Origin of the sequence: Azospirillum griseum (genome assembly GCF_003966125.1) — a bacterium.
GTDB classification, from domain to species: domain Bacteria; phylum Pseudomonadota; class Alphaproteobacteria; order Azospirillales; family Azospirillaceae; genus Azospirillum; species Azospirillum griseum.
Map to the genome: position 1 here is coordinate 1 of NZ_RXMA01000020.1, position 56339 is coordinate 56339.

Genomic DNA, 56339 nt, shown 5'->3' on the forward strand with positions numbered 1-56339 from the left:
ACGCCATCCATCCGGTGGCGGGCCGCATGCCCGGCCACATGAACGTGCTGCTGGCCGAAGCCAACGTCCCCTACGACGAGGTGTTCGAACTGGAGGACATCAACCGCGACTTCGGCTCGGCGGACGTCGCCTTCGTCATCGGCGCCAACGACGTGACCAACCCGGCGGCCAAGACCGACCCGGCCTCGCCCATCTTCGGCATGCCGATCCTGGACGTGGAAAAGGCCAAAACCGTCTTCTTCATCAAGCGCGGCATGGCCGCCGGCTACGCCGGTGTCGAAAACGAGCTGTTCTTCCGACCCAACACCATGATGCTCTTCGGCGACGCCAAAAAAGTCACCGAAGAGGTCGTCAAGGCCATGGAAGGATAGAAAAAGGAAAACAAAATTTTTCGAAGTGTGTGGGCGGGATGAAAATCCCGCCCAGATCTTTTTTGAAGGAAAATACAAAATTATTCATAAAAATTAAACACAATACTATTTGATAAGTGAAAGTTTCTTATGATATTTGTTGAGTGTCTTCAAGGTTATGTCCGTTTTGTTTTTGGTGCTGAGGAAAGATGTTCTCTGGTCTTGTGTCAAAATTTTTCTCCAACGAACGCGATGGCGTCATCGGCGTTGGGAATGGTCCGTCGATTGACCATCCCCTCGCCCCCGCGCGACCCGACCAAGGCGTGGAGACGGATCCGATGATCCGGGTTGTGCACACAACCCTTGCGGAGATGAGCGCGGGGCAGGGCGATGCGCATGGAACGGGTTGGGATGCGCCCGCTTTGGTGTTGGGTTTTGTGTCGCCGTTTGTTGATTTCCGCGCGGCAACCGCCGCCATCAGAGCGCGCTTTGCGGACGGCACCAAACTCATTGTGATGACGACCGCTGGAGAGCTGTGTTCGTCGGATCGCTGCGGAATTTATGTTCCGTCGCTCGATGGGCGGGACGATGTGGTTCTTCAGATGTTTTCGACGTCCCTGATCTCCGATCTGTCCATTCACACGATTCCCTTGCTGTGCCAGGACATTCGGAAGGGTCGTCTCACGATGACCCACGAGCAGAGGGTGGACGCCATCCGCGCCCAACTGGACGGCATCGACCCGAGCTTTCGCATCGACAGCCGCGACACCCTCGCCTTGACCTTCATCGAAGGGTTGTCGGTCAGCGAGAATTACTTGATGGAGGCGGTGTATCAGAGCGGCCGCTTTCCCGTCCTGTTCCTTGGCGGGTCCGCCGGTGGAACCCTGGACATGCGGGGGACCTCGCTCTTCGATGGTCAGCGCGTGTTGGAAAATCACGCGGTCATCGCCTTTGCCAGGGTGGCGGATGGAAAGCGGTTTGGCGTGTTCAAAACGCAGAATTTCCGGCGGACGGGCACATCCTTTGCGGTTCTTGAGGCGGATGAAGCCCAAAGGACGCTGACCAGCGTGTTCGATCCGAAATCGCGAGAGATCGTCAACATCATCGACGCTCTTTGCCTCCGCTTCGGCTGCAAGCCGGATGGCATTGCCCAACATATGGCCAAACACACATTCGCGATCGAGTTGGATGGGGAGTTGTTTGTCCGCTCCGTGTCGGGAATCGACGTCGAGAATGGGAAGGTCAATTTCTACTGCGGGGTTCGCGCCGGGGAGGAGCTGTTTCTGGCGGAAGTCACTGACCTGGCCGAACAGACCGACAGGGATTTCCGGGCGTTTCTGGCTGGAAAGCCGCGACCGCTGGGAGGGGTGCTGTACGATTGCGTGTTGAGACGGCTGAAGAACACCGATGCCCTTCGCCAGATGACGGCGTTCGACGGGTGCAGCGTCGGCGGCTTTTCCTGCTTTGGCGAATTGATGGGAATCAACAGCAACGAAACGCTCACCTCGGTGTTTTTCTTCGATTGCTCGAGTGGGGAACCGTTTGCGGACAAAACCATCGACAATTTCCCGATCTTCTACGGGAAATTCCAATCGTATTTCACCAAGATCCGCCTTCGAAGGATGGAGCTTCTGAATCAGATTCGGCGGCATCTGATCCATCATCTGATGGATCAGGTCAATTCAGCAAAGTCGGTTGGTGAATTTGCCGAGATGACCGGGGGGTATTCTGAACGCATAGACCGGATGCTGACGGTGGTACGCTCGGCCCTGAGCAACCACGCCGACAATTTCGAGGGCCACAACCAACGAAAGCTGGAGTTGGCCGCCGAGTTCGAACGCCTGCGCGGGGTTCTGCGGTCGGTGGAGGGGGTTCTTGCGGTGATTGACAGCATCGCCGGGCAAACCAACCTCCTCGCCTTGAACGCAACGATCGAAGCGGCGCGGGTGGGCGAGGCGGGCAAGGGCTTTGCCGTGGTCGCGGCGGAGGTGCGGAAGCTTGCCAACGACACCAAGCTGGCACTTGGCAAAACACAGGACGCGATGCTGCGCATCGGTGCGTCCGTCGATTCGCTGGGCCAGAAGATACAGGACACCGAGGTCCGGTTGGATGATGTGGCGTTGGAGAACGCGACCCTGATTTCCCAGGTGGACACGGTCCTGTCGGAAATCGATCTGGTGCGCGAGAGCGTGAACACCGTCACGACCAACGTGCGCGGCCAGGCGGACGCCCTGCGCGACACCCAGCAATACGCCGAAAGGCTGAAACTGATCGACGCGCTTCTGTGAGGTCGGCGACCGCCGCGCCCGTCCCGGGGGAGGGTGGGGACCCTCCCTCCACCACGAGGCCCGCCCGGTGGCCTCACTGCGCGGCCAGCGTTTCCCGTCGTTGGTCGATGGCGCGGTCGGCGGCGCGGCCCAGGGCCTCTTGCAGGCGGTCGAAGCGCCAGACATAGGTTCCCACGCCCAGCGAGAGGGAGCGCAGCTCGACGATCAGGTCCTGCATCTCGGCCTGGGGCAGGCTGGCTTGCACCTCGTCCCAGCCGGGCCAGCCGGGACGGGCGTCGAAGCCCATCAGTTGGCCGCGCCGTCCGCTGACCAGCCGCTGGATCTTCGGGGTGAAGTCGCTGGGCACGGCGATGGTGACGGTCAGCAGCGGTTCCAGCAGAACCGGATCGCAGGCGGGCAGGGCTTCGGCCATCGCCTGCCGGGCCACCGTCTTGAACGCCATGTCGGAGCTGTCCACCGCGTGGAACTGGCCGCCGGTCAGCGTCACCACCACATCCACCAGCGGGAAGCCCAGCGGGCCGCGCGCCGCCGCCTCGCGGATACCCGCCTCCACCGATCCGATGAATTGGCGGGGAACCGCGCCGCCGACGACCGCGTCCTCGAATTGGATCCCCGATCCGCGCGGCAGCGGGCGGATGGCGATCTGGATGTCGGCGAACTGGCCGTGGCCGCCGGTTTGCCGTTTGAACCGGGCGTGGTGGCTGGTTCCCTTGCGGATGGTTTCGCGGTAGGGGATTTGCGGGGCCACGCCCTTGACCGCCACATTGTGCTTGCTGCGCAGCCGGTCCATGGCGATGCGCAGATGGATGTCGCCCTGGCCCCACAGCACCAGTTCGCCGCTGTCCGGCGCGGTTTCCAGAATCAGCGACGGATCCTCCTCCGTCAGTTTTTGAATGGCCGAGGACAGCTTCACGTCGTCGTTGCGGTGTTCGGCGTGCAGCGCCAGCCCATGGACCGGGGTGGGGCGTTCCGGCCAATCCGTTGGTGCGCCGTGGTTGCCGCGCCCGCCGTCGGTCAGGCGGTCGCCGGTGGTGACGCGTTCCAACCGGCCCAACGCCACCAGATCGCCCGCCTTGGCGCTGGGGATTTTGGTCATCTCATGGCCGAAGGGGCGGAAGATGCCCGACACCCGTTCGCCGCCCAGACTCATGCCGTCCGTGACCTCGCCACGCCACACCCGCGCCAGACTGAGCTTTCCGGCGTGGGAGCCGGTGAGCGTCTTGACCACCTGCACGGCGGTGGTCCCGGACGGCGGCGCATCGACCCGCGCGGCGGTGACGGCGACCTCCGGCCCCTCGTGGCGCAGCGCCTTCAACAGCCGACGGACGCCGTTGTCGTTTTCCGCCGACCCGAAAAAGACCGGGACGATCAGGTCGTCGGCCAGCTCGTGCGCCATGCTGTCATAGACCTCGCCGGGGTCGGGGGCCATGTCCTCCAGCAGCTTTTCCAGCAGCGCGTCGTCGAAATCGGCGATGGATTCCAGCATGGCGCGCCGCGCCTCCCCCTCGTCCGCCTTCAGCGCGTCGGGCAGGGGGACGAGGTTGGACGGCTTGTGCGGGTTGAAGCGCCACGCCCGTTCGCTGACCAGATCGACCAGCCCGGTGACGGTTCCGCCCTCGCGCATCGGCACCGCGCGCAGCACCAGCTTGCGCGCCGACACCGCCTGATAGGCGGCGACCACGGCGCGCACGCTCTGGTCGCCCAGCGCGTCGATCTTGTTGATGAACAGGATGTGCGGGATGCGGCGGTCGTCGAGGAATTTGAACAGCGGGGCCAGCAGAACCGCCTTGTCCGGCGCGGCCTCCGCCACCACCACCGCCACGTCCGCCGCCATCAGCGCGTTCTGGCTTTCGCAGACCAGCTCGACCGAGCCGGGGCAATCCAGCACCGACCAGCGTTCGCCCAGATAGTCGAAACAGGCGGCGTTGACCTCCGTCGTCATCTTGCGGGCCTTGGCTTCCGGCGCGCTGTCGCCGACGCTGTTGCCGTCGCGCACGCTGCCCTTGCGGGTGATGGCGCCCGCCGCGAACAGCAGGCTTTCCAGCAGCGTGGTTTTTCCGGCCAGATAGGGGCCTACCAGCGCCGCGCAGCGCGCCGTTCGAAGGGTGTTGTGGGGCATTCACACCTCCCAAATGGGTTGTTGTGCCGCCGTCGGGTCGCGGGTCCGGGTCCGATGCCAGACACCGACCGCAAAGGGCGGCCCGTTTCTGTGTCGATACGATCAGACGCAAAAGAATAGGGTGGGGCGATCGACGGGAGCGGGGGGCGGCGGGATCGCCACGCCAGGGCCGACGGCCAAGCCCACGATCCTGTGATCGTCCGCCCGATTCGCCGCCCTGTCGATGGAAAAAAGCGGCGGCAAGTCGTCACGGGGCGTTGGAATGCGCCGGATGGTCCTGGTTGATTGTTGCGACGACACGCCGCATTGCGGGCGTGGTGCACCGCCAAACCGGCGCAAATTGTCACAAATGGTTCATTTTTCAGGATTTGTTGAGGGTTTCGCCGATTGCCTCTTGGGATAGCGATGTTGCTATGTTGCAATGCGGTATGACGAGGACGAAATCAGGCCGACAAAATCCTGAAACCTTCTGGTAGTACCTGTGCCCATAAGAAGCGCGTCAAGACAGACCAACATCGCTTCAACAACAAAATGGCCCCGCGAGTCGACAGACTGTGTTCGGGCCGCTTGCTTTGGGGATCATTCGCATGCGTGCAGTGCTTCGTTTTCTAATGATTGGTTTGGTTGCTTTGGGGTTTGCCGGGGCTGCTCAGGCGCAAACCGCCAAGCCGACGCAGGATGACGCCAAGGCACTGGCCCTGAAGGCCGCCGATCTGATCGCCGCCAAGGGCTTGGACGCCGCCGCCGCCGTGTTCAACGTGGATGGTGAGTTCAAGTATGGCGAGATCTATGTGAGTGTCATTGACTTCACCGGCACCTGGAAGGTCTACCCGCAGCGCCCGGCCGGGGTGGGGCAGAGTGTCATCAATCTTGTTGATTCTGATGGCCGTTTCATCGTTAAGGATATTTTGGCGGTGGCCAAGGACAAGGGTGAGGGCTGGGTTGAGTATCGCTGGAAGAACCCGGCCAGCAACAAGATCGAGCCGAAGATCACCTATGTGAAGCGCGTTCCCAACCAGGACCTCGTCGCCTACGTCGGCGTTTACAAGTAACGGGGCGGTCGTCATCGGGCGGGGCGGCGGCGTGTGGGGCCGCCGCCCGGCGCGGCGTTTGTGGGCTGGTTTTGCGGGCTGGTTTTTGGGGGGTGTGCGATGAAGGGTGGCGTTTTGGGGCGTCTGGCCGGGCTGTCGGTGGCGGCGCGCGTCTTCGTGGCCCCCCTGATGGGGATCGTGCTGACCGTTGGGGCTTTGGTTCTGGCGGATCGTCAGGCCGATCAGTCGGTGTCGGCGGTGGACAGCATCCACCGGTCGGCGGCGGAGCGGCGCGGGCAGATCGACCGGCTGGTCGCCACCGCCTACGTCATCCACAGCGACGTGTCGCGCCACCTCGCCCTGTCGGGGTCGGGGATCGAGGACGCCAAGCTGCAACAGATGCGCGACGCCATCGCCCGCAACACCAAACAGGCGCGCGGCGTGATCGACGCCCTGCGCGCCATGCCGCTGACCGATGCGGAGCGCGCGATGCTGGCCGACGTGTCGGCCCGTGTGGACGCCTACGCCAAGGCGGTGGACGAGATGAACCAGATGGCCGCCATCGACCGTCTGATCGGCATCCCGATGATGGCCCACACCGACGACCAGTTCAAAGCGCTGACCGACCGCATCGTCGCGGTGCAGGACGCCATCGGCCAATCCACCGCCAAGGCCATTGAGGACACGCGGGTGGACGCGGAGGCCGCGCGCGACCGCTTCGCCCTGGTGATGGCCGGGTTGCTGGTGGCGATGATGGCGGGCGGGCTGGTGCTGGCGCGTTCGATCACCCGGCCGCTGCAAGACCTGTCGCAGACCACCACCGATCTGGCGGCGGGCAAGCTGGACGGCGTCATCGACGGCGCGTGGATGAAGAACGAGATCGGGGCGATGGCCCGCGCGCTGGAGGTGTTCCAGACCAACGCCCGCGAGGTCGAACGGCTGACCGCCGAGCAGGCCCGGCAAAAGGCCCAGGCCGAAGAGGAAAAGCGCCGCGCCATCCACGCGCTGGCCGATCTGTTCGAGGCCCGTGTCAGCGAGGTGGTGCAGCAGGTCGGATCCGGTGCCCATCAGGTGCGCGGCAACGCGGCGGGGATGCTGGAGCGCGCGACCAGCGCGAACCGGCAGGCCGCCACCGTCGCCGCCGCCAGCCAGCAGGCCGGGGCCAGCGTGCAGACCGCCGCCGCCGCCACCGAACAGATGTCGGCGTCGATCACCGAAATCGGCTCGCAGGTCCGCCGCTCCTTCGACATGGTGCGCGGGGCCGTGCGCGCGGTGGAGGAGACCAACGGCCATGTGCTGGGCCTGTCCGACGCCGCCAACCGCATTGGCGAGATCGTCGGCCTGATCAACGCCATCGCCGCCCAAACCAACCTGCTGGCGCTGAACGCCACCATCGAGGCGGCGCGCGCGGGCGAGGCGGGCAAGGGATTCGCCGTGGTGGCCAGCGAGGTCAAGAATCTGGCCAACCAGACCGCCAAGGCGACGGAGGACATCGGCGCGCAGATCGCCACCATGCAGCAGGTGACGGATTCGGCGGTGTCGGCGATCAAGGGGGTGGGCGACACCGTGGTGTCGATCGACGAGATCGTCGGTTCGATCGCCACGGCGATGGATCAGCAATCCGCCGCCACCCGCGAAATCACCCGCAGCGTCCAGGAGGCCGCGAGCGGCACGACGGAGGTGTCGCAGACCATCACCAGCGTGTCGACCAGCGCCGGGGAAACCGGGGTCGCGGCGGGCGAGGTGCTGCGCGCGGCGGAGCTGCTGGACGGGCAGGCGGTGGCCCTGAACCGCGAGGTGAAGGACTTCATCGGTCGTCTGCGCCAGGGCTGACGGGCCAGGGTTGATGGGCCAGGGTTGACGGGGCAAGGTTGAGCGGTGGTGTGACGGGCGTGGCTTGACGGGCGCGCGCCGGGCTGGTCAAAAACGTCGCAGCGGGTGGTTTTCGCCCGCCGCACCCCTTGACCCGCCAGGGCTGCGCACAAGCTGTTGTCGAACCCGCAGACACGACACCGAAACGAAAGACAGGGGCATCGCCCAATGAAGATCGACATCGGAATTTCCGCCGACGACCGCAAGGCCATCACCGAGGGGCTGAGCCGCGTCCTGGCCGATACCTTCGCGCTCTATCTGAAGACCCACTCGTTCCACTGGAACGTGACCGGGCCGATGTTCAACACCCTGCACACCATGTTCATGACGCAGTACACGGAGCTGTGGACCGCGCTGGACGAGGTGGCCGAACGCATCCGCGCCCTGGGGCATCCGGCTCCGGGCAGCTTCAGCCAGTTCGGCGCGCTTGCCTCGATCACCGAGGAAGCGGGCGTCCCCAAGGCCGACGACATGATCCGCCAGTTGGTGGAGGGCCATGAGGCCGCCGCCCGCACCATCCGCGCCGTGTTCAAGGCGGCCGAGTCGGCCAACGACCAGCCCACCGCCGATCTGCTGACCCAGCGCCTGCAAATCCACGAAAAGACCGCCTGGATGCTGCGCAGCCTGCTGGAATAGTCGGCACGGCGTTTCAACCGCCCCCACAACGAAACCGCCGCCGGGAGCGATCCCGGCGGCGGTTTCGTTTGGTCTTCCGGCTGTGGCGCGTCGGGCTTATTCGTGGTGGGCAAGCCAGCGTTCGGCTTCCAGCGCGGCCATGCAGCCCATGCCCGCCGCCGTCACCGCCTGGCGATAGACCTTGTCCTTGACGTCGCCCGCCGCGAAGACGCCGGGGATGTCGGTCGCCGTCGAATCGGGCGCGGTCAGGATGTAGCCCGACTCGTCCATCGCCACCTTGCCCTTGAACACCGAGGTCGCCGGTTCATGACCGATGGCGACGAAGACACCGGCCACCGGGATGACGCGGCTGTCGCCGGTCTTCACGTTCTTCACGCGCACGCCGGTGACGCCGCGCGGGTTGCCCAGGCTGCCGTCGCCCTCGCCGACGATCTCCTCCACCGCGCTGTCCCACACCACCTCGATCTTCGGGTGGCGGAACAGGCGGTCCTGCATGATCCGCTCGGCCCGGAAGCTGTCGCGGCGGTGGATGATCGTCACCTTGGTGGCGTGGTTGGTCAGATACAGCGCCTCTTCCACCGCCGAATTGCCGCCGCCGATGACCGCGACCTCCTTGCCCCGGAAGAAGAAGCCGTCGCAGGTGGCGCAGGCCGACACGCCGAAGCCGCGATAGATCTCCTCGCTGGAAATCCCCAGCCAGCGGGCTTGCGCGCCGGTGGCGATGATGACGCTGTCGGCGGTGTAGGTGTCGCCGCTGTCGCCCTTGCAGACGTAGGGGCGCTGGGTGAAATCGACGTCGGTGATCAGGTCGAACACCATCTTGGTGCCGACATGCTCGGCCTGCTTCTGCATCTGCTCCATCAGCCACGGCCCTTGGATCGGGTCGGCGAAGCCGGGGAAGTTTTCCACGTCGGTGGTGATCATCAGCTGGCCGCCCGGCTGCATGCCCTGGACCATGAGCGGCTCCAGGTTGGCGCGCGCGGCGTAGATCGCCGCCGTGTAGCCCGCCGGACCGGCGCCGATGATGAGAACCTTGCTGTGATGGGTGCTGGGCATGGGAACCGTCTCGAAAACAGGAGGGTGGCGTCAGAAACCAAACATATGGTCGAGGCTGAAGGCGCTGTCACCGGCAAGGCAGCCATGATAGCCGAACAGGCGGCAGGTGGTGTCGCGGATCAACACATAGGCGTGCTCGCCCGCCGCCAACCGTTCCGCCTCCGTAAACATCTCGTGATAGCGCCAATAGAGCGAGCCGCCGCAGGGGATCGCCACCTTTTTGCGCGCCACCTCATGCCCATCCCGCCGGGTCAGGACCAGGCTGGTGTCGGATTGGGCATGCCAGGGGGTGGAGGCAGGGTAGACCAGATGGCAGAGCGTGTCCCACGGCGTCGTCCCAAGGCGCAGAAACAGCCGGGTCGACAGGCCGGGCGGGCGGCCATGGTAGCTTTGCGGCTCGTCGCGGTAGACCATCGCCATGTTGAACAGGTGGCTGCCAAAGCTGGTTTCCGCCACATGGCCGGTCTTTGCGTCTTCGTAACGGAACAGCGCGTGCAGCCAGCCGTCGGCAACCGTTCCGGCTTCGAAATCATAGACCAATTCCACATGGCCCCAGCCGCCGGGCAGGGCTTGGTCGCTCAGCAGCGCCGTGACGTCCAGCGCCACGCTGTCCGACCGTTTCAGATTGCCGAAGGCGTGCCGGGCCAGTTCGCGCCCGTCGCGGTCGTACAGCACCGCTTTGACCGGCAGTTCCGTTTGCGCCGTGCTCATCGGGGTGGGCAGCAGGATGGTGCGCCAGCGGTCCGGCGGCAGGATGGGGGCGGGCAGGATGTGGCCCTTGCCGATGGCGGTGCCGGTCAGCGCCGCCAGTTTGGGATCGGGCTTCAGGTCGGTGCGTTCGACGTTGGCGTGGGCGATGCGGCGGCGGCCATTGGTCGATACGACTTCGTAACGAGGACGGACGAAATGCTTGCCCGCCTGGATCTCGAACTGCTGCGGCCAACGCGCGTCTGGGAACAGGTCGCGGCTGTCCAGCGCGACGGTGGCGAAGGGCGCAATCTCCCGCGCGATGGTCCTCACCTCGTCCTGTCCCATCCGGTTCAGGCCGACGGCCCCCGCCGGGATCGGCGTCGGGTGGCTGTTCTGGATCCACAGGATGACCCGCTCATCCTCGCGCGGGGCGGGCAGACCGGCGTAGCGTTCGGCGGGCCAGGCGTTGGCGTCGTGGGTGCAGGACAGCACGGTGTCGTCGTCGCCGTAGGTGTCCAGCGCGTATTTCACCACATCATGCCCGGCGGCCCCGATGACGTGCAGGAACAGCGTGCCGCAGAAATCGCCCAGGCCCAGCTTGGCGCGCACCTGCTGGCTGTCGATCACCACCGTGCCGTCCGATGGCGGCATCGGCTCCGTCCAATCGGCGATGGGGCGGCCCTCGCCGTCGAACAGGCAGGCCCACAGCCGCGTCCCCTTGGCCCCGTAACGCGGCCAGTAGTTGGACGAGACGATGCGGGTGTGGTGGCCCGGCTCGTCGCGGAACCAGGCGAAGTTGGTCGCCCAGTTGAATTTGGACAGGTAATGGCCGGGGTCGTTCAGCATGTCTTCCGGCACGCGCATGGCGTCCAGCGAGACCACACCGACGTCCTTCGGAATCAGATGGGCGATGTGCCCCTCGCAGCGCTGGGAATCGAAGGCGACGACGAAGACCGTGCGCGCGCCGCTGCTCGGCAAATCCGTGACCGCCTGCGCGCGGTGGCCGAACACCTCGGTTCCCACCAGCTCCACATTCTGGACATAGACCCCGGCCACCGGGATCGCCGACAGGTCGTAGAACTCGGCCAGACCGGAGAGCAGCCCCAGCGGGTCGTAGAAGGCGACCGGACCGAAGGACGCCAGCCGCGCCATCAGGATGGCGGCCTTGGGCGCGGCCAACGGGTGGCCCACCGCTTTGAAAAAGCTGGAGCCGCCGGTCACGTTGGAAAAAGTTTCGATCCGAAGGGGCATTGCGACACACGCGAAGGGAACAAACCGGGGCGCAGTTATAGCCCGTCGCCGAAAGGGGCAACAGCGATTTGTCCCAACCGGCGGAAGCGGGGCCGTGCGAAATTTTTCTGAGAATCGTTCGCACCGCTCTTGAACCCGACTGAGTTTCGATATATCTAAGTTTTCGTTATATCGAAACTGCATCGAAAGAGGGTTCCATGCTTCGGCACATGTTCAGCGCCTGCGGGCGTCGTTTCTCCCGTCCCGAATCCGAGGATGACGACGGGCGTGGCTTTGGCCGGGGGCGTCACGGCCATCGCGGCGGGCGCGGTGGTTTTGGCGGTCCGGGTGGTGGCCCCGGCGGTTGGGGGCCGGACGGCTTCGGCGGTCCCGAACGCGGCGAGCGGCGGGTGTTCGGCCAAGGCGACCTGCGTCTGGTCCTGCTGTGGTTGATCGAGGAAAAGCCGCGCTCCGGCTACGACCTCATCAAATCCATCGAGGAGATGGTCAACGGGGCCTACAGCCCCAGCCCCGGCGTGATCTATCCCACCCTGACCCTGTTGGAGGAGCAGGGCCACATCCGCGTCGCGGCCACTGAGGGCAACAAGAAGCTCTATGAGTTGACCACGGAGGGTGGCGACGCGCTGAAGGCCAGCGCCACGGCGGTGGCGGCGATCCGCGAGCGCATCGACCACGCCCGCGCCCGCCATCGCGGCGAACGCGCCCCGCAGATCGTGCGCGCCGTGCAGAATTTCAAACTGGCGCTCAGCCTGCGCCTGTCGCGCGGCGACCTGACGCCCGAACAGACGGACGCCATCGCCGCCGCCATCGACGCCGCCGCGCTGGCGGTCGAACGGTCCTGACCCGGCCCGTCACCGCGCCAACATCCCATCATCTCAAAACAGGAGAGACGCCATCATGGCCCAATCGACCACCCGCGTGGCCACGACCAACGCCCAACGCTATCTGACGCAACTGTGCAAGCATTGGGGCCACAAATTCGCCGTGACCCACGGCGACGGCCGGGGTGAAATTCCCTTCGGCGAGGACCGCTTTTGTCGTCTGGCCGCCGACGCCGACGGGCTGGACATCACGGTGGAGGCCCCGGCCGACACGCTGCCCCGCTTGCAGGGCGTGGTTTTCGACCATCTGAAGCGCTTCGCCTTCCGCGAAGAGCTGGGGGAACCGGTGTGGACCGTGTCGGCGTGACACGGGCGGAGCGGAGGGAGGCCCTGTACCGGCAAGCGGTGAAGGGCCTTCCCGCCGAACTCAATAGCCCTTCTGCTCGGCCCCGAACACCTTCTTGGCCCACACGCCCACGCGGTGCCGCCACTGCTCGTGCCAGATGTAGACGCTGCCCTTGACCCAGTTCATTTGGATGGCGCGGCGCTGGCCTTCGAACGGGTAATGGCCGTGCCAGGACGTGTCGCTGCGGCGGAAGCACATCAGCGTGCCTTCCTCCGGCGGCACTTCGGCGGCGTAATCCTCCAGGTCCTGCGACCGCAGGATGCGCAGGCGTCCGCCGGTCGCCTCCCAGGGCGGGTTCATGTAGATCAGCACGGTGATGATCTTGCTGGCCGAATCCGGGTGGATCTTGCCGTCGGTCGGGCGGCACATGCCGCGCGCGGTGAACATGGTCGGGTAGCCCGACAGGTCGATGTCGAACTTGTCGGAGAAGGCCTTGCAGACCGCCGGACCCTTCAGCTCCTCGATCAGCGCGTCAAAGGTCGGCCCCTGCGGGAAGACGCCCAGCGGTACGGAGCCGGGTTTGTCCACCTTGGGGTAATCCCGGTGCAGCGCTTCCAGATGCTCTTTCTTCACGAAACCCGGAACGCACAGGAAGTCATACGGGTCGTGTTGCAGGGGGGTGGCGCGGAACTTGTCCAGATCAAGCATGGACATCGACGGTGTCTCCAGGCGGGGCGCGGCGGGTGCGCCGTCGGTCAACGGCGCTCATCCGGTCACGGGTTAAATCACGCAATGGGGTGGTCGGGGAAGCACAGCTCGTGGCGCGCCCGCCATTCCGACGACACATAGTTCACGATGATCGATTTGCGAACGCCGTTGATCGGGCGCTTGGCAAAGCCGTGCCAGGTGTTGGAACCGGGGATGAAGATCAGCCCCTCGTTGAAGGCGTAGGGGGCGCGGGCGACGATGGTCTTGCTGTCGTCCAGCACGTCGGTTCCCCAATCCTCGCAGCCCGGCCCCTTCGACAGATAAATCAGCATGGTGAATTTCTTCACGCCGATGTCGGTGTGCGGTTCCAGCCAAAAGCCATCGGTGTCCTGGCAATATTCGATGCGCAGGTTGGTGCCGGTCAGATCGACGTCGCAGGTCTTTTGAATGGCGTCGGTGACGGCCGTGCTCTGGAAGGCCTGGGCGACCTCTTCGCACACCGGATGCTGCGCCCTGTTTTCCACGCCGAAATAGGTGCGCGACGCGTTGTTCGTCTCGCGCTTGCCGTAGGTGTCGGACACCGGCGGCGGTCCCCAGGGCAGGGCGGCGATGGCGTCGGCGCTGTCGTCGGGCAGGGCGTCGGACAACAGCCAGTGCCGGTAGGGCTGCGCGGCGGCCCGGCTGCGGTCCAGGCAGCGCAGGAAGCTCTGGGAAACGGCGGCGGCGGGCGAGGTCATCGGTCGGTCATCCGGGGTGGAATGGAAAAACGGAGGTGTTCCGCCGCGTTTATGGCACGCGCGCGGCGGCAGAAAAGCGGAAAACTGGTCATACCAGGGGATGCGCCGATTGGTCGCGCCCACCCCGCCATCCATTCCGCCATCCGCCCCGTCCCTGGCGGAACCCCGTCAGCCGTGATGGTGGCGCGCCCGGTGGGCGGCCAGCCGGTGGCGCAGATCCTCGGCCACCCGCTGGGTGTCGTCGAGCAGCGGGTGATCCCAGCGGTCCAGCGCGCCGTCGAACCGGCGGGTGATGCCGTCCTGATACAGCCCGTCGTGGAAGGCGCGGAATTTCGGCGACCCGCCTTCCAGTTCAATGACGTAGGTCGGTTTGCCGGTGGAGCAGGCCTCCGACGTCATCGACACGCTGTCGCAGGTGACGACCACGGCGTCGGCCAGCCCGAGATAGCCGAAATAGGGATTCTCGCCGCTGCCGTCCCACACCTCCGCCGCCAGACCGGACAGGCGTTCGCGCAGGATCGCTTCGTTCGCCGCCCCGGTGCGGCGCGACGGCGTCACCATCAGCCCGGCCCCGTGGCTGCGGGCCAGCGCGGCCAACTGGTCGGCCACCCGCGCGGTGATCTCCGGGGTCAGCCGGTAGACGCCGTTGTCGCCGCCGATCAGCACGGCGATTCGCGGGCTGGGCAGATGGGCCAGACGCGGGGCGAATCGCGCCGCCGCGTCGGCCAGGATGGCGGGCGTGACCCGGTGCAGCGCGCCGCGCGTCACCAGCACGTTGTCGCCGCGCAGCTTGTCGTGGCGCGGCACGACCACCAGATCGAAATGACGCGGCGCGATCTGCGGATCCTGGATCTGCACGGTGAAGGTCCTGCCGCGCGATTGCTCGCGCACCGCCAGCGACGCGGCGATGCTCTGCCGCCCGGTGCCGATCAGCAGGTCGGGCCAGGGCGCGCGGATCGGGTCGCCCTTGGGACCGGCGGCAAAGCGGTTGCCGACGCGCAGATAGGGGCTGAGCTGCCGCCAGGGGCTGCGCAGGGCCACGCGCTTGATGACCGGCGTCAGGCCCAGGGCTTCGGCCAGGCCGATGCACTGGTTTTCCATGCCGGGTTTGCCATCGGAAACCACCCAGCAGGTGAGGTGTTGCATCATGTCTCGGGCTGTCGGTGGGGAAAGGGCGGGGAGCGATTGCGGGGGGAAAGGGCCGGGTTCGGCTCTTGTCAGGGTTTGGGTCTTGGCGTAGACACGATCACTGTGTAATATCCTTTCTCCAAATCACCCCTGGAGCGACCGACTCAACCATGCGGCGGGTTAAACTCGACCGAATTGACCGGCGGATTCTGCGCGATCTGCAGAACGACGGTCGGATGACCAACGTGGAGCTTGCCCGGCGTGCCGGCATCTCCGCGCCTCCCTGCCTGCGTCGCGTTCGCGCGTTGGAAGAGGCTGGATTCATCCGTGGCTATCACGCGGACGTCAACCCCGACGCGCTCGGGTTCGGCGTCACCGTGTTCGCCCAGGTGGGCTTGAGCAGTCAGGCCGAAGCCGACCTAAAGAAGTTTGAGGATCTCGTCAACAGCTGGCCGCTGGTGCGTGAATGCAACATGCTGGCGGGCGAGTATGACTTTGTCCTGAAGATCGTGGCGGAGGACTGGGACGATTACCAGCGCTTCCTGACCACGAAGCTGACGGCGGCCCCGAACGTGGCCCATGTGAAATCGGCGCTGTCGATTCGCACATCCAAGCACACGCCCGGCGTGCCGATCGACGTCGATTCGCCCGACATCCCCGATGGGAGCGAGGACGACGAGGACGATTACGCCGACGAGTGACCCCTCGTTCGCGTGATCGGCCCGCGTGACCCGGTTCCGAACGCCCGCGCCCGCCCTGATTCGTTCAGGGCGGGCGCGGGCGTTTCGTTGTCATGAGGGCAGTGTCTGGGCAAGGGCGTTGGGGGGTTACAGCAGGCCGGGCAGCAGCAGCGCGCGGGTCAGACCGACGCCCGCCCCGGCCAGGACCACCCAATGAATGGCCAGCTTCCAGCGGGTCAGCGCCAGCAGCGCCGCCGCCGCCAACCCCCAGGCCAGCGGGTCGGGACGTCCGTCGGGCAGCAGCACCGCCGCGCCCAGATAGACGCCCAGATTCAGGATGACGCCGACCACCGCCGCCGCGATGGCCCCCAGCGCCCCCGCCGCCGCGCGGTTGCGGATCAGGCGTTCGACGTACGGGGCACCGGCGAAGATGAACAGGAAGCAGGGCAGGAAGGTGACGTGCGTGGTCAGCGCCGCCGCCAGCGTGCCCGCCAGCGCGGGCGACAGCGCGCCCGGATGGTTCCAGCCCGCGAAGAAGCCGACATATTGCGTGACCAGGATCAGCGGCCCCGGCGTGGTTTCGGCCAGCGCCAGCCCGTCCACCATCTCGCGCGGGGTCAGCCAGCCATAGACCTCCACCGCCTGCTGCGCGATGTAGGGCAACACGGCGTAGGCCCCGCCGAAGGTGACGAAGGCCGCCTTGGTGAACAGCGCCGCCACCCCCAGCCAGGGATCGCGTCCCAGCGTCAGCAGCGCCGCCGCCACCGGGATGAGCCACAGCGCGGCGCAGATCAGCAGCAGGCGCAGCAGCCGCGCCGCGCCCGGCGGGGTGTCGCCCGTCAGGTGGCGGTCATCGGGCGGGTGGGGGTGGGTGAACCAGTGCCGTCCGCGCGTCGCCGCCACCGCGCCGACCAGCCCCGCCGCGCCGATCACCAGCGGAAAGGGCAGATGCAACGCGGCCAGCGCCAGGAAGGCCACCGCCGCCAGCGCCACCCCCGGTGCGCCGGTCAGCGTCCGGCGGCCCATGCGCCACACCGCCGCCAGCACGATGGCGACCACCACCGGCTTGATCCCGTCGAACACCGCGCCGACCAGACCGGCGTCGCCGTGCGCGGCGGCCAGCCAGGAGAGCAGCAGCAGCAGCAGCGTGCCGGGCAGCACGAACAGCCCGCCCGCGACCAGCCCACCGCGCACCCCGTGCAGCCGCCAGCCGACATAGGTGGCCAGTTGCTGCGCCTCCGGCCCCGGCAGCAGCATGCAGAAATTCAGCGCGTGCAGAAAGCGCGTCTGGTCGATCCAGCCGCGCCGGTCCACCAGCTCGCTCTGCATCATCGCGATTTGCCCGGCGGGGCCGCCGAAGCTGGTCAGCCCCAGGCGCAGCCAATAGAGGCAGAACGCGCCGAAGGGCGGTGGGGCTGACATGGGGGGAGGGTGGGGCTGGGTCATGGCCCCAGCCTTACCACAACCGGGTTGCGGCCACAGCCGGTTCCGTCCGTTGGCCCTCGTCATGCGAAAGGCCCTCTTCATGCGAAAGACGGAGACGCGCAGGGCGGGGTTGGCCGTTTGCAAGGGGTGTTTTCCGTCAACGGGATGCTACTATCCGTGCCGGGTGCACCGCCGCAGGCTGGTGGTGCGGCGCAGCGGGGATGAGTGAGGATGATGGCATCAGCGTTTCGCCGGACGGCGACGGGGGCTTTCCGCCGGTCGGCGGCGGTCGGCGTTCTGTTTGGCGCGGCGGTGGCCCTTGCGGCGGCGCTGCCAGCCCCGGCAACGGCCGCGCCGGGGGTGCACGCCGAAGAGATCGTGCGCTTTCCCTCGCAGGACGGCGACCTGACCGGCGGTGCGCCGACGATTCTGACCGGGCGTCTGCTGCGCCCGGCGGGCAACGGGCCGCACCCGTCGGTGGTGTTGCTGCATGGCTGCGGTGGTCTTTACGCCAAAAGCACCGGGCGGGTGGCTGCGCGCCATGTCTGGTGGGCGACGATGCTCCAGCAGCAGGGCTACGCCGTGCTGATGGTGGACAGTTTCGGCCCGCGCGGCGTCACCGACGTCTGTTCCGGCCCGTTGAAGGACCGCCCGGTGCGGTCGGGCATGGAGCGCAAGCGCGACGCCTGGGCCGCGCTGACCTATCTGCGCGGCCGTCCCGAGGTGGACCGCGAGCGCATCGCCCTGATGGGCTGGTCGCAGGGCGGTGGGACCGTGCTGTCGGCCTTTGGCGCGGGGCAGGATGGCCCGGCGGGCAAGGAGGGGGGTGGCTACCGCGCCGCCATCGCCTTCTACCCCGGCTGCAAATCGCCGCTGAAGAACGAGGATTGGCAGCCCGACGGGCCGCTGTTGCTGCTGGTCGGTGAAAAGGACGATTGGACTCCGATCCAACCCTGTCTGGATCTGGTCAAGCGCGACGGGGTGAAGGAGCGGACGGAACTGGTCGTCTACCCCAACGCCTATCACGGCTTTGACGCGCCCGACGCGCCGGTGCGCAAGCGCAAGAACCTCGCCACCGCCCCGACCGGGACCGCCCATGTCGGGACCGACGAGGAGGCCCGACAGGATTCCATCGGGCGCGTGCGCGTCTTCCTGCAGGAGCAGTTGAAGGGCGGGCGGGGGTAAACACCAGCGCCGTTGCCGCGCCCGGCGAAATCAGGGCGATGCGAAATCAGGACGATACGGGGCAAGGGCGATGAGGGGAGCACGGTGCCACAACCGCGCCGCGCTCCCTCAAAACCCCCAGCCCGAAAACGCTCAGCGGAATTCCACCGAGACGATTTCGTACATCTTGGAGCCGCCCGGGGTGGAGACCTCCACGCTGTCGCCAACCGCCTTGTTGATCAGCGCGCGGGCCAATGGGGCCTGGATCGACAGGCGACCGTTCTTGATGTCGCTCTCGTCCTGACCAACGATCTGGTAGGTGGTTTCCTCGTCCGTGTCCTCGTCGGCCAGGGTGATGGTGGCCCCGAACTTCACGGTGTTGCCCGACAGCTTGGTCGGGTCGATGACCTCGGCCCGGCTGATCTTGTCTTCCAGCTCCAGCACACGGCCTTCGATGAAGCTCTGGCGCTCGCGCGCCGCGTGATACTCGGCGTTTTCCGACAGATCCCCGTGCTCGCGCGCTTCGGCGATGGCCTTGATGACCGCCGGACGCTCGGTCACTTTCAGGTGCTTCAATTCCTCTTGAAGGCGGTTGAAGCCCGCCGCTGTCATCGGAACTTTTTCCATGTGTGGTCCATCACCGCTTGCAGACGTTCAACCCGTACAAAACCAGACCTCAAGGAATAAAGACGGCGCGGAGGAGGTCCGCCGCGCCGTCGTCCATCCTTAATATGATCCGCTAAGGTACGACTGCAACGGCGCAACTTCAAGGCTGCCGTTCCTAAGTGCGGCAATCGCTTCCACCGCCGCGCGGGCACCCGCCACCGTGGTGTAGTAGGGGATGTTGTAGGTCAGGGCCGTGCGGCGCAGGCTGAAGCTGTCGGCCAGCGCCTGCGCGCCTTCCGTGGTGTTGATGATCAGGTGGACGTCGCCGTTGATCATCGCGTCCACGATGTGCGGCTGCCCTTCGGCCACCTTGTTGATCGCCTCCGCCGGAACACCGGCTTCGCGGAAGACCGCCGCCGTGCCGACGGTGGCCAGCACGCGGAAGCCCATCTCGTGCAGCTTGCCCGCGATCACCGCCAGCGCGGCCTTGTCGCGGTCCTTGACCGAGACGAAGACGGTCCCCTTGACCGGCAGATTGACGCCCGCCCCCAACTGCGCCTTGGCGAAGGCCAACGCGAAATTGTGGTCGAGGCCCATGACCTCGCCGGTGGACTTCATTTCCGGGCCGAGCACGATGTCCACACCGGGGAAACGGGCGAACGGGAACACCGCCTCCTTGACCGCCGTGTGCGGCGGGGTCGGGCCGTTCAGCGTGAAGCTGGCCAGCTTTTCCCCGGCCATGACGCGGGCGGCGATCTTGGCGATGGCGGTGCCGGTGGCCTTGGCGACGAAGGGAACCGTGCGCGAGGCGCGCGGGTTGACCTCCAGGATGTAGACCATGCCGTCCTTGACCGCGAACTGGACGTTCATCAGGCCGACGACCTTCAGGGCGCGGGCGAGCGCGTCGGACTGGCGGTTGATCTCGGCGATCGTTTCACCGGGCAGCGAATAGGGCGGCAGGGCGCAGGCGCTGTCGCCGGAATGGATGCCGGCCTCTTCGATGTGCTCCATCACGCCCGCGACATACACGTCGGTGCCGTCGCAGACGACGTCCACATCCACCTCGATGGCGTCCTGGAGATAGCTGTCGATCAGCACCGGGTTCTTGCCCGACACCTGGACGGCGGTCCCCATGTAGCGCTGAAGCCCGGCCATGTCGTGGACGATCTCCATCGCCCGGCCGCCCAGCACGTAGGACGGACGGATGACGACCGGGAAGCCGATGCGCGCGGCCACCAGCTCGGCCTCTTCCAGCGAGCGGGCCAGACCGTTGGCGGGCTGCTTCAGGTTCAGCTCGTGCAGCAGGCGTTGGAAGCGCTCGCGGTCCTCGGCCAGATCGATGGCGTCGGGCGAGGTGCCCAGGATCGGGATCCCGGCGGTTTCCAGGGCCTGCGCCAGCTTCAGCGGGGTTTGGCCGCCGAACTGCACGATGCAGCCCAGAACCGTGCCGTTGCGCTGCTCGACCCGCACCAGCTCGACCACGTCTTCGGCGGTCAGCGGTTCGAAATACAGGCGGTCGGCGGTGTCATAGTCGGTGGAGACGGTTTCCGGGTTGCAATTGACCATGATCGTTTCGATCCCGGCTTCCTGCAACGCGTAGACGGCGTGGACGCAGCAGTAATCGAACTCGATGCCCTGGCCGATGCGGTTCGGACCGCCGCCCAGGATGACGACCTTGCGCTTGTCGGTCGGTTCCGATTCGCACTCCGCCTCGCCAGCCCCGTCGGTCTCGTAGGTCGAGTACATGTAGGGGGTGGCCGACGCGAATTCGGCGGCACAGGTGTCGATGCGCTTGAACACCGGGGTGACGCCAGCCCCGCGACGGGCGGCGGCCACCGCCAGTTCGGTCGTCTGGGCCAGTTCGGCCAGACGGGCGTCGGAGAAGCCCATCTGCTTCAGCGCCAGCCATCCGGCCTTGTCGGTCGGCAGGCCGTCGGCGCGGATCACCGCCTCGCGGTCGACGATGGCCTTGATCTGCTCCAGGAACCAGGGGTCGTACTTGGACGCGGCCTGAACCTCGGCCACGGTGAAGCCGTGGCGGAAGGCCTGGGCCAGCACCAGCAGGCGGTCGGGGGTGGGCTTGGCCAGCGCGCCGCGAATCGTGGCGCGGTCGGGAGTCCCGTCACCGATCTTGACCTCGTTGAAGCCGGTCAGGCCGGTTTCCATCGAGCGCAACGCCTTCTGGACCGATTCCTGGAAGGTGCGGCCGATCGACATGGCTTCGCCGACCGACTTCATCGAGGTGGTCAGCAGCGGCTCGGCACCCTTGAACTTCTCAAAGGTGAAGCGCGGCATCTTGGTGACGACGTAGTCGATGGTCGGTTCGAAGCTGGCGGGCGTCGTGCCGGTGATGTCGTTGGTCAGCTCGTCCAGGCGGTAGCCGACGGCCAGCTTCGCCGCGATCTTGGCGATGGGGAAGCCGGTGGCCTTCGACGCCAGCGCCGACGAGCGCGACACGCGCGGGTTCATTTCGATGACGATCAGGCGGCCGTTGGCCGGGTTGACGGCGAACTGCACGTTCGACCCGCCGGTGTCCACGCCGATCTCGCGCAGCACGGCGATCGAGGCGTCGCGCATGATCTGGTATTCTTTGTCGGTCAGCGTCAGCGCCGGGGCGACGGTGATCGAATCGCCGGTGTGGACGCCCATCGGGTCGATGTTTTCGATGGCGCAGATGATGATGCAGTTGTCCGCGCCGTCGCGCACCACCTCCATCTCATACTCTTTCCAGCCCAGCACCGATTCCTCGATCAGCACCTCGCCGACCGGGCTGGCGCGCAGGCCGCCGCGCACGATGTCCTCGAACTCCGCCCGGTTGTAGGCGATGCCGCCGCCGGTCCCGGCCAGCGTGAAGCTGGGGCGGATGATGGCGGGCAGGCCGACGAAATCCAGCGCGTCCATCGCGTCGGTCAGCGTCTTGACCATGCGCGAACGCGGGCTTTCCAGCCCCAGCTTGTCCATGGCGTCGCGGAACAGGATGCGGTCCTCGGCCTTGGCGATGACGTCGCGCTTGGCGCCGATCATCTCCACGCCCAGCCGTTCCAGCGTGCCGTCGTCCGACAGCGCCATGGCGGTGTTCAGCGCCGTCTGGCCGCCCATGGTGGGCAGCAGCGCGTCGGGGCGCTCCTTTTCCAGGATCTTGGCGACCACCGCCGGGGTGATCGGCTCGATGTAGGTGGCGTCGGCCAGACCGGGGTCGGTCATGATGGTGGCCGGGTTGCTGTTCACCAGGATGACGCGATAGCCTTCCTCGCGCAGGGCCTTGCAGGCCTGGACGCCGGAATAGTCGAACTCGCAAGCCTGCCCGATGACGATCGGACCCGCGCCGATGATGCAGATGGATTTGATGTCGGTGCGTTTGGGCATGGGTCCGCTTCTCTAACGTTTGGTCAGCCGAAAGCCCCCAGACGCCGGGAACCGGGGTCAAGGAGCGGGCGAGGTTTGTCGTGCAAGGCCCCCTTATAGGGGGTTCGGGTCCGGGGGGGAAGGGGTGGCATGGATGTCACCCTCACATGACTGCGTTACCGTCGCGGGGGCCGGGGTGGACGTGGCGCTTGAACCCCATCGCAAAGGGGGGCATCACTTTGTCACGACCACCGGTCGCGCCCTCTCCATCAGGAAGTTACGGACCCGACGATGAGCCACGCCTTCGCCAAGGACAGCCGCGCCTGCGCCGCCTGCGTGTCATGGGGGGGCGACCGCGCGCTGTCGGAAGACAACACGCTGGTGCGCGTGGGCCGACACGGGGCGGAGGGCGAATGCCGCACCGCCAGCAGCCACGATTACCGCAAAGTCACCAAGGCCTATCACACCTGCGCCGCCTGGTCGCCGCTGCCGACGCTGAAGAAGCATGGCGGGCGCATCGGCGGGCCGACCCCGACCAGCGGCGGCCCCGCCGGCCCGTCCGTCTTCGTCGCCGGGCAAAGCGCGGCGGCCTCCGGCGCGGGTGCGGCGACGGCCCAGGCGACTCCGGCCACCACCGCCGCACCGGGCGTGTCCGCCGCCGCTGTGGTGGAGGCCGAGGCGCTGCCCTGCCGCGCCGATCCGCTGGATGTGGAACAGACTCCGCAGGTCCGGGTTCTCTACACCCATTGGCTGCGGCTGAAGCGCAAGCGGGCGATTCCGCTGGTGCGGGAGATCGACACCGCGCAAATCCGTGAAACCGTGCCGCGCGTCTGTCTGATGGAACCGACCGCCGACGGTGATTTCGTCTACCGTTCCTGCGGGCGCGCCCTGCAACGCCGCCTGCCGCAGCGCGCCACCACCCGCCGGGTGACGGAATGCCACCCGCCGCAGGCCGCCGAACGCTGGTTGGCCGATCTGCGCGCCTGCCTGGACAGCGGCGAACCGCGCTGCCTGATGGTGCGCGACGACCCGATGCTGCCCGGCACCCGATTCGTCGAACTGCTGCTGCCGTTGGCCGACGAGGAGGGCGGCAAGGCCACCCGCATCCTCGCCTACCGCCACGTCCCTGGCGGCTGAGTCGGTGGGGGTGCGATGGTGGGACCGAACCGATCTGGATCGCCGCAGCGAACGCCGAAACCGGGGCCGTTGAAGACCCCACCGGCGGGCGTCGGCCCCGACATCGTCGGCGTCTGGCCCGCCACCGTCTGGATCGCCGTCGGCACCCTGGTCTTTCTCGCCAATCCCGATCACTTCGCCGGGTGGAAGGGTGGCCTTTACTATGTGCTCGGCACCGGCATCGTCGCGCTGGTCGGCGGCCTGATCGACCTGTCGGCCCGCCGCACGGTCATCGGCATCCAAAACTATCTGCTGTCGGAGGTCCGCCACCGCCGTGACTGGGCCAGCTGGTGGGTGGCGCTGGGCCTGCGCGCGCTGCTGGGCCTGGCCGAAGCGGTGGCGGTGACGCTGCTCGCTCTCATCGCCCTGGATGTGCTGTGGTGACGGTGTGTCGGCGATAAAGCCCTCTGCCCCCTCCCCGGCGTGATGGCAAAAAAACGCCCTTCTCCCGCGATGGGGGAAGGGCGCGCAGTCGTCTCAGCGGTGGGGAGACGGATCACTTGATGGCGCTGGCGGTCCAACCCGGTTCGACGCCGGTCATGTCGGGCAGGCGGTGGGCGATGCCTTTGTGACAGTCGATGCAGGTCTTCTGCCCGGTGAACAGGAAGGTTTCGTGCAGCTTGGCCGCGCGCGGGGTCTGTTTGGTGATGTCCATCGATTCGGCGCTGTGGCAGTTGCGGCATTCCAGCGAGTTGTTCGCCTTCAGCCGGTCCCATTCGTGCCCGGCCAGTTCGCGGCGCTTGTCCAGGAACTTTTCGCGGGTGTCGATGGTCCCGAAGATCTTGCCCCAGACCTCTTTGGACGCCTGCATCTTGCGGGCGATCTTGTCGGTCCATTGGTGGGGGACGTGGCAATCCGGGCAGCTGGCCCGCACGCCCGACCGGTTGGTGAAGTGGATGGTCTGCTTCAACTCCTCATAGGGGTTGTCGCGCATCTCGTGGCAGCTGATGCAGAAGGCTTCCGTGTTGGTGGCCTCCAGGGCGGTGTTGAAGCCGCCCCAGAACAGCACCCCGGCGATGAAGCCGCCCAGGGTCAGGAACCCCAGGCTGTAATGCACGCTGGGCCGCGCGAAGACGCGCCAGCAGGCCGCGACCGCGTTCCGGATCGCTGTGGTGATCGCCATGTTACTTTGCGCCTTCCTTCGCGGGTCCGGCCCCCAGCACCGCGTCGAAATCGCGGAAGCGGTTGCCGACGATGGGCTTGGCGTCGGTCTGCGGTACGTGGCATTGCGTGCAGAAGTAACGGCGCGGCGACACGGTGCCCAGCGTCTGGCCGTCGCGGTCCTGGAAATGCGTGACCGACACCATCGGGGCCTGCGACCCTTCGGTGTTCCGCCGGTCGTGGCAGGTCAGGCATTTGTTGATGTTCAGGTCGATCTGGTAATCGCGGATGGCGTGGGGGATCAGCGGTGGTTGGTCGGCGTAGTTGCGCACGCGCTTCACGTCATCGACGATCTCGCGGTTGGTGCTTTCGGCCGGAACGTCCAGCGTGATCGGGTGCGGGCCGGACGAGACGCGCGGCCCCGGTTGTCCATCGGCGGCGACCACCCCGGTGACGAGGGCCGGAACGGCGGCGGCCAGCACCAGGGCGGCGAACAGGATGCGTTTCATGGCAAGGCTCCTCACGCGCTCACGGGGGTGATCTTGACCGCGCATTTCTTGAAGTCGGTCTGTTTGCTGATCGGGTCGGTGGCGTCCAGCGTCACCTTGTTGATGAGCACGGTGTGGTCGAAGAAGGGCACGAAGACGAGGCCGCGCGGCGGCTTGTTGCGCCCGCGCGTTTCCACCCGCACCCGCACCTCGCCGCGCCGGGAGGTGACGCGCACCTCCTGCCCACGGCGCACGTTCAGGTTCTTGGCGTCGTCGGGGTGCATGAACACCACGGCGTTGGGCACGGCCTTGCGCAGTTCGGGCACGCGCAGCGTCATGGAGCCGCTGTGCCAATGCTCGATCACCCGGCCGGTGGACAGCCAGAAGGGGTATTCGGCGTCGGGCGCTTCGGCGGGCGGCTCATAGGGCAGGGCGAAGATGTTGGCCCGCCCGTCCTTGTTGCCGTAGAAGCGCACGCCCTCGCCCGGCTTCACATAGGGATCGGTCCCCTCGCGGTAGCGCCATTTGGTTTCCTGCCCGTTGACCACCGGCCAGCGCAGCCCGCGCTCGCTGTGGTAGCGGTCGAAATCCGCCAGATCATGGCCGTGGCCGCGCCCGAAGGCGGCGTATTCCTCGAACAGGCCCTTTTGCAGGTAGAAACCGAACTGCTTGGCTTCGAAATTCTCGTAATCCGGCGCGCAATCGGACAGCGGGAAGCGGTCCACCTGTCCGTTGCGGTACAGCACCTCATACAGGGTCTTGCCGCGCAGCTCCGGCTTTTTCGCCAACAGCTCTTCGGGCCACACTTCCTCGACCTTGAAGCGCTTGGAGAATTCCACGATCTGCCACAGGTCCGACCGCGCGCCGCCGGGCGCGTTGACCAGTTGCCGCCACAATTGCGTGCGGCGTTCGGCGTTGCCGTAGCCGCCCTCCTTCTCCACCCACATGGCGGTCGGCAGGATCAGGTCGGCGGCCAGCGCCGTCACCGTCGGGTAGGGGTCGGAGACGACGACGAAGTTTTCCGGGTTGCGGTAGCCGGGGAAGGTCTCCTTCGCCGTGTTGGGGGCCGTCTGCATGTTGTTGGTGCATTGGACCCAATAGGCGTTGAGCTTGCCATCCTTCAACATGCGGTCCTGCAACACCGCGTGGAAGCCGGGCTTTTCCGGGATGGTCCCCGGCGGCAGCTTCCAAATCTCTTCGGCGTGGCGACGGTGTTCGGGGTTCGTCACCACCATGTCGGCGGGCAGCCGGTGGGCGAAGGTCCCGACCTCGCGCGCTGTGCCGCAGGCCGAGGGCTGGCCGGTCAGCGAGAAGGGGCCGTTGCCGGGCTGCGAGATTTTCCCGGTCAGCAGATGGATGTTGTAGACCAGATTGTTGGCCCACACCCCACGCACATGCTGGTTGAAGCCCATGGTCCACAGGGACATGACCTTCACCGTGGGATCGGCGTAGAGCGCGGCCAGCGCCTCCAGCCGGTTCTTGGGCACGCCCGACAGTTCGTGCGCCTTGTCCAGCGTGTAGGGTTCGACGAACTTCGCGAACTCCTCGAAGCTGATCGGATCGGATTCGGTGGCCTTGTCGGCGTTCTTGGCCTTCTTCTCCAGCGGGTGTTCGGGGCGCAGGCCGTAACCGATGTCGTCGCGCCCGCGCTTGAAATTGCAGTGCTTGGCGACGAACTCCTTGTCGACCTTGCCGCTTTGGATGATGTGGTTGGCGATGTAGTTCAGGATCGCCAGATCGGAACCCGGCGTGAAGACCATGCCGATGTCGGCCAGATCGAAGCTGCGATGCTCGAAGGTGGACAGGACGGCGACCTTGCACCCCGGATGGCTCAGGCGGCGGTCGGTGATGCGGGTCCACAGGATGGGGTGCATCTCCGCCATGTTCGACCCCCAGAGGACGAAGGCGTCGGCGTTCTCCATGTCGTCGTAGCAGCCCATCGGCTCGTCCATGCCGAAGGTGCGCATGAAGCCCATGACCGCCGAGGCCATGCAGTGGCGGGCGTTGGGGTCCAGATTGTTGGAGCGCAGGCCCGCCTTCATGAATTTGGACGCGGCGTAGCCCTCATAGATCGTCCATTGGCCCGACCCGAACATGCCGACGGAGGTCGGCCCCTTCTTCTTCAGGGCCTCCTTCCACTTCTCCGCCATGATGTCGAAGGCCTGGTCCCAGGTGATCGGGGTGAATTCGCCGTCCTTGTCGAATTTCCCGTTGGTCATGCGCAGCAGCGGCGTGGTCAGCCGGTCCTCGCCATACATGATCTTGGACAGGAAATAGCCCTTCACGCAGTTCAGGCCCCGGTTGACCTCCGACTTCACGTCGCCGTGGGTGGCGACGACGGCCCCGTCCTTCACCCCGACCATCACGCTGCACCCGGTTCCGCAGAACCGGCAGGGGGCCTTCGACCAGTTCAGCTTGGCACCATCGCCGGTCAACAGGTTGGTGGCGGAGGCGGGCAGGCTGACCCCCGCCGCCGCTGCGGCGGCTGCGGCGGCCTGCGCCTTCAGGTAATCGCGGCGGGACAACAGCATCGGAAACTCTCCTGGACGAATGTCTTGTGCGGGCGACGGGGCGGGCGGTCTGGCGCCGGTGTCAGCTGAGCGGCGCGTCGATGGCGTCGGCTGGCTCGCAATGGTGGTAGACCATGGTGGCGGTGTGGACGCCGGGCAGCGCGTTCAGCGCGTCGATGTGGTCGAGCACGGCGTGTGCGGTGGGCGTCACCAGCGTGACGATGGCCTTGCCGTTTTCCGCCGCGCACCACTCCAACCCGTCGATGCCGCTGGCCGCGTCGCGGATGGCGTCGGTCCGGGCCGGGTCGTGCTGCACGATCAGGCTGGAGATGTGGATCTCCGGGGTGCGCGCCAGATGGGCGGCGGGCGCGGATTGGGTGTGCGACGGCGACGGGTTGACCGGCATGGCGAGGCCCTTCAATGGGTCAGGATCTGGTAGAACCAGATCGAAAAGCCGTAGGCCCCGACCGACCCGACGGCGATGAGCGGCCAGACCAGCACCGTCAGGGCCAGAAACATCAGGGTTTCGGCGCGGCGGCTGGTGGTGGTCGCGCTGTGGGCGGCGGGCGGGGTGGAAGAGGCGGACGGCGTCATGGTGGTTCTCGATCCGTCGGGGCGGTTTTGTGGCCCCAAGGTATGAGGCCGCTTCATCCCTAAGTATTGGTCCTTTTCGGGTGGTCTGGAATTGACCCAGGTCAAGCGGGGGCATTCTTCGCCGTGTGCCCGCTTGTCGCAGACGGCGCGGTCATCCGGGGTGTAGGCTGATGGTCAGGGCTGTTTTCAACCGCATCGGGTGTGCCGCTGATGGATGTGCTGCTGTCCTATTGGTCCCACGCCGAACTTGTGACCAACGGTCTGATTTTCCTGCATCTTCTCGGCGCGCTGGCCGTGGGGATGCTGATGGGCTACGAGCGCTCCTACCACGGGCGGGCGGCGGGGATGCGCACCTACGGGCTGGTCTGTCTGGCCGCCACGGTGCTGACGGTGGTCAACGCCTATCCCGGCATGTGGTTCGGCGGCCATGGGTCGCAGGGGGCGGTTGGCGGGGCCGGGGATCCGACCCGCGTCATCCAGGGCATTGTCACCGGCATCGGCTTTCTCGGGGCCGGGGTCATCATGCGCGAAGGCATGTCGATCCGGGGCCTGTCCACCGCCGCGTCGATCTGGGCGACGGCGGCGATCGGCATCACCATCGGGTTGGGCTTTTACGCCGTGGCCATCGCGGCGGCGGTCGTCTGCGTCGCCATCATGACGATGTTCCGTCAATTGGAAGCCCGGCTGCCGCACCAGACGGTCATCCGCCTGTCGCTGGTCTTTCCCCGCGACAAGGCCCCGTCCACCGATGATTTGCGCGCCCAGGTGAAGGCGCACGGGTTCGAGGTGATCGACTGGTCGTTCCATCTGCGCAACGACAGCAACCAGTTCGAATGCCAGTTGATGTTGCAGGCCAACGGCTTGCAGGATCCGATGCGGTTGATCGCCGACCTGTCGAAGGTCGAGTCGCTGTTGGAGTTCAGCCTGTCGCCGTCGCGCCTGTGAAACAGGTTCGGATCCTAAACGCTTTTCGTGGTATCCGCGTTGGACCAGTTGGGAAGCGGTCTGACGCAAACGGGAGACGTCGATGCGCGCGAGGCGCTGTGCAAACCGGGTGGGTTGGTCGGGGGGGTGGTGCGGCCTGTTGGTGGCGCTGCTCGGTGTCCTTGTCGTCCGGTCGGCGCTGGCGGCGGCACCGGTCCCCCTGCCGCTGACGCCGGGGGCCGTGTCGCACAGCCTGTCGGGCCATTTCAGCCGCCTGATCGACACGGACCGTTCCCTGTCCTTCGCCGACATTCTGCGCGCCGACGCCGAAGGGCGGTTCCAGGCGGGGGGTGCGTTCTTCGGCGCGGGCCAGACCCGCAACATCCATTGGCTGCGATTCGACATCCGGCGGGAGGCGGGGGCGGAGGCCGATTGGTTCCTGGAGTTGGGCGAGGCCTATGTCGATCATTTCGACCTGTACGCGCCACGGGCCGAGGACGGCACGGCGATGGGGCCGGAGGATTACCGGGTGATCCGCATGGGTGATTTCGTGCCCTTCAGCGAACGCCCGATGCAAACCCGCCTGCACAGCGCGCCGCTGCGCCTGCCGGAGGGCAGGACGCTGACGCTCTATCTGCGGGTGGACAGCATCAGCGCGATGAGTGTCTCGGCCCGCCTGCGCACCCCGGCGGCCTTCGCCGCGCGCCAGACCAGCGAACTGGTCGTCCATGGTGTGTTCTTTGGCGTCATCGCCATCCTGGCGCTGGGTTACGCCGCGCTGGGAATCCTGCTGCGCGACAGCGCGTTGCTCGCCTATGTCGGCTATCTGGTGACGATCATCGTCTATTTCTTCAGTGCCAACGGATTCAGCGCGGTGTTCCTGCCCGACACACCGGGGTGGGTCTTCAACATCCTGGTGGGCAGCGTCGGGTTGTTGGGGACGGCGGCGGCGATGTTGCTGTGGAACCGGTTGCTGGACCTGCGGCAGAACTTTCCCCGGCTGCGTCCTGTTTATCTGGCGGTGGCCGTGTTGTCGGCCTTGCTGTCCACCACCGCGAACAGCGACTGGTTCCGCTACGCCAACCCGGTGAACTCGCTGCTGTCGGCGGTGATGACGGTGGTCAGCGTCGTGTTGATCGTCGTCATGATCCGGCGGACACGGGGAAACGCCAGTTTGCGATTCTATCTGGCAACCACGCTCATGTCCTTCATCGGGATGGTGCTGTCGCAAATGAAGATCCGGGGTGCATTGCCTTCGGACTTGCTGATCGACCCGTATCAGCTGTTCGCGGCCATCGGCACGCTGGTGATGGGTGCGGGGTTGGCGCTGCGCATCCGCGATCTTCAGATGGAACGGGTGCGGGCCGACCAAAGCGCTCTCTTCGCCACCAAGCGGGCGGAGGAGCAGCGCATCTTCGTGGCGATGCTGTCGCACGAGTTCCGCACGCCGCTCGCCTCCATCGACGGGGCGGCGCAGATGATCGCGCTGGACGTGGCCGACCGCCCGCTGGCTGAAAAGCGGCTGGAGCGCATTCGCGGGACCGTCCGCAAGCTGACCGATCTGGTCGATGTCTTTCTGTCGTCCCAGGCGCTGGACCATGGCGCGTTGGCCTTGCAGGCCGAACGCATGACGGTGGGCGGGTTGCTGGCGCTGACCCTGGAGGACCGGTTGGTGGCCGGGGCCGACAGCCGGATCACCCTGTGCCTGGATCGGCCCGAGCAGGCCCTGATTGGCGACCCCCAGTTTCTCAGCCTGGCGCTTGGCAATGTGGTGCAGAACGCCCTGCGCTATTCGCCGGCGGGATCGCCGGTGACGGTCAGCGCGGCGGTGGCCGATGGCGTCCTGTCCATCGCCGTCGCCGACCAGGGCCGGGGCATGAGCGCGGAAGAGGCGGCGCGCATCGGCAGCATCTATTTCCGCGCCACCTCCTCGAAAGGCACCAAGGGGTCCGGGGTGGGGCTGTATCTGACCCGCAAGATCCTCGACGCCCATGGCGGCGACCTGCGGATCGACAGCCAGCCGGGGCAGGGATCGGTCTTCACCCTACGCTTGCCCATCGGCCCGGTGGAGGCTCTGGAGCGTGCCGAGGCCGCGCAGGCGGCGGCCCAGCCGCTCGCCGCTCAATAACCCGTCAATACAGGGTTTTGGGGATCCGCTCGTTCAGGGAGCGGTCATAGGCGTCGCCTCCCTCCTGCCCGGCGCTGGCCTCGGCCAGCAGCGCGCCGGTGGATGGCAGGCTGGCGCGCGCCACCTGCGCGGCGGGATCCCACAGCCGGGCGCGCAGCACGGCGCGGGCGCATTGGAAGAACACGGCGTCGATGGTGACGACCAGCACCGATTTCGGCGCTTTGCCGTCCACGGCGAAGCGGCCGCACAGCGCCGGATCCCCGTCGATCACCGCCCGGCCATTCACCCGCAGCGTCTCGTTGACGCCGGGAATGAGGAACAGCAGAGCGACGCGCGGGTCGTGCAGGATGTTGCGCAGCGAATCGATGCGGTTGTTGCCGCGCCGGTCGGGAAGCAGCAGCGTCTTGTCATCGGCCACCGCGATGAAGCCAGGGCTGTCGCCGCGCGGCGAGGCGTCCAACCCGTCCGGCCCGCTGGTGGCCAGCACAAAGAAAGGCGACGTCTCGATCAGCGTGCGGTAGCCGGGGGTCAGCCGGTCGCACTCCTTGGCCAGCGATGGCGCAGCGGGCGCGCCGTACAGGGCCTCCAGCGCGGCGAGGTCGGTGATGGGCTGGCTCATGATCGCCTCAGCCTTGCGTCAGGAAATAGACGAAATCCATGACCGGGGTCTTCAACCCGAACTGGCTCAACAGCGTGCTGGCCTGCCCACGATGGTGGGTCTGGTGGTTGAAGATGTGGGTCAGCACCGGGCCGAAGGGCAATTCCTGCGGGACTCCGGCGACGTTCGTGTAGGCGAACAGGCTGTCGAAGCGGTCGTCCGGCTGGGCGGCGACGACGCGCAGGATGCGTTCATCCTCCGCCTCGCGCGCGGCGCGCAGATCGGCAAGGCCCTCGTGCAGGATCAGGTCAAGGGCGCTGTGCCGAGGCCCCGCCTGTTCGATCCGGCCCATCCAAATCTGATCGGCGACCAGAATGTGGTTCAGCGTGCCACAGACCGACCCGAAGAACGCCCCGCGATCCTCGCGGAACTGGTTGTCGGTCAGGGCCGACGCCGTGTCGTACAGCCGCCGGTTGGCCCAGCGGTTGTACAGGGCCAGACGTTCGAAATGAGCCTTGGGATTCATGGCGGTGCCCCGTTTTTCATATTTCAGCGTCACTCTTCCGTGTGACTCAGTATGGACCGGCTTGCAATTCCCGTCGAAAATGATAAATTCTTACCCATGAGTTCTGCTGAGGCAACTCCCCTGCCCCCGTCATAATGGGGGTGAGGTCCAGTGACCTACCCCGCTTGTGCTTGCGCAAGCGGGGTGGAGGGGTTTCAGAAACGGGAAAGACAAGAACAATTCGGTGCGGCCGGATCATTTTTCAGTTTTGCCTTCTTTTGTTCTGGGTTTCACTTTGAGTTTTGCCGCGTCAAGAATGTCTTTGTGTTCTTTTTTGAAATCCATGGTTTCTTTTCTGATTTTTTTGATTTCTTCAAGCGCAACGACTGCATATGGATAGTTTGTGATAAAATATTCCTCCCCTCCCCCTTCGAGAAGGTTCCTCATTTTTCCGGTTATTACTGTGTTTAAGAGACGGTAGAGTTCCGGCTCTTTCCTTTCACAAGCGATTCTTGCGTAATAATCCACTAATCTCAATGCTTGAGAGCAACCGGCTTCCGTGCGGTCCCATTGCGAAATCAGGTCGAGACCCTGGGTAAAGCTTTGATAAAACAGAGCTTCATCGGCTTTTCTCTGCTGCTCGCGAAAAAATCGGTTTTGTGACTGTAGTTGAACATGACCAGAGTATATAACAACAAGCAATGTTAAAGAACCAATGATTGGTCCAAAGTGCCCACCGAAAAAATCGCCTTGGGATCCGTAATCTCCAAGTGATATTTCTTTTGATTCCCCAGAAGCTTTATCACCTGATCCTCCAGGTGCTTTGCCGCCTTTCATAACTATGAAATATGCGGACAAACTATGGGCAAAAATAACGGTCGTCACAACGGTCAAAACAATACAGAAAGCGACAACCGCGTTGTAAATACGGTTGTCGCCTAACTCTGCGGGTTTATTGGACAATGGGGGGTGGCTCTCCGACACGGCGCTCAAACCCCCGCGCGTTTGGCCGACAGGCCCGCCGTGGACAGCAGCACCTCGCGCTTGCCCTGGTGGTTGGCGGCGCTGACCACGCGTTCGGTTTCCATCCGCTCGACCAGACGGGCGGCGCGGTTGTAGCCGATCTGCAACTGGCGCTGGATGAAGCTGACGGAAACCTTGCCCTCGCGCACCACCAGATTGACCGCCTGCATGTAAAGATCGTCGCCGCTCAGGCCGCCGCCGCCGCTGGTGTCGTCCTCCTCCACGGTCTGGATCTCGTCCTCTTCCTCGGTGATCGCGGTGACGTAGTTCGGCGCGCCCTGCGCCTTGACGTACTGCACGATCTCCTCGACCTCGGCGTCGGAGACGAAGGGGCCATGGACGCGGGTGATCCGCCCGCCGCCCTGCATGTAGAGCATGTCGCCCTGGCCCAGCAGCTGTTCGGCCCCGGCCTCGCCCAGGATGGTGCGGCTGTCGATCTTGCTCGTCACCTGGAAGCTGATGCGGGTGGGGAAATTGGCCTTGATGGTCCCGGTGATGACGTCCACCGACGGGCGTTGCGTCGCCATGATCAGGTGGATGCCCGCCGCGCGCGCCATTTGGGCCAACCGCTGGATCGCCGCCTCGATCTCCTTGCCCGCTACCAGCATCAGGTCGGCCATCTCGTCGACGATGACGACGATGTAGGGCAGCGGGGTGGGGTCCTGCGGCGTCAGGTCCAGCACGTTTTCCGGTTCGCCGGGCGGGGTCGGGCGGCGCGGCATCTTTTCGCCCGCCGCGATCATCTCGGCCATGCGGGCGTTGTAGCCTTCGATGTTGCGCACGCCCAGTTTGGACATGGACTCGTAGCGGCTTTCCATCTCCCGCACGGCCCAGCGCAGGGCGACCACCGCCTTTTTCGGGTCGGTGACGACCGGGGTCAGCAGGTGGGGGATGCCGTCATAGACCGACAGCTCCAGCATCTTGGGGTCGACCATGATGAAGCGGCAACGCTCCGGCGGCAGCCGGTACAGCAGCGACAGGATCATGGTGTTGATGGCGACCGACTTGCCCGATCCGGTGGTTCCGGCGACCAGCAGATGGGGCATCTTGGCCAGATCGGCGACGATGGGTTCGCCGCTGATGTCCTTGCCCAGCCCGATGGCCAATTGCGCGTTGGTGTTGCGGAAGGCGTCGTGGTCGAAGCTTTCGCGCAGATACACCATCTCGCGCACCGGGTTCGGCAATTCCACGCCGATCACGCTGCGGCCCGGCACGATGGCGATGCGGGCGGTGACGACGCTCATCGAGCGGGCGATGTCGTCGGTCAGGTTGATGACGGTGGCCGATTTGGTGCCGGGGGCCGGTTCGAATTCGTACAGCGTCACCACCGGGCCGGGGCGCACGTCCATGATCTCGCCGCGCACGCGGAAATTCTTCAGGACGGTTTCCAGCATCCGCGCGTTGCGGGCCAGCAGCCCTTCGTCGTGCTGCTGCGGCGGGCGCGGCGGCGGGTTCTGCAACAGGGTGACGGCGGGCAGCGAATAGACCGCCGGATAGACCACCGGCCCGTCCGGCTGGCCACCGGTCGCCACCGGCGGCGCGTCGCCCCCTGTGGGGCCGGTCGGCGGCAGCGGCGCGGCGCTGGTCGGCTGGCCGGGGGCGGCGCTGTAGGGCGAGGGCGCCGTCGGCGGCACCTCGCCCGGTTCGCGCGCCTCATAGGCCCAATCGACGCCGGACATGAAGGCGAAGCCGGCGACCACGGCCAGCGCCTCGTCCGCCATGTTGGTGGAATAGACGGTTCCGGCGCGCGGCGTGCCCGGCAGCACCTCGACATCCCAGACCACCCGGCCTTCGCCGCGCGGGTTGGGAACGAGGTTGAAGGGGCGGCCGTTCAGCGCGCACCACAGATTGAACTCATCGGCGGTGACGACGCCCGCCTGGGTCGGCGGGGCGGTGAGGTGCGGCATACGCGGCGTCATGCCGAGACTCCCGGCTTCGGAACGGTGGGGATGGGAAGGGGCGGCAGGCTGCTGGGGGCCGGGCTGTGGGCGGGCCGGACGGCGGTCAGCTCATAGGCGGCGACCAGCAGCTTGTCGATGGTCACGCCGTCGCTGGACAGCGGCAGCACCAGCCGTTCCCAACTGCGGGTTCGGCCATCGAAATCGGCGGTGTGGACGCGGACCAGCGGCACCCGTTCGCGCCGCACGGCGTCGTATTCCGGTTGCAGGATGGCGCGCTGTTCGGCGGGCAGATCGTCCAGCGTCGCCCCCAGCCGCGAATGGCCAAAGGCGGTGGCCAACGCCTGCCCGTAATAGGAATAGACAAAGGCCGCCGGGCCGCTGTTGGCCCCGCCGTTGCCGTCACCGCTGTCGTCGCCGATCACCTCGAACACGACGATGTGATCCTTCCACGGACGCAGATCGGCGGGCGCGATGGCGCTGGGAACCGGCAGGGACCCGGCGACGCATTTGGAGATCCAGAAATCGAGCAGGCCGCTGAGATAGGGCGTTGCCAGCTCGGCTTTTTTCAGTGTCATCGACGATCGCGGCTTGACGGGCGGCGCCCCGGGCGCAAGACGACACGGGAGCTTTCAAAGACCGCCCGAACCATACCCGCAAGCCCCCCCGCCGCGCAACGCCCCCGGCGCGGGCGGGGGCTTGGTTTAAAATCAAGACAGACATCGTCAGTAGCGATCACATCCGTCAGTGCGGAAGATCAACGACTATTGCATTGCGTCTACTTCCCAGGTGCAGAAGTCCTTACCGAGGCGTACAGACCATACCGGAACACGGCCTAGGCGAAGATCGAGTCGGGTGACTGCATAGACATACTGATTCTCATCGAATTCCTGTAAGCCCACCACCCAGACATTGTCAAAGTGGAGCGGATCAGGCAATCTTCTCGCGACCCTATCCGGGGACCAAGAACCGATTCCGATGTCAAGAAACACTACTAGTGTTTTGCCAGAGGCATAAGCTGCTCCACCTTTATTCAGTTTTAGGTAAATTTGCTTTAGAATCAGGGTTTCGGCGTTTTCAACTTCGGAGTTAGGACTTGAGCAAGCCATCACATGCTCTGTCGGCCATGTTTCTCCCGTTATAGTGTCGTAGATGACACCGTCGCCACCAGTTGGGTCGCTGCTGAAAGTTAGCCGATCTTGTCCGAAAATAAAATTGACGGCGCTGCATATTAACCAGTTCCCTAATATTTCACGCGAGCGCATCCCTCCGAAATCATTGAGTGGCTTGCCGGTCCTAAGATGATTTCCGTTTTGAATAAATATGGAAATATATTTAAGCGCTTCTGTTTGATTTTTGAATTTTGAGACTTTGTATTTCATTTTTGCCTCTGGTAAATTGTTCATAAAATTTTAATAATACGATATTTATCGATAATTAAAAATCCAACATGTCAGGAGGATTTTATTGATTTTGATTATGGACTGTGATGTATACACAATATAGAATATCCTTATATTTTATAGTGTGCAATCAAAATCTTCGAACGGGATGTTATACATTGAGGCTAGATCGACCTGTTCAAGGCAAGCAGCGCACGCCGGTCCCGCCCAACCCGCAATAGCCGTTGGGGTTCTTCGCCAGATATTGCTGGTGGTAGGCTTCGGCGAAGAAAAAGGGCGGGGCGCTGCGGATTTCGGTGGTGATCGGGCCGAATCCGGCCGCGCTCAGCCGGGCCTGATAGGCGTCGCGGCTGGCGATGACCGCGTCGGCCTGCGCGGCGCTGTGGGTGTAGAGGGTGGAACGGTATTGCGTGCCGGTGTCGTTGCCCTGGCGCATCCCCTGGGTGGGGTCGTGGGATTCCCAGAACACGCGCAGCAGCTCGGTCAAGGCCACCTCCGCCGGGTCATAGACGACTCGCACGGTTTCGGCGTGGGCGGTGCGGCCCGAACAGACCTCGTCGTAGGTCGGGTTGGGGGTGTGGCCGCCCTGATAGCCGACGGCGGTCAGCCAGACGCCGGGAATCGACCAGAATTTCCGCTCGGCCCCCCAGAAACAGCCCAGCCCGACGTCGAGAATCTCCAGCCCGGCGGGGTAGGGCGGGGCCATCGGGTGGCCGTTGACAAAATGCCGCTCGGGCACCGCCATCGCCTCGGCCCGGCCGGGCAGCGCCTCCGCCGGTCCCGGCAGCGTGGCGGGTTTGCGCAGGAATTGGGCGAACATCGGCGGTGCTCCTTGGTGCATCAGACGGAGACACAGATGTCGTGCGCGCGGGCGGCCCTGGCAAGCGCTGGCGCGATCACGCGCTCATCACATCCGCGTGCATGGAAAAGGCCGGGTTGGGGTAAACGTCCAAAAACAGGTTGATCCGGTCGTTGTCGCCCCGGTTTTCCACCGAATGCTTGCGCCGGTTGTTGAAGTCATAGGCGTGGCCGCGCTTCATGGTGAAATCGCGGCTGCCGATGCGGTAAACCACCTTCGGGCTGTCGGTCAGCGCGATGTGGATGCGGTGGGCCTTGGTCGCCATCGGCTGGCCATCGACGTGGGGGGTGATCTTCACCTTGGGCGACAGCGACACCAGCGCCAGCCGCGTGACCACCGCCCGCCCGCAGCCCAGCCGGTCCACCACCTGCTCGATCACCGGCATCATCACGTCGCGCACCCCCAGCCAATCGGGAAAGGCGTAGACGCGGCCCATGTCGGTGACGATGGCCTCCACCGGCATGTAGGAGGCGATCGGCAACCCCTTGGCCCGCGCCCAGCGGGCGACGAGCTGCTCCATGTAGGGAAAGCCCAGGGAGTTGGCCTGGATGTCCCACTCGTGCCAATAGACGATGGCGCGGCTGGCCTCGTGATTCTTGGCGGCGAGCGCTTCCTGCCGGAAGGTGTTGCGGTTCCACGCCGCATCGTCCAGTTCCTCCACCAGCGCGGTCAGCCCCGACACGTCGATGGCCCCGAGATCGCGGTATGGCACGCCGATGTCCATGGCGGGACGCTCCTGTTTGCGGCTGGTTTGCGGTTCCGGCCTTCCTCCTACAACGGCGCGGGCGGCGGCGCGACGGGAATGTTGCCCGCGCCGATGATCGGAACAGGGGTATGGCTTATTTGGTTGCGGGGGCCGGGCTTTGCGCCAGCGGGGCCGGGGTGGCCGACAGCACGGCGCTGGGGTCGCGGCAGCGGTCCACCACCTTCGATCCGCAGGGCATGAAGCCCAGATCCTTGTTCAGGCAGACCCGCAGCTCCGACACGTCGCGCTTGGAGCAGACGACCGCCACCCCTTCCGGCGTCAGGCCGGGGTTGGCCTCCAGGAACAGCCGTTCCACCTGCATGGCGGGCACGGTGGCACCGGGGGCCTTCAGCGTCTCGGGGATCACGATCTTGGCGTGGGCGGCGCGCAGCTTGGCGAAATAGTCGGTGGCGTTCAGGCCCGAGCAGGTGCCGTGCTTGGTCCATTGATGCATCATCAGCCCGACGCTGGGCATGATCGGCATGGTCTGGTCGACCACCGCCTTGGGCAGGCTGCGGTCGCGGGTGCAGGTGGCCGGATATCCGCCGTCCTTGTTCTGCGGCCACAGCCCGTGCACGACGAAGCCGAACTTGCGGTCGATCCCGCACTGGTCGGGGTCGGGCGTGCCCTTGGTCCGCGCGCAATGGGTCGGCGACCAGGACAGCGCCAGCACGTAGTAATCAAAGCTCCCCGGCTCCGCCCGCTTTTGCGCCCATGACGGGTTGGCGGCGAAAAGACTGGCAACCAGAGCGGACAGGAACAGCGCGGCGTGTTTCCGCATGACGATGATCTCCCCAAGCGATGCGTCCAGGCGTTGCATACCATGGAAGGCGACGCCCTGTCTTCCTCAACCCATGTTCACCGCGTTCCACCCCGCGACAGGCTGTCGCCGTGCGGCGGCGCTGGCGCTATAGTGGTGGGATGTTCACCCTCTCCGCCCCGCTGCTGCTGCGCGCCTACGCCGCCGGGATCTTCCCGATGGCCGAAAGCGCGGAATCGCAGGAGCTGCATTGGTTCGATCCCGAACAGCGCGGGATCCTGCCGCTCGACCGCTTCCACGTCCCGCGCAGCCTGCGCAAGACGGTGCGGCGCGGCGTGTTCGAACTGCGCTTTGACAGCGCCTTCCGCCGGGTGATGGAGATGTGCGCGGAAACGACGGAGGTCCGGCCCAAGACCTGGATCAACGCCGACATCATCCGCCTCTACACCGAACTGTTCCACGCCGGCTACGCCCACAGCGTGGAGTGCTGGCGCGACGGGCGGCTGGTCGGCGGGCTGTACGGCGTTTCCATCGGGGCCGCCTATTTCGGCGAAAGCATGTTCAGCCGCGAGACGGACGCCAGCAAGGTGGCGTTGGTCCATCTGGTCGCGCGGCTGCGGGCGGCGGGCTTCACCCTGCTCGACACCCAGTTCGTCACCGACCATCTCAGCCATTTCGGGGCGGAGGAGATCCCCCGCGCCGAGTATCACCGCCGCCTGAACGACGCGCTGGACCGGTCGACCGACTTCCCCGCCGTCGATCAGGCCCGCGCGGTGGCGGCCCTGCTCGACGGGTTGTCCGGGTAAGGTCCCTTACGCCGCGAGCGGGTGGAAGCGCCCGCCGGTCATCGGCACCGGAACCCCGGTGGTCGCCGGTTCGCTCAAGGGCAGGCCCAGGCGGCTGCGCACCGCCAGATAGCCGAAGGCCTGCGCCTCCAGCGCGTCGCCGTCCCAGCCCACCGATTCGACGGCGGCCACCGGCACGCCCAGCCGATCGGCCAGCATCGCCATCAGTGTGGCGTTGCGCCGCCCGCCGCCGCAGACCAGCCAGCGAACCGGGGCGGCGGGCAGGTGCGGCACGATGCGGGCGACCGATTCGGCGGTGAAGGCGGTGAGCGTCGCCGCCCCGTCGGCCAGCGACAACCCGGCGACCGGGGCCGGATCGAAGGCGTCGCGGTCCAGCGATTTGGGCGTCGGCAGCGCGAAATACGGGTGGGCCAGCAGCGCGGCCAGCGCGTCCGCGTTCACCGCGCCCGCCGCCGCCAGCGCGCCGTCGGCGTCGTAGCGCCCGCCGCCGTGGCGCAGCACCCAATCGTCGATCAGGGCGTTGCCCGGCCCGGTGTCGCAGGCGATCACCTGATGGCTTCCAATCCCTTCATTTCCAATCCCCCCGTCTCCGATCCCCCCGTCTCCGATCCAGGTGACGTTCGCCACCCCGCCGATGTTCAGCACCGCCAGCGGGCGCGGCAGCCCATCGGCGAGCGCGCGGTGGAACAGCGGGACCAGCGGCGCGCCTTGCCCCCCGGCGGCCACGTCGGCGCTGCGGAAATCATTCACCACGGCGATGCCGGTGGCCGCCGCCAACCGCGCGCCATCGCCGATCTGCCAGGTGCGGCGATGGTCGGGGGCGTGGTGGATGGTGTGGCCGTGAAAGCCGATCAGATCGACGGCGCTGGCCGCCACCCCGGCCTGCGCCAGCAGCCGCGCCACCGCGTCGGCGTGGGCGTCGGTCAAGGCGCGCTCCACCGCCTCCACCGGCCCGATCCCCCCCAGGCAGCCGCGCAGCGCCGCGCGGAACGCGTCGTCATAGGGAATCGTCAGAAAGGCCAGCGGCTCCACCCGCGCGATCCCATCGGTGCGCAACAGCGCGGCGTCGATGCCATCCATCGAGGTCCCGCTCATCAAGCCGATGACGGTCTTCAGGGGCATGGCGGTGACTCCCTCTCTTTCGAACAGGAACGCGTCGTCGCCGGAGGCCTTGACACGGATGAACACGGATTTAGCCACGGATAAACACGGATGACGAATAGGAAAGTGAGGGTCTGCGGTCCCTGCAACCCAGCGTCAACGAAGATGGAGAGCGTTCAAATCCGTGTTCATCCGTGCGCCCATCCGCGTTCATCCGTGTCAAAAAAGCGATCATAGCATCCCTCTTCACCCACCGACCACGCGCGTTGAGGCGGCGGGCGTTCCATGATAACAGACGCAACCATTTGTTCCCAACGACAGCCGGATTGCGGCCACCATGACGACGACCCCTTCTTCGGATTTCCTGCGCACGCTGCAACAGCGTGGCTTCATCCATCAATGCACCGACCTCGCCGCCTTGGACGAGCGGGCGCAGAAGGGGCCGATCGTCGCGTATATCGGCTTTGACTGCACGGCGGACAGCCTGCACGTCGGCAGCCTGCTGCCGATCATGATGCTGCGCTGGCTGCAAAAGACCGGGCACAAGCCCATCGTGCTGATGGGCGGCGGGACCACCCGCATCGGCGATCCCTCGGGCCGGGACGAGGCGCGGCAACTGCTGACCGACGAGATCATCGCCAGCAACATGGCGGGCATCAAGCGCATCTTCGGTCGTTACCTGACCTTCGGCGATGGCCCGACCGACGCGGTGATGGTCAACAACGCCGATTGGCTGGACAATCTGAAATACATCGACATGCTGCGCGATGTTGGCCGCCATTTCACCATCAACCGGATGATGAGCTTCGATTCGGTCAAGCTGCGGCTGGAACGCGAGCAGTCGCTGACGCTGCTCGAATTCAACTACATGATTCTCCAGGCCTATGACTTTGTCGAGCTGAACCGCCGCCTGGGCTGCGCCTTGCAGATGGGCGGATCCGACCAGTGGGGCAACATCATCAACGGCGTGGAGCTGGGCCGCCGGTCCGATGGGGCGGAGCTGTTCGGCTTGACCACGCCGCTGCTCACCACCTCCTCGGGTGCGAAGATGGGCAAGACGGCGGCGGGGGCGGTGTGGCTGACCGACGACAAGCTCAGCAGCTATGATTTCTGGCAATACTGGCGCAACACGGAGGACGCCGACGTCGGCCGCTTCCTGCGCCTCTACACCGAATTGCCGCTGGACGAGATCGCCCGGCTGGAAAGCCTGCCCGGGGCCGAGATCAACGAGGCCAAGAAGATCCTGGCCAACGCCGTCACCGCGCTGGCCCATGGCGAGGAGGCGGCGCAGGCCGCCGCCGAAACCGCCCGCCGCGCGTTCGAGGAGGGGGCCGCCGCCGACGGTCTCCCCACCGTCGAGATCGCCCGCAGCGATCTGGACGCCGGGGTGGCCGTGGTCGATCTGCTGGTCTCCGCCGGTCTGGCCGCGTCGAAGGGCGAGGCCCGCCGCCTGATCAAGGGCAACGGCATCAAGCTGAACGACGCCGCCGTCACCGACGACACCGCCAAGGCCACCGCCGCCGACCTGAACGCCGACGGCGCCCTGAAACTCAGCGCGGGCAAAAAGCGCCACGCCCTGGTCAAGCCGGTCTGAGGTCAAACCGGTCTGAGGGCAGGCCGGTCCGCCCCCCACAAAATCCCCCTCTCCCCACCGGGGAGAGGGCCGGGGTGAGGGGGCAGGAAACCTTGAAACACCCCCTTCATCACCCCGCCAGCGGAATGGGTTCGACCGTGCCGTCGAGCGCCATCAGCAGCAGTTCCACGCTGTGCTTCGGGTATTTGTCCCGCACCTGCTGCCCCAGTTTTTGCAGGTTTTCGGTGTGGATTTTGGTTTCCAGGGCGGGATCCTTGGCGAAATCCTGTCCCAGAAAGGTGGCGTAGGCCCCGCAATCGCGGTGGTCCATCAGGATGACGCGGCGGATGCGGTGCAGCTTTTCCGCCACCGCGAAATGTTCCCAAAAGCCGCTGGTCCAATCGGGGTGCGGATCCATCACCACCCCCAGGCTGGCCCCGGCGAGCACGAGATGGTCGTACTGGTTGCGCAGGCCGCGCTGGTCCATGTACATCGCCGTCGCCCAGGTCAGCCGGTAATCCATGCAGGTCAGCAACAGCGCCTCGGCGTTGCCCGCCGCCGCCGCCGGGCGCGTCCAGGCCGGGGCCAGCAACGCCGCCCCCGCGCCCACGGTCGCCAGCGTCAAAAACCCGCGTCGGCTGGCCCCGCGCCGCTGTGCGGCGTCAAACGGGCGGCAGCAGGGGCAGGCGGGATCATGCGGGTGGGGCATCGGCGGTCCTCGCGGTCGGGGGGCGTCGGTGTCGGGGCGGCGCGCGCGTGGGCGCGCGCACGGCCACCACCCGAGGCTACCAGATCGGCGCGGGACCGGCACGGGGAAAACAAGCGCTGCAACACGGAAAAACCCTTATCCCACAATCGGATAGGGGGTTTCGCGCCGGGGGTGGGGCGGTGGGCGGGGCGGGTCAGCAATCGTCCAGGCCGTATTGCTCCAGTTCTTCGAAGGTTCTGGGTTGGATGTGGTCGGTCAGGTTGCTCAAAATATCGGCGACTTGGGTGGAGAAGCGGTGGAAGAGCTTCAAGTTGCGGTGATTGGCGTCCGCCATTGCAGCAATCTTGGATTTCTGTATGCGCTCAAAGAGTTTGTTTTCTTGCTCTTCCCAATGGTCGATCCAGTGATTCCGATGGTCATCGGTCCAAATCTCCGTTTTGGGCAGGGCGCAGATTCGCACACGGCTGCGGAAAAGTGCCGGATCCTGTTTGCTGGTGCGCCAAAGCTCGGTCAGTTCGAACATGCAGTTGGGTGAGGCGAGATACTTGTTGCTCAGGATGACGAAGACGCGGTCGCCCTGTCCGATGCGTTCCATGAAACGGATCAGGTTGTCGCCCAACGACAGTTCATTTTTGTCGCGCACAATCACCCGACCGCGCTCGGCGGCGGCGTCGCACAACCGATCCACGATGGCTTCGCGGGCTTTGCCATCCTCGCTGTCATCGCCCCAGGCGTAGGAGACGTACCATTCCGGTTGGTTGGGTTTTTCCTGAACCAGGGTGAGGGCGCGCGGTTCCGTGCGGGGGTCGGGGGGGCTGCTGCGGGTGACGGTGGAGGGGGTCAGGCCGACGCGCTGTTGGGCGCGTTCCACCACGCGCACCAGCTGGTCCATCAGTTCGCGGGCGTTGCCGCCCTGGGTGCGCAGGCGCAGATGGCCTTGCCAGGGGGTGGCCGGGTCGGTGCCCGTGGTCTGGTCGATCCACAGGCGGCTTTGGCTGTCGGCTTCAAACCCGCACAGGCCATCGCGCCAATAGCGGGCGTTGGCCCCGGCCCTGCCGCCCAGTTCGGCCATGACGCTGCGGATCAGGCCGCCGTGCAGCAGGGGGTAATCGAAGGTGACGGTTTCCGTCGGGTCCCCCGCCGTCCACAGCCCGCCGGTGTCGGTGGTGGCGGGCAGCAGCTCCGGCGCGATGTATTCGATGGTCTCAGCGCCATCATCGTCGATGGTGAAGCGCCGGTGTTCAAAGGCGATGCCGCAGGACCGCATCAGGTCCAGGAACAGGTCCTGTTCCGCCGCGCTGTGGTTTTGCCAGACCAGGCGGGCCAGCAGATCGCGGGTGAAACGGCCGTTGGCACGGCGAATCTCGGTGAAGGCACCCCGGTCGCGCTCAAACACCGCGTAGACCGCCTCCAGCGCCCAATTCTGGTCCAGGATGATGCGGTCGTCGAACAGGCCGGGGCGGTGCAGCACTGTTCCCTCGGCGTCCAGATAGGTCAGCAGCGCGGCGGGCGACGACACCCCGCCCGCTTCCGAGCAGAGGTCGGTGAAGGCGTCCATCGTCAACAGCCGGTGTTGGCGCTCGTCGGGCGACCGATATTGGTCAGCGGCGATCATCGCCTCCAACCGCTGTTGCACCCGCAGCCGCCCGGCCCCGACCCGGACCGCGCCCAGCCGTTCGGGCGCGCGCAGCCAGGTGGCGGCGTCGGCCAGCGTCTCCAGCAGGCTGGCCCGCCCACGCTTGGCTTTGGCGCTGACCTGCAGGTTTTTGGTGTAGGGGCGATGGTCCAGCAGACCGGCGGGCAGCGGCGGCGTCCGCACCTCCTGCTCCAGCCGGTCGCATTTGCTTTGGATCACCAACAGCGGACTGTCGCGGTGGCCCAGATGGCGGGCGACCGCCGCCCAATAGGCCAGCGGCTGGTTGCGGAAGGTCAACCCGTTGCAGGTTTGCATCGGTTCCGCCTCCGTCGCCGGATCCCAGACGATGGCGATCACCGCCGGGCCGCCCAGGAACAGGGCGTGCGCCCCGTGATAGATCTCCTGCCCGCCGAAATCCCAAATCTGCATCTGGGTGGCGGCGTCGTCCGCCAGCGTGACGCCGCCCACCGCGATGCCGTGGGTGGAATCCCAAGCCTCATCAAACGGCTTCTCCGCCAACCAGCGGGCGATCTGGGTTTTTCCCACCCCGCCATTGCCCAACAGAATCAGCTTGACCCGCCCCGTCTCCGCCGCCCCCGCCGCCAAATCGGCGTAATGCGCCCGTACCCGGTTCAGGCAGTTGTCACCCAAGTCTTGGGACAGCACGCCGGAGGATGGAATTCCGGCGACGGTGGCGTTAGACAGCCATAGTGTTTCAAGGAAGGGCTGGGACAGCAACGCGGCGGGCAGGGGCTGAAGCTGACACCCGGATGCATCGAGGTGTTGGAGATTTGAGCATTCCGCCAGCGGCGCGAGGTCACTGACTCGGGTGTTGGAGCAGTTGAGTATTTGGAGATTGGAGCATGCAGTCAGTGGTGTGAGATCGCCGACCTGAGTGTTGGCGCAATTGAGTGATCGGAGATTGGAGCATGCGGCCAGTGGCCCGAGATCGCTAACCTCGTTGCAACCACAGGCGAAACCGTGCAGCGTTGGTAAAGACGAGACGAAATCAAGACTGGTAAGATCGCTGTGCGAAACAGCTAAGTTTTCCAAACGGACTAGTGTCCCAAACCCTGTTCGTTGGGCGTTGATGTGGTTTGGTCCAGATAAGTTTGGAACCCACCAACTCGGATTCCCCAAATCCAGTTCCCGCAAATGGGTGAGGTCAAACAGGTTGTCCGGCAGCCGTTCCAGCCTCAAGTCGCGCAGGTCCAACCTGCCCGTGCGCGCCTCCGCCTCTTCGGCGATGCGTTGCCGGGCGATGGCCATGCCGTCGGAGTCTTCGGGGGTGTGCGCCATCGCGGTTGTGTCTTTCCAGCCGATTCCCGCCTTCAGTGATAAAGGGCGGGGCGGTCGGTTGTAAAGACAGCCGGGTGCTGGTCCCGGCGTCACCCGGTGTGTGTGGCGCTGGGTGGGGCGGGCGTGGTAGGATTTTACACCTTTGTTCCCTCCCCCTCGGCACCCCGGAGGTTCGCCACGCCCCACCCGCCGCCCACAGTGCCGGGGCCGTTTCCGCGCCCTTCCGTTCACCCGGTGAACAGCGGCGCGAAAACCGTTGCACGGTGTTTCAAACGTTCCACTCACCCGCGCGGGTCAACGGCCCAGGGCGCGGTTGATGGCGGTCAGGATCGCGTCGCCGTAGCGGTCCTTCATCTTGTCGTGGACCGGCAGCAGGGCGGTGCGCAGGGCGGCCAGCTCCTCGGCGGTGGGGGTGTGGATGGCGGTCTTGCCGGATTGGCGGATGCCCGCCAGCGCCTCCTCGTCGTCCTTGGCCGCCAGATCGGTGAAATAGGCGGAGGAATCGGCCATGGCGCTGGTCAGCATCGCCTGAACATCGGCGGGCAGATCGCCCCAGAACTTCTTGTTCACGATGACCACATAGGCGTGATAGCCGTGGTTGGTCAGCGTCATGTGCTTTTGCACCTCGTGGAATTTCTGGGTGTAGATGTTGGTGATCGGGTTTTCCTGCCCATCGACCACGCCGGTTTGCAGGGCCTGATAGACTTCGGAAAAGGCCATGACCTGCGGCAGCGCGCCGATCTGGCGCATTTGCGCGTCCAGCACCTTGGACGATTGGATGCGCAGCTTCAGCCCCTTGAAATCGCCGGGGGTCCTCATCGGCGTGTTCGCCGTCATCTGCTTGAAGGAATTGTCCCAAAAGGCCAGTCCGACGATGCCCTTCGGCTCCAGCTTGGCCAGCAGGTCGCGTCCGACCGGCCCCTGGGTGATCGTCTTGGCCTCCGCCATGTCCTTGAACAGATAGGGCAGGTCGAGCACCTCGAACTCCTTCACGCCCAGCGGGCCGAATTTGCTGATGGTCGGGGCCAGCATCTGCACCGCCCCCAGTTGCAGCGCCTCCAGCTCCTCCTTGTCCTTGTACAGCTGGCTGTTGGGGTAGACCTCCACCTTCACCCGGCCGTTGCTGCGCTCCTCCACCAGTTTCTTGAACTGAAGGGCGGCCTTGCCCTTGGGCGCGTCGGCGGCCACCACATGGCTGAACTTGATGGTGATCGGCGTCGCCTGCCCCCAGGCGGCGGCGCTGCCGCCCAGCAGCAGCGCGCCGGTCAGGAATGTGGCGAGAATGCCCGTCTTGGTCATGGCCTTGGTGGCCCCCTTCGTGGTCATGGCGTGTGTCCTCCCGGTTGGTGTGTTTTTGGGGTGTGGGCGTCAGGCGACCCGCGCGGCGATGGCGGCCCCGACCTCGGTCGTGGTCGCGGTTCCCTTCAGGTCGCGGGTGCGCGGGCCGTCGCGCAGGGTGGTTTCGATGGCGCGCAGGATGTCGTCGTGGGCGGCGCGGCACGGGCCGGATCCATCGCCCAGGAAATCCAGCATCAGCGCCGCCGACCAGATCATGCCGATCGGGTTGGCGATGTTCTGCCCGGCGATGTCGGGGGCGGAGCCGTGAACCGGCTCGAACAAGGACGGAAAGGCCCGTTCCGGGTTCAGATTGGCCGACGGCGCGATGCCGATGGTCCCGGTGCAGGCCGGTCCCAGATCGGACAGGATGTCGCCGAACAGGTTGGAGGCCACGACCACGTCAAAGCGGTCGGCGTGCAGGACAAAGCGCGCGGCCAGAATGTCGATGTGCTGCTTGTCCCACGTCACATCGGGGTAGGCGCTGGCCACCGCCGCCGTCCGCTCGTCCCAATAGGGCATGCTGACGGCGATGCCGTTGGATTTGGTGGCGGAGGTGACGTGCTTGCGCGCCCGCGTCCGCGCCAGTTCAAAGGCGTAGGTCAACACCCGGTCCACGCCCTTGCGGGTGAAGATCGACTGCTGCATCACGCATTCGCGGTCGGTCCCTTCGAACATCCGCCCGCCGACGGCGGTGTACTCGCCCTCGGTGTTTTCCCGGACGATCATCATGTCGATGTCGCCGGGCTTGCGGTTGGCCAGCGGCGCGGGAACCCCCTCCATCAGCCGCACCGGGCGCAGATTGATGTATTGGTCAAAGCCCCGGCGGAACTGGAGCAGCGATCCCCACAGCGAAATGTGGTCCGGCACCACCTCCGGCCAGCCGACCGCGCCGAACAGGATGGCGTCGAACGGCTTCAACCGCGCGAACCAATCATCGGGCAGCATCTGGCCATGGCGCTGGTAATAGGCGGCGCAAGACCAGTCGAACTCTTCAAAAACCAGATCGATTCCGTGTTTGGCGGCGGCGGCCCTGGTCACGCGGACGCCCTCGGCCATCACCTCGACGCCGATGCCGTCGCCGGGGATGACCGCGATTCTGTGCTGCGGCACTCCACATCTCCTTGTTTGGATGGATTGATGGTAGCCGCAACGGTTTTTCGTTTACAATGGACGGAGGTTTGAAGAAGGACTTCACGAATCGTGAACAATCGGCTGAGCTTGCAGGACATGGATCTGTTCTGCCAGATCGTCCGCGCGGGCAGTTTCGCGGCGGCGGCGCGCGCGCTGGGGGTGTCGCCCGCGCTGGTCAGCAAACGGGTGGCGATCCTGGAAGCGGCGATGGACACCCGGCTGTTCCACCGCACCACCCGCGCCATCAGCCTGACCGACGACGGCGAAACCCTGCATCAATGGTCGGTGAAGATCCTGGACGATGTCGGCCAGATGCAGGACGTCATCATGAAGGCGCACGACCAGCCGCGCGGTGTCCTGCGCATCACCAGCAGCACCGGCTTTGGCCGCAACCGGTTGGCCCCGGCCCTGTCGGAGCTGATGCGCGTCCATCCCGAACTGGGCATCCAACTGGAGCTGCTGGACCGCCCGGTGGACATCGTGGGGGAGGGGTTCGACGTGGACATCCGCGTCGGCGGTGTCCATGAACCGAATCTGCTGGCCAAGCCGCTGGCGCGCAATTGGCGGGTGCTGTGCGCCGCCCCGTCCTATCTCGCCACGGTGGGCACGCCGGAAACGCTGGCGGATTTGGCGCACCACCGCTGCATCGTGATCCGGGAGCGCGACCAGTCCGGCGTCTGGCGCTTGACCGGGCCGAACGGGGTGGAAAGTGTGAAGCCGCCGCCCGGCCTGTCCTCCAACAACGGCGAGGTCGTCCATCAGTGGGGCGTGGACGGCCATGGGGTGTTTTTGCGGTCGATCTGGGATGTGGCGGCGGATTTGTGCGCCGGGCGGCTGACGCATGTGCTGCCCGCGTACCGGCAGGACGCCGACGTCACCGCGCTCTACGCCCAGCGGCTCGACCAGTCCGGGCGGCTGCGCGCCTGCATCCGCTTCCTGCGCGATTGGTTCGCGCGCGCCCCCCTGGGCTGAGGAATCAAAAAGCGAGGACGCGGTTGAACCAGCGGCCAAGCGGGCCGGTCAGCCGCAGCGCGCCGATGGTGGCGGCCAGACACAGGCAGCCTTCCGGGTCGGATCGCGGGCTGTGGTCGATGGTGCCGTCGCCAACCGCCATGTCACCGGGACCGAAGGCACCGAAGGCGTCGGAAAAGCCGCCCTCCAGCACCACGGTCAACTCCAGCCCGTCATGGGTGTGGCGCGGCACCCGCACGCCACCGGCCAGGCGCAGCAGCCGGACCGAGGCGGTTCCCCCGGCGCGCAGATCCAGCCCCCGCATCCCCGGTTGCAGGAAGCGCCAGCGCTGGCGCTCCAACGGCCCGCGCAGATAGCCGCGCAGCGGGGCGGGCAAACGCGGGTCGGTTGTGGCGGTGGGGGCCGGATGCGGCGGTCGAGCGCCGATCGACTCCCGGTCGATGCGGGCCATCAGGGCGTCCAGGCAGCCGGGGGCGAGCGGATCCGGCTCCAACTCCTCCAGCAGGGCACCGCCGACGGCGTCGAGATCGGCCACCGCGTCGCGGCAGCACGGGCAAAAGGCGAGATGGGTGGCGACGACCAGCGCGGCCCCTTCGCACAGGGCACCGCCCGCGTAGTCGATCAACACCGCCTCGCCCGGATGATGGCTTGGCCCGCTCATGCCCCGATCCTTCCTGACACCGCCCGTCGCCTCACCAACCCGCGCCACCAATCCGCCCCATCAACCCGCTCATCCATCGCGCAAGGCCCGTCGCAGCCGGTCCATCGCCAGCCGCAGGCGGGATTTGACGGTGCCGAGCGGGATGCCGTGTTCGCTGGAAATCAGGCTGTGGGGTTTGTCCTCGAAATAGGCCATGCGCAGCAAGTCCGCTTGTTCGGCGGGCAGCGTTTTCAACGCGGCGCGCAGGCGGCTGTTGCATTCCCGCGACTCCACCCGCTGGTCGGCGGATTCGCCCGGCTCGGGCAGCAGCAGCGGGTCGGTGGGGTCGAACTCCGGCCGTTGCTCCCGCCGCAGCGAATCGACGCGCTTGTTCCGCGCGATGGTGAACATCCAGGTGCTGGCCGACGCCTGGCGGGGGTCGAAACGGTCGGCCCGCCGCCACACCAGCAGCATCACCTCTTGCACCAGCTCCTCCGCCGCGCCGGAGTCGCAGCCCAACCGGCGCAGATAGCTTTTCAGGCGGGGGGCGAAATGCCCGAACAGCGCGCCAAAGGCCAGCCGGTCCTGATCGCGCCCGACGGCGACGAGCAGATCCTCCAGGCTGGTGGCGGCGAGGGCCGACGCGGCGGCGGGCTGGGTCATGCCCCCATTCAAGGCGAACAACCGCGCGGGCACAAGCGGGGGACAGCCCGCATCCCCGCTGCGGCGCGCGACCCTGCCTTGCGCGCGCCCCTTTTTCGCCATCGCCCCTTTTTCGCCATGATTGTGCCCGATACGCAAACCACCGCCGCACGGATCCCCGCCAGGGTGAGGCCCGCGTGCGCAAAAGGCCGGTCGGGCGTGCAAATCGCGCGGCGGCGTCTTTTTGCACCGCCCACTCCCCTTGGAAACGCACCGGCATTTGCGGTAGTGTCCGCCCGACCCTCCGAACACCAACGAGCAGTCGCACACGATGTTGTCCTTCCGCGCCATCCGCCGCCCTCTGGGGGCCGTCCTGGTTCTCGCCGCGTCCCTGACGGCGGCGGCCACGACCACGGCCAGCGCCGCCGACCCGCGTCTTCTCGGCACCTTCAAGGATTGGAGCGCCTTCGCCTTCGAAGAGAATGGCAAGAAGGTCTGCTACATCTCCAGCCAGCCGAAGAAGAAGGAACCGGCGACGGCCAAGCGTGGCGACGTTTATGTCCTCGTCACCCACCGCCCGGCGGAAAAGACGCTGGACGTGGTGAGCTTCATCGCCGGTTACGCCTTCAAGAAGGACAGCGAAACCACGCTGGACATCGGCGGCAAGCCGTTCAAGCTGTTCACCGACGGTGAAACCGCCTGGGCGCGCGACGCCGAAACCGACAAGGCCGTGACCGCCGCGCTGCGCGATGCCAAGGGCAAGCCGATGGTGGTCAAGGGCAGCTCCGCCCGTGGCACCAAGACGACCGACACCTACAGCCTGGACGGCGTCACCCAGGCCTATGACGCCATCAACCAGGCCTGCGGCGTGAAGCGCTGACGGTTTCGGGGTGGCCGACGGTGGAGAATGCACGACGCCGTCGCTTGGTCTTTTGACTCTTCCCGCTCATGGCCTTATTTAAGGGGCCATGAGCGCCTCCAATCATGCAAACGCCTTTGCCCTGCCCGCCGTTGATGCGGACGGGCGCAAGAATCTTGTCGGCCTGTCCCGCGACGAGCTGGAAGCCGAAATGCTGTCCATCGGCCTGGAGAAATTCCGGGCGCGCCAGCTTTGGCACTGGATTTACCACCGTGGGGCCACCGATTTCGCGGTGATGACCACGCTGGCCAAGCCGGTGCGCGAAAAGATGGCCGATCACTACGCCATCGCCCGCCCGACGGTGGTGAAGGATCTGAAATCGACGGACGGCACCCGCAAATGGCTGCTGCGGATGCCCGACGGGCAGGAGGTGGAAAGCGTCCACATCCCCGAAGAGGATCGCGGCACGCTGTGCGTCTCCTCGCAGGTCGGCTGCACGCTGACCTGCCGCTTCTGCCACACCGGCACGCAACGGCTGGTGCGCAACCTCGACGCCTCGGAAATTCTGGCGCAGGTCATGTTGGCCCGTGACATGCTGGACGAATGGCCCGCCCCGCCCGACGGGCGGATGCTGTCCAACATCGTCATGATGGGCATGGGCGAACCGCTGTTCAATTACGAGAACGTCGCCAAGGCGTTGAAGATCGTGATGGACGGCGACGGCATTTCGATTTCCAAGCGCCGCATCACCCTGTCCACCTCCGGCGTGGTCCCGGCCATGCGCCGCTGCGGCGAGGAGCTGAACGTCAATCTGGCGGTCAGCCTGCACGCGGTGACGGACGAGCTGCGCGACATCATCATGCCGATCAACCGCAAATACCCGTTGCGGGATCTGATGGCCGCCTGCCGCGACTATCCCGGCCTGTCCAACGCCCGCCGCATCACCTTTGAATATGTGATGCTGAAGGGCATCAACGACAGCCCCGCCGACGCCCGCGCGCTGGTGAAGCTGTTGGAAGGCGTTCCGGCCAAGATCAACCTGATCCCCTTCAACCCCTGGCCGGGCGCGCCCTACGAACGCTCCACCGACCGGGCGATCCAGGTGTTCGGCGATCTGGTCAACAACGCCGGGTACGCCAGCCCCGTCCGCACCCCGCGCGGCGAGGACATCATGGCGGCCTGCGGCCAGTTGAAGAGCGAAAGCCTGCGCCTGACCGCCGCCGAACGCGCGGCCATCGACAAGGTCATCGCCGAAAAGGACGCGGAGCTGGCCTGACGCCGCTCCGTGGGGCGGGGGAAAGGTCATTCCCCCGTATGCCCTTTGCCCAGCCCCAAATTCCCACTGCCCGGCTTGACAAGGCGTGAAGGCGCGCGGGATGCTTTTCCGCCACGCCTTTGCGTGCGCTCACACATCCGTCGGGGAGACATCAGGGATGACCAGCCTCAAGCACGGCCTGTTCGGTGCGGCCGCCATCGCCTTTTCCGTTTTTGCGCCGACCGCGCCGGTTTTGGCCGACACGCCCAAGGATTCGCTGGTGATGGCGTGGCAGTTCGACGACATCGTCGGCCTCGACCCCGCCGAGATTTTTGAGTTCTCCGGCGCGGAATACGGCGCGCAGGTCTATGACCGGCTCATCAACATCAACCCCAAGGACGTCAGCCAGATCAGCGGCGAGGTGGCCGAAAGCTGGACCGTGTCGGACGACGGCAAGGTCTTCACCTTCAAAATCCGCGACGGCATCAAGTTCCATTCCGGCAACCCGCTGACCGCCGAGGACGCGGCCTATTCGCTGCGCCGGGCGGTGAAGCTGAACAAGGGGCCGGCCTTCATCCTGGGTCAGTTCGGCCTGACGCCCGAAAACGTCGATTCGAAGGTCAAGGCCACCGACCCGCGCACGCTGGTGTTCACCACCGAACAGGTCTACGCCCCCACCTTCGTGCTGAACTGCCTGACCGCCGGTGTGGCGTCGGTCGTCGATTCCAAGCTGGTGCAGAGCAAGGAGAAGGACGGCGATTTCGGCGCGGCCTGGCTGCGCCTGAACTCCGCCGGGTCCGGCCCCTTCCAGTTGAAGCAGTGGAAGGCGAGCGAGCTGCTGACGCTCGACGCCAACCCGAATTACTGGCGCGGCGCGCCCGCGCTCAAGCGCGTGCTGATCCGCCACATCGCCGAACCGGCCACCCAGCGGCTGTTGCTGGAAAAAGGTGACGTGGACGTCGCCCGCAACCTGAAGCCGGAGCAGTTCGAGCCGCTGAAGGCCAACAGCGCCGTGCGGCTGGTCCAGGCCCCCAAGGGCACGCTGTGGTACGTCGGCCTCAACCAGAAGAACCCGGCGCTGGCCAAGCCGGAGGTGCGGGAGGCGATGAAGTACCTCGTCGATTACGAGGGCATGGCCAAGACCATCATGAACGGTCAGGCCACCATCCACCAAACCTTCCTGCCCGACGGCTTCCTGGGCGCGCTGAACGACACCCCCTACCGCTACGACCCGGCCAAGGCCAAGGAGCTGCTGGCCAAGGCGGGCTACCCCAACGGCTTCACGGTGACGCTCGACATGCGCAACACCACGCCGACGCAGGACATGGCCCAGGCCATCCAGGCCAGTGCCGCCGCCGGTGGGGTGAAGATCGAGATCATCCCCGGCGACGGCAAGCAGGTGCTGACCAAATACCGCGCCCGCAACCACGACATGATCATTTACCAGTGGGGGGCCGATTACCAGGACCCGCACACCAACGCCGAAACCTTCGCCGCCAACCCGGACAACAGCGACACCGCCAAGTCCAAGCCGTTGTCCTGGCGCAACGCCTGGGACATCCCGGAGCTGACCAAGAAGACCAACGCCGCCGTGATCGAGCGCGACGCGGCCAAGCGCGCCGCGACCTATCAGGAGCTGCAACGCACGGTTCTGGCCGAATCGCCCTTCGTCATCATGTTCCAGCAGATCGAGGTGGTGGCGGAGCGCAGCAACCTGACCGGCATGGTCTGGGGGCCGAGCTTTGACAGCAACGTCTATTGGAAGGCGTCGAAGAAGTGACGACACCGCCCCGCCTCCGGGTTGGAGGCGGGGCGTTCGTTTTGCCTGGGTTCGTTTTGCCTGGGTTCGTTTTGCTTGGGAGACGGCGGGTTGCCGTGGGTTACGCCCAGGCCCCGGCGTCCGCCACCACCACGGCCTGCGTGTCGCTCAGGCTGGTCAGCACGGCGCGCTGAAGCTCCGCCGCCGTCACCACGCCGCCCCGGCCATCGGGCAGGTCGCGGGTGGCGGTCGCCGCCTCCACCACCGTCACCCGCCATCCGCGATCATTGGCCCCGCGCACGGTGCTGCTGACGCAATTGTGCGTCATGAATCCGGCGATGATGAGTTCGCGGCGGCCGGTGGCCCGCGCCACCTCCTCCAGCGTCGTGCCGGTGAAGCTGTTGGCTTTCGACTTGACCACCACCGTTTCGCCCTCCACCGGGGCGACGGCGGGGATGATCGCCGCGAACGGACCGTCGGGGTTGAAGATCGGGCTGCCCGGCAGGCTGTGATGAACGACATGGACGACCGGGACCGCGTGGGCGCGGGCCAGCGCCAGCAGGGCGGCGGCCTGCTCCACCGCCGCGTCCACCCCGACCAGCGGCAGCGCGCCGTCGGTGTATTCGCGCTGAAGGTCGATCAGCACCAGAACGGCGGCGTCGAGCGGGCTGGGGGTCAGCGGCGCGCCCGCCATGCTCAGGATCGTCCGGGCTTCGGTCATCGGATGGGGCCTTTCTGAAAGGATTGTTGGTGTCGGGGTGATCCTGCCCGGTTCAGGATCGAACGGACATCCGCTAAGATCGGTCGCTCACTGTTCAAAAATGAACAGTCGCAGGGTGGGGAAGCGGCGATGGATTGGGACGATCTGCGGGTGTTTCTGGAGGTGGCGCGCGGCGGCAGCCTGTCGGCGGCGGCGCGGACCCTGCGCCTCAGCCACGCCACCGTCGGGCGGCGGCTGGCCGCGCTGGAGGCGGGCTTGGGCCGGACCCTGATGGAACGCCGCCCCGACGGCCACCGCCTGACCGACGACGGCGAGGCGGTGCGCGCGCTGGCCGAGGCGATGGACGAACGGGCGCAGGCCATCCTGCGGCGGGAGGGTGCCGGTGGCGGCCTGAGCGGGACCGTGCGGGTGACGATGACGCAGGCGATGGCCGACCGTTTCCTGGTCCCCCGGCTGGGGTCGCTCCGCGCCGCCCATCCCGACCTGGATCTGGAGATCATCACCGACAACCGGACCCTTAGCCTCGCCCGGCGCGAAGCCGACCTGGCGATCCGTCTGGCCCGGCCGCGCCAGGGGGAGTTGATCGGGCGGCGGCTGGCGACGCTGGGCTATGGCCTCTACACCATCCCCGGCGCGCCCGACACACTGATCGGCTATGACGAAACCCTGGCCGATCTGCCCGAAGCGCAATGGCTGGCTCAGCATGGCGGCGGTCGGCGGATGGGCTTCCGCGCCAACAGCGTGTTGGGCCAATTGGCCGCCACGCTGGCGGGATTCGGCATCGCCTTCCTGCCCTGCCTGCTGGCGGCGGGCGAACCCGGCCTGATCCGCCTGCCGCTGCCCGGCCCGCCGTTGACTCGTGAAGCCTGGCTGCTGGTCCACCGCGACCGCAAGGACGTCCCGCGCGTCCGCGCCGTCCTCGACCACATCGCC

The 56339-nt window shown here is 66.1% G+C and carries 50 protein-coding genes and 2 pseudogenes (1 of these 52 running past the window's edge); 20 read left to right on the forward strand and 32 right to left on the reverse strand.

Annotated features, from left to right (window positions below; all coding sequences use genetic code 11):
- Both EJ903_RS18390 and EJ903_RS28060 read left to right on the forward strand, forming a co-directional pair.
- A partial coding sequence (locus EJ903_RS18390; protein WP_148105288.1) for an NAD(P)(+) transhydrogenase (Re/Si-specific) subunit beta occupies positions 1–371 on the forward strand: 371 nt, incomplete at its 5' end.
- Positions 372–559: 188 nt separating this feature from the next.
- Positions 560–2551, forward strand: a pseudogene (locus EJ903_RS28060) (methyl-accepting chemotaxis protein); the annotation flags it as partial.
- 160 nt (positions 2552–2711) lie between these two features.
- Here EJ903_RS28060 and EJ903_RS18400 read toward each other — a convergent pair.
- A complete protein-coding gene (locus EJ903_RS18400; RefSeq protein WP_126618168.1) occupies positions 2712–4757 on the reverse strand; it encodes an elongation factor G in 2046 nt (681 codons plus the stop codon).
- A 587-nt stretch (positions 4758–5344) separates the two neighbouring features.
- Here EJ903_RS18400 and EJ903_RS18405 point away from each other — a divergent pair.
- From EJ903_RS18405 to EJ903_RS18415, 3 genes are all read left to right on the forward strand, one after another.
- The gene (locus tag EJ903_RS18405) at positions 5345–5809 is read left to right on the forward strand and encodes a cache domain-containing protein (RefSeq protein WP_126618170.1); all 465 of its coding nucleotides are present in this window, start codon (positions 5345–5347) and stop codon (positions 5807–5809) included.
- A gap of 99 nt (positions 5810–5908) precedes the next feature.
- On the forward strand, positions 5909–7621 hold the full coding sequence (locus EJ903_RS18410; RefSeq protein ID WP_126618173.1) for a methyl-accepting chemotaxis protein: 1713 nt from the start codon (positions 5909–5911) through the stop codon (positions 7619–7621).
- A gap of 207 nt (positions 7622–7828) precedes the next feature.
- A complete protein-coding gene (locus EJ903_RS18415; protein ID WP_126618174.1) occupies positions 7829–8296 on the forward strand; it encodes a Dps family protein in 468 nt (155 codons plus the stop codon).
- Between the two features lie 96 nt (positions 8297–8392).
- Here EJ903_RS18415 and trxB read toward each other — a convergent pair whose 3' ends face one another.
- Positions 8393–9352, reverse strand: a complete 960-nt coding sequence (trxB, locus tag EJ903_RS18420) for a thioredoxin-disulfide reductase (RefSeq protein ID WP_126618176.1) — start codon at positions 9350–9352, stop codon at positions 8393–8395.
- 30 nt (positions 9353–9382) lie between these two features.
- The gene (locus EJ903_RS18425) at positions 9383–11293 is read right to left on the reverse strand and encodes a hypothetical protein (protein ID WP_126618178.1); all 1911 of its coding nucleotides are present in this window, start codon (positions 11291–11293) and stop codon (positions 9383–9385) included.
- Between the two features lie 197 nt (positions 11294–11490).
- Between EJ903_RS18425 and EJ903_RS18430 the strand changes: the two genes are divergently transcribed.
- On the forward strand, positions 11491–12135 hold the full coding sequence (locus EJ903_RS18430; RefSeq protein ID WP_126618180.1) for a PadR family transcriptional regulator: 645 nt from the start codon (positions 11491–11493) through the stop codon (positions 12133–12135).
- Positions 12136–12190: 55 nt separating this feature from the next.
- Positions 12191–12481, forward strand: coding sequence for a DUF2218 domain-containing protein (locus EJ903_RS18435; protein ID WP_126618182.1), 291 nt, complete (start codon positions 12191–12193; stop codon positions 12479–12481).
- Positions 12482–12541: 60 nt separating this feature from the next.
- Here EJ903_RS18435 and EJ903_RS18440 read toward each other — a convergent pair whose 3' ends face one another.
- The 3 genes from EJ903_RS18440 to EJ903_RS18450 form a co-directional block, all read right to left on the reverse strand.
- Positions 12542–13174, reverse strand: a complete 633-nt coding sequence (locus EJ903_RS18440; RefSeq protein WP_126618184.1) for a 2OG-Fe(II) oxygenase — start codon at positions 13172–13174, stop codon at positions 12542–12544.
- A 71-nt stretch (positions 13175–13245) separates the two neighbouring features.
- Positions 13246–13905, reverse strand: a complete 660-nt coding sequence (locus EJ903_RS18445; RefSeq protein ID WP_126618186.1) for a 2OG-Fe(II) oxygenase — start codon at positions 13903–13905, stop codon at positions 13246–13248.
- Positions 13906–14073: 168 nt separating this feature from the next.
- The gene (locus EJ903_RS18450; RefSeq protein WP_126618187.1) at positions 14074–15054 is read right to left on the reverse strand and encodes a mitochondrial fission ELM1 family protein; all 981 of its coding nucleotides are present in this window, start codon (positions 15052–15054) and stop codon (positions 14074–14076) included.
- Positions 15055–15203: 149 nt separating this feature from the next.
- On the opposite strand from EJ903_RS18450, the gene EJ903_RS18455 reads away from it, so the two are divergent.
- The gene (locus EJ903_RS18455; protein ID WP_126618189.1) at positions 15204–15734 is read left to right on the forward strand and encodes an Lrp/AsnC family transcriptional regulator; all 531 of its coding nucleotides are present in this window, start codon (positions 15204–15206) and stop codon (positions 15732–15734) included.
- A 126-nt stretch (positions 15735–15860) separates the two neighbouring features.
- On the opposite strand, the gene chrA is transcribed toward EJ903_RS18455, so the two are convergent.
- The gene (gene chrA, locus EJ903_RS18460) at positions 15861–17159 is read right to left on the reverse strand and encodes a chromate efflux transporter (protein ID WP_210211477.1); all 1299 of its coding nucleotides are present in this window, start codon (positions 17157–17159) and stop codon (positions 15861–15863) included.
- 210 nt (positions 17160–17369) lie between these two features.
- Between chrA and EJ903_RS18465 the strand changes: the two genes are divergently transcribed.
- Positions 17370–18323: a dienelactone hydrolase family protein gene (locus EJ903_RS18465; RefSeq protein WP_246015728.1), complete on the forward strand. Its 954-nt coding sequence runs from the start codon at positions 17370–17372 to the stop codon at positions 18321–18323.
- A 132-nt stretch (positions 18324–18455) separates the two neighbouring features.
- Here EJ903_RS18465 and greA read toward each other — a convergent pair whose 3' ends face one another.
- Positions 18456–18929 carry a transcription elongation factor GreA gene (gene greA, locus EJ903_RS18470; RefSeq protein WP_126618191.1) on the reverse strand — a complete coding sequence of 158 codons (474 nt, stop codon included), beginning with the start codon at positions 18927–18929 and terminating at the stop codon, positions 18456–18458.
- A 99-nt stretch (positions 18930–19028) separates the two neighbouring features.
- A complete protein-coding gene (gene carB, locus EJ903_RS18475) occupies positions 19029–22274 on the reverse strand; it encodes a carbamoyl-phosphate synthase large subunit (RefSeq protein WP_126618193.1) in 3246 nt (1081 codons plus the stop codon).
- A gap of 270 nt (positions 22275–22544) precedes the next feature.
- Between carB and EJ903_RS18480 the strand changes: the two genes are divergently transcribed.
- Both EJ903_RS18480 and EJ903_RS18485 read left to right on the forward strand, forming a co-directional pair.
- A complete protein-coding gene (locus tag EJ903_RS18480; RefSeq protein WP_126618195.1) occupies positions 22545–23390 on the forward strand; it encodes a PAS domain-containing protein in 846 nt (281 codons plus the stop codon).
- Positions 23391–23459: 69 nt separating this feature from the next.
- A complete protein-coding gene (locus EJ903_RS18485; protein WP_126618197.1) occupies positions 23460–23813 on the forward strand; it encodes a hypothetical protein in 354 nt (117 codons plus the stop codon).
- A 112-nt stretch (positions 23814–23925) separates the two neighbouring features.
- Here EJ903_RS18485 and EJ903_RS18490 read toward each other — a convergent pair whose 3' ends face one another.
- The 5 genes from EJ903_RS18490 to EJ903_RS18510 form a co-directional block, all read right to left on the reverse strand.
- Positions 23926–24552 (reverse strand): NapC/NirT family cytochrome c, encoded by a 627-nt coding sequence (locus EJ903_RS18490; RefSeq protein WP_126618199.1) that lies wholly within the window; start codon positions 24550–24552, stop codon positions 23926–23928.
- Position 24553: 1 nt separating this feature from the next.
- A complete protein-coding gene (locus EJ903_RS18495) occupies positions 24554–25039 on the reverse strand; it encodes a nitrate reductase cytochrome c-type subunit (protein WP_126618201.1) in 486 nt (161 codons plus the stop codon).
- Positions 25040–25050: 11 nt separating this feature from the next.
- The gene (gene napA / locus EJ903_RS18500; RefSeq protein WP_126618204.1) at positions 25051–27549 is read right to left on the reverse strand and encodes a nitrate reductase catalytic subunit NapA; all 2499 of its coding nucleotides are present in this window, start codon (positions 27547–27549) and stop codon (positions 25051–25053) included.
- A 61-nt stretch (positions 27550–27610) separates the two neighbouring features.
- Positions 27611–27934: a chaperone NapD gene (locus EJ903_RS18505; RefSeq protein WP_246015730.1), complete on the reverse strand. Its 324-nt coding sequence runs from the start codon at positions 27932–27934 to the stop codon at positions 27611–27613.
- Positions 27935–27945: 11 nt separating this feature from the next.
- Positions 27946–28122: a periplasmic nitrate reductase, NapE protein gene (locus tag EJ903_RS18510; protein WP_126618206.1), complete on the reverse strand. Its 177-nt coding sequence runs from the start codon at positions 28120–28122 to the stop codon at positions 27946–27948.
- 210 nt (positions 28123–28332) lie between these two features.
- Here EJ903_RS18510 and EJ903_RS18515 point away from each other — a divergent pair, with 210 nt between their 5' ends.
- On the forward strand, positions 28333–29067 hold the full coding sequence (locus tag EJ903_RS18515; protein WP_126618208.1) for an MgtC/SapB family protein: 735 nt from the start codon (positions 28333–28335) through the stop codon (positions 29065–29067).
- 142 nt (positions 29068–29209) lie between these two features.
- On the forward strand, positions 29210–31174 hold the full coding sequence (locus EJ903_RS18520) for a sensor histidine kinase (RefSeq protein ID WP_158627953.1): 1965 nt from the start codon (positions 29210–29212) through the stop codon (positions 31172–31174).
- Between the two features lie 4 nt (positions 31175–31178).
- Here EJ903_RS18520 and EJ903_RS18525 read toward each other — a convergent pair whose 3' ends face one another.
- The 9 genes from EJ903_RS18525 to EJ903_RS18565 all read right to left on the reverse strand — a co-directional run bounded on the left by EJ903_RS18525 (position 31179) and on the right by EJ903_RS18565 (position 38986).
- Complete coding sequence (locus EJ903_RS18525; protein ID WP_126618213.1) at positions 31179–31793, reverse strand: pyridoxamine 5'-phosphate oxidase family protein; 615 nt, start codon at positions 31791–31793, stop codon at positions 31179–31181.
- A 7-nt stretch (positions 31794–31800) separates the two neighbouring features.
- Entirely contained in the window at positions 31801–32298 is a 498-nt protein-coding gene (locus EJ903_RS18530) for a DinB family protein (RefSeq protein ID WP_126618215.1), read from the reverse strand.
- Between the two features lie 234 nt (positions 32299–32532).
- Complete coding sequence (locus EJ903_RS18535; protein ID WP_126618217.1) at positions 32533–33261, reverse strand: hypothetical protein; 729 nt, start codon at positions 33259–33261, stop codon at positions 32533–32535.
- A 5-nt stretch (positions 33262–33266) separates the two neighbouring features.
- Positions 33267–35219, reverse strand: a complete 1953-nt coding sequence (locus tag EJ903_RS18540) for a DNA translocase FtsK (RefSeq protein ID WP_126618219.1) — start codon at positions 35217–35219, stop codon at positions 33267–33269.
- The gene (locus tag EJ903_RS18545) at positions 35216–35776 is read right to left on the reverse strand and encodes a PAS domain-containing protein (protein ID WP_126618221.1); all 561 of its coding nucleotides are present in this window, start codon (positions 35774–35776) and stop codon (positions 35216–35218) included. The genes EJ903_RS18540 and EJ903_RS18545 overlap by 4 nt, the downstream gene beginning before the upstream one ends.
- A 186-nt stretch (positions 35777–35962) precedes the next feature.
- Positions 35963–36580 (reverse strand): hypothetical protein, encoded by a 618-nt coding sequence (locus EJ903_RS18550; protein ID WP_126618223.1) that lies wholly within the window; start codon positions 36578–36580, stop codon positions 35963–35965.
- Between the two features lie 199 nt (positions 36581–36779).
- Entirely contained in the window at positions 36780–37421 is a 642-nt protein-coding gene (gene msrA, locus EJ903_RS18555; RefSeq protein ID WP_126618224.1) for a peptide-methionine (S)-S-oxide reductase MsrA, read from the reverse strand.
- A gap of 76 nt (positions 37422–37497) precedes the next feature.
- Entirely contained in the window at positions 37498–38184 is a 687-nt protein-coding gene (locus tag EJ903_RS18560; RefSeq protein WP_126618226.1) for an aspartyl/asparaginyl beta-hydroxylase domain-containing protein, read from the reverse strand.
- A 115-nt stretch (positions 38185–38299) separates the two neighbouring features.
- The gene (locus tag EJ903_RS18565) at positions 38300–38986 is read right to left on the reverse strand and encodes a ribonuclease T2 family protein (protein ID WP_126618228.1); all 687 of its coding nucleotides are present in this window, start codon (positions 38984–38986) and stop codon (positions 38300–38302) included.
- A gap of 140 nt (positions 38987–39126) precedes the next feature.
- On the opposite strand from EJ903_RS18565, the gene aat reads away from it, so the two are divergent.
- Positions 39127–39771, forward strand: a complete 645-nt coding sequence (gene aat / locus EJ903_RS18570) for a leucyl/phenylalanyl-tRNA--protein transferase (protein WP_126618230.1) — start codon at positions 39127–39129, stop codon at positions 39769–39771.
- Between the two features lie 6 nt (positions 39772–39777).
- On the opposite strand, the gene EJ903_RS18575 is transcribed toward aat, so the two are convergent.
- On the reverse strand, positions 39778–40893 hold the full coding sequence (locus EJ903_RS18575) for an anhydro-N-acetylmuramic acid kinase (protein ID WP_126618232.1): 1116 nt from the start codon (positions 40891–40893) through the stop codon (positions 39778–39780).
- A 316-nt stretch (positions 40894–41209) separates the two neighbouring features.
- Between EJ903_RS18575 and tyrS the strand changes: the two genes are divergently transcribed.
- Complete coding sequence (gene tyrS, locus EJ903_RS18580) at positions 41210–42466, forward strand: tyrosine--tRNA ligase (RefSeq protein ID WP_126618234.1); 1257 nt, start codon at positions 41210–41212, stop codon at positions 42464–42466.
- A gap of 109 nt (positions 42467–42575) precedes the next feature.
- Here the strand turns inward: tyrS and EJ903_RS18585 are convergent, their stop codons facing one another.
- The 5 genes and pseudogenes from EJ903_RS18585 to EJ903_RS18600 all read right to left on the reverse strand — a co-directional run bounded on the left by EJ903_RS18585 (position 42576) and on the right by EJ903_RS18600 (position 48537).
- Positions 42576–43154, reverse strand: coding sequence for a carbonic anhydrase (locus tag EJ903_RS18585; RefSeq protein WP_126618236.1), 579 nt, complete (start codon positions 43152–43154; stop codon positions 42576–42578).
- A 193-nt stretch (positions 43155–43347) separates the two neighbouring features.
- Positions 43348–45456 carry a COR domain-containing protein gene (locus tag EJ903_RS18590; protein WP_246015732.1) on the reverse strand — a complete coding sequence of 703 codons (2109 nt, stop codon included), beginning with the start codon at positions 45454–45456 and terminating at the stop codon, positions 43348–43350.
- A gap of 147 nt (positions 45457–45603) precedes the next feature.
- Positions 45604–46089 (reverse strand): annotated as a pseudogene (locus EJ903_RS28160) (leucine-rich repeat domain-containing protein); the annotation flags it as partial.
- A gap of 294 nt (positions 46090–46383) precedes the next feature.
- The gene (locus EJ903_RS18595; protein WP_246015734.1) at positions 46384–47415 is read right to left on the reverse strand and encodes a TRAP transporter substrate-binding protein; all 1032 of its coding nucleotides are present in this window, start codon (positions 47413–47415) and stop codon (positions 46384–46386) included.
- 42 nt (positions 47416–47457) lie between these two features.
- Complete coding sequence (locus tag EJ903_RS18600; RefSeq protein ID WP_126618239.1) at positions 47458–48537, reverse strand: tartrate dehydrogenase; 1080 nt, start codon at positions 48535–48537, stop codon at positions 47458–47460.
- A 90-nt stretch (positions 48538–48627) separates the two neighbouring features.
- On the opposite strand from EJ903_RS18600, the gene EJ903_RS18605 reads away from it, so the two are divergent.
- A complete protein-coding gene (locus EJ903_RS18605; RefSeq protein WP_126618241.1) occupies positions 48628–49530 on the forward strand; it encodes a LysR substrate-binding domain-containing protein in 903 nt (300 codons plus the stop codon).
- 4 nt (positions 49531–49534) lie between these two features.
- On the opposite strand, the gene EJ903_RS18610 is transcribed toward EJ903_RS18605, so the two are convergent.
- Together EJ903_RS18610 and EJ903_RS18615 are read right to left on the reverse strand one after the other, a co-directional pair.
- Positions 49535–50191, reverse strand: a complete 657-nt coding sequence (locus EJ903_RS18610) for a ChrR family anti-sigma-E factor (RefSeq protein WP_126618243.1) — start codon at positions 50189–50191, stop codon at positions 49535–49537.
- Between the two features lie 69 nt (positions 50192–50260).
- Complete coding sequence (locus EJ903_RS18615) at positions 50261–50833, reverse strand: sigma-70 family RNA polymerase sigma factor (RefSeq protein ID WP_126618245.1); 573 nt, start codon at positions 50831–50833, stop codon at positions 50261–50263.
- Between the two features lie 310 nt (positions 50834–51143).
- Between EJ903_RS18615 and EJ903_RS18620 the strand changes: the two genes are divergently transcribed.
- From EJ903_RS18620 to EJ903_RS18630, 3 genes are all read left to right on the forward strand, one after another.
- Complete coding sequence (locus EJ903_RS18620) at positions 51144–51692, forward strand: invasion associated locus B family protein (RefSeq protein WP_126618247.1); 549 nt, start codon at positions 51144–51146, stop codon at positions 51690–51692.
- A gap of 88 nt (positions 51693–51780) precedes the next feature.
- The gene (gene rlmN / locus EJ903_RS18625; protein WP_126618249.1) at positions 51781–52947 is read left to right on the forward strand and encodes a dual-specificity RNA methyltransferase RlmN; all 1167 of its coding nucleotides are present in this window, start codon (positions 51781–51783) and stop codon (positions 52945–52947) included.
- A 157-nt stretch (positions 52948–53104) separates the two neighbouring features.
- A complete protein-coding gene (locus EJ903_RS18630) occupies positions 53105–54706 on the forward strand; it encodes an ABC transporter substrate-binding protein (RefSeq protein ID WP_126618251.1) in 1602 nt (533 codons plus the stop codon).
- A gap of 100 nt (positions 54707–54806) precedes the next feature.
- Here the strand turns inward: EJ903_RS18630 and EJ903_RS18635 are convergent, their stop codons facing one another.
- The gene (locus EJ903_RS18635) at positions 54807–55406 is read right to left on the reverse strand and encodes an isochorismatase family protein (protein ID WP_126618253.1); all 600 of its coding nucleotides are present in this window, start codon (positions 55404–55406) and stop codon (positions 54807–54809) included.
- Positions 55407–55535: 129 nt separating this feature from the next.
- Here EJ903_RS18635 and EJ903_RS18640 point away from each other — a divergent pair, with 129 nt between their 5' ends.
- A protein-coding gene (locus EJ903_RS18640; RefSeq protein ID WP_126618255.1) for a LysR family transcriptional regulator crosses the window boundary here: on the forward strand, positions 55536–56339 show its 5' portion. 39 nt of this gene lie beyond the right edge of the window; the window shows 804 of its 843 coding nt (coding positions 1–804); the start codon lies at positions 55536–55538; its stop codon lies off the right edge, out of view.

Coding starts and splice junctions, on each gene's coding strand:
- aat (WP_126618230.1), top strand. CDS start 39,127: ATGTTCACCCTCTCCGCCCCGCTGCTGCTGCGCGCCTACGCCGCCGGG.
- EJ903_RS18525 (WP_126618213.1), bottom strand. CDS start 31,793: ATGAGCCAGCCCATCACCGACCTCGCCGCGCTGGAGGCCCTGTACGGC.
- EJ903_RS18560 (WP_126618226.1), bottom strand. CDS start 38,184: ATGGACATCGGCGTGCCATACCGCGATCTCGGGGCCATCGACGTGTCG.
- EJ903_RS18495 (WP_126618201.1), bottom strand. CDS start 25,039: ATGAAACGCATCCTGTTCGCCGCCCTGGTGCTGGCCGCCGCCGTTCCG.
- msrA (WP_126618224.1), bottom strand. CDS start 37,421: ATGTTCGCCCAATTCCTGCGCAAACCCGCCACGCTGCCGGGACCGGCG.
- EJ903_RS18445 (WP_126618186.1), bottom strand. CDS start 13,905: ATGACCTCGCCCGCCGCCGCCGTTTCCCAGAGCTTCCTGCGCTGCCTG.
- EJ903_RS18550 (WP_126618223.1), bottom strand. CDS start 36,580: ATGAAATACAAAGTCTCAAAATTCAAAAATCAAACAGAAGCGCTTAAA.
- EJ903_RS18515 (WP_126618208.1), top strand. CDS start 28,333: ATGGATGTGCTGCTGTCCTATTGGTCCCACGCCGAACTTGTGACCAAC.
- EJ903_RS18510 (WP_126618206.1), bottom strand. CDS start 28,122: ATGACGCCGTCCGCCTCTTCCACCCCGCCCGCCGCCCACAGCGCGACC.
- EJ903_RS18410 (WP_126618173.1), top strand. CDS start 5,909: ATGAAGGGTGGCGTTTTGGGGCGTCTGGCCGGGCTGTCGGTGGCGGCG.
- EJ903_RS18425 (WP_126618178.1), bottom strand. CDS start 11,293: ATGCCCCTTCGGATCGAAACTTTTTCCAACGTGACCGGCGGCTCCAGC.
- EJ903_RS18585 (WP_126618236.1), bottom strand. CDS start 43,154: ATGCCCCACCCGCATGATCCCGCCTGCCCCTGCTGCCGCCCGTTTGAC.
- EJ903_RS18565 (WP_126618228.1), bottom strand. CDS start 38,986: ATGCGGAAACACGCCGCGCTGTTCCTGTCCGCTCTGGTTGCCAGTCTT.
- EJ903_RS18615 (WP_126618245.1), bottom strand. CDS start 50,833: ATGACCCAGCCCGCCGCCGCGTCGGCCCTCGCCGCCACCAGCCTGGAG.
- EJ903_RS18595 (WP_246015734.1), bottom strand. CDS start 47,415: ATGACCACGAAGGGGGCCACCAAGGCCATGACCAAGACGGGCATTCTC.
- EJ903_RS18610 (WP_126618243.1), bottom strand. CDS start 50,191: ATGAGCGGGCCAAGCCATCATCCGGGCGAGGCGGTGTTGATCGACTAC.
- EJ903_RS18400 (WP_126618168.1), bottom strand. CDS start 4,757: ATGCCCCACAACACCCTTCGAACGGCGCGCTGCGCGGCGCTGGTAGGC.
- EJ903_RS18480 (WP_126618195.1), top strand. CDS start 22,545: ATGAGCCACGCCTTCGCCAAGGACAGCCGCGCCTGCGCCGCCTGCGTG.
- EJ903_RS18415 (WP_126618174.1), top strand. CDS start 7,829: ATGAAGATCGACATCGGAATTTCCGCCGACGACCGCAAGGCCATCACC.
- EJ903_RS18450 (WP_126618187.1), bottom strand. CDS start 15,054: ATGATGCAACACCTCACCTGCTGGGTGGTTTCCGATGGCAAACCCGGC.
- EJ903_RS18435 (WP_126618182.1), top strand. CDS start 12,191: ATGGCCCAATCGACCACCCGCGTGGCCACGACCAACGCCCAACGCTAT.
- chrA (WP_210211477.1), bottom strand. CDS start 17,159: ATGACCCAGCCCCACCCTCCCCCCATGTCAGCCCCACCGCCCTTCGGC.
- EJ903_RS18540 (WP_126618219.1), bottom strand. CDS start 35,219: ATGACGCCGCGTATGCCGCACCTCACCGCCCCGCCGACCCAGGCGGGC.
- EJ903_RS18635 (WP_126618253.1), bottom strand. CDS start 55,406: ATGACCGAAGCCCGGACGATCCTGAGCATGGCGGGCGCGCCGCTGACC.
- EJ903_RS18575 (WP_126618232.1), bottom strand. CDS start 40,893: ATGCCCCTGAAGACCGTCATCGGCTTGATGAGCGGGACCTCGATGGAT.
- EJ903_RS18455 (WP_126618189.1), top strand. CDS start 15,204: ATGCGGCGGGTTAAACTCGACCGAATTGACCGGCGGATTCTGCGCGAT.
- napA (WP_126618204.1), bottom strand. CDS start 27,549: ATGCTGTTGTCCCGCCGCGATTACCTGAAGGCGCAGGCCGCCGCAGCC.
- EJ903_RS18465 (WP_246015728.1), top strand. CDS start 17,370: ATGATGGCATCAGCGTTTCGCCGGACGGCGACGGGGGCTTTCCGCCGG.
- EJ903_RS18430 (WP_126618180.1), top strand. CDS start 11,491: ATGCTTCGGCACATGTTCAGCGCCTGCGGGCGTCGTTTCTCCCGTCCC.
- carB (WP_126618193.1), bottom strand. CDS start 22,274: ATGCCCAAACGCACCGACATCAAATCCATCTGCATCATCGGCGCGGGT.
- tyrS (WP_126618234.1), top strand. CDS start 41,210: ATGACGACGACCCCTTCTTCGGATTTCCTGCGCACGCTGCAACAGCGT.
- rlmN (WP_126618249.1), top strand. CDS start 51,781: ATGAGCGCCTCCAATCATGCAAACGCCTTTGCCCTGCCCGCCGTTGAT.
- EJ903_RS18505 (WP_246015730.1), bottom strand. CDS start 27,934: ATGCCGGTCAACCCGTCGCCGTCGCACACCCAATCCGCGCCCGCCGCC.
- trxB (WP_126618176.1), bottom strand. CDS start 9,352: ATGCCCAGCACCCATCACAGCAAGGTTCTCATCATCGGCGCCGGTCCG.
- EJ903_RS18490 (WP_126618199.1), bottom strand. CDS start 24,552: ATGGCGATCACCACAGCGATCCGGAACGCGGTCGCGGCCTGCTGGCGC.
- EJ903_RS18440 (WP_126618184.1), bottom strand. CDS start 13,174: ATGTCCATGCTTGATCTGGACAAGTTCCGCGCCACCCCCCTGCAACAC.
- EJ903_RS18630 (WP_126618251.1), top strand. CDS start 53,105: ATGACCAGCCTCAAGCACGGCCTGTTCGGTGCGGCCGCCATCGCCTTT.
- EJ903_RS18405 (WP_126618170.1), top strand. CDS start 5,345: ATGCGTGCAGTGCTTCGTTTTCTAATGATTGGTTTGGTTGCTTTGGGG.
- EJ903_RS18530 (WP_126618215.1), bottom strand. CDS start 32,298: ATGAATCCCAAGGCTCATTTCGAACGTCTGGCCCTGTACAACCGCTGG.
- EJ903_RS18620 (WP_126618247.1), top strand. CDS start 51,144: ATGTTGTCCTTCCGCGCCATCCGCCGCCCTCTGGGGGCCGTCCTGGTT.
- greA (WP_126618191.1), bottom strand. CDS start 18,929: ATGGAAAAAGTTCCGATGACAGCGGCGGGCTTCAACCGCCTTCAAGAG.
- EJ903_RS18545 (WP_126618221.1), bottom strand. CDS start 35,776: ATGACACTGAAAAAAGCCGAGCTGGCAACGCCCTATCTCAGCGGCCTG.